The organism is Nocardioides cynanchi (genome assembly GCF_008761635.1).
Classification (GTDB): Bacteria; Actinomycetota; Actinomycetes; order Propionibacteriales; family Nocardioidaceae; genus Nocardioides; species Nocardioides cynanchi.
Window position 1 is genome coordinate 3,776,557 of the sequence record NZ_CP044344.1, and the last position, 55,633, is coordinate 3,832,189.

A 55,633-nucleotide genomic window follows, 5' to 3' on the forward strand; every position below is an offset into this window, starting at 1 on the left:
TGACCTGCCCGCGCGCGGCCTCCCTGATCGGCACCCTCGAGGGCTCGGGGCTGATGCGTGAGATGGAGGGCAGGCTGGCGTCGGACGACGCCCTCGCCACGTCGTACGACGCCGCCCACCGCGCCTACCTGGCGGCCCGCGCCGAGCTCGGCGACGTCCCCGAGATCGCGAACGTCTCGGCCGGCGGGATGCCCGACCGGGTCAAGTGCCTGCACGCCCTCGCGGGCCACGCGCTGGCCGCCGGACCAGGGGTGAACCCCCTCGGCGACGAGGTGCTCGACCTGCTCGGCGCCTGGTGGGCGGAGGGCCCCTGCGTGTCCCCTGCAGCCGACGCGACCCCGCCGAGCGTCGATCGGAGTCGGGATCACGATGGGTGAGGTGGCCGCGATCGACTGCGGGACCAACTCCGTCAAGCTCCTGATCGGCGACCTGCCCGCGGTCTCGGTCCGGGAGTCGCGGATGGTGCGCCTCGGCCAGGGGGTCGATGCCACCGGAGCGCTCGCCGACGAGGCGCTGGCCCGGACGTTCGCCGCGGTCGACGAGTACGCCGTCCTGATCCGCGCCCACGGCGTCTCCCGGGTCCGCTTCTGCGCGACCTCGGCGACCCGCGACGCCAGCAACGCCAGCGTGTTCACCGACGGCGTGCGGGAGCGGCTCGGGGTCGACCCCGAGGTGCTGTCCGGACCCGAGGAGGCCGCGCTGGTCTTCGCCGGCGCCACCCGCACCCTGCGGGACGAGCTCGAGCCGCCGGTGCTGGTCGTCGACATCGGTGGCGGCTCCACCGAGCTGGTGCTCGGCGAGCACGAGCCTGACAGCGGAGTGTCGATGGACATCGGCGCGGTCCGGCTGCACGAGCGGCATCTCCACGACGACCCGCCCACCAGCGCCCAGATCGCCGCCTGCCTGGCCGATGTCGACGCGCACCTCGACGCCTGCCCGGTCCCGCTCGCCGACGCCCGCACCGTGGTCGGCACCTCGGGCACGATCAAGACGCTCGCGGCCGGGCTGCTGCACCTGCCGGTCTACGACCGCGACGCCGTCGACGGCGCCCACCTGACCACGGCCGACACCCTCGCCTTCGTCGACCGGCTGCTGGCGATGACGGTGGCCGAGCGGCGTGCGCTGCCCTTCATGCACCCCGGTCGGGCCGACGTGATCGCGGCCGGCGCGCTGATCTGGAGGCGGGTGCTCGAGCAGGCGCAGGTCGACCGCTACCTGGTCTCGGAGGCCGACATCCTCTACGGCATCGCCTGGTCCCTGGTCGACGGGCCATGACCCTGCTCCCGCACCCGGTCACCGGCGAGCGGTTCGCCAGCCCGGTGCCCCCGGGGACCGGCTGGCCCGACGACCCGGCGGCCCCCGACACCCCGGTTGCGCGCACGGCCGCCGGCGTACGACGGCTGGCCGCGACCGACGACCTCGCCGAGCTCGAGGCCCGGGTCAGTGTCTGCTCCGCCTGCCCACGCCTGGTCCGCTGGCGCGAGGACGTCGCCCTGGTCAAGCGGGCGTCGTTCGCCGACCAGCCCTACTGGGGTCGGCCGATCGCCGGCTGGGGCGCGCCGACCAGCGGCCCCGGGGAGCCCCGGATCCTGATTGTCGGGCTCGCCCCCGCGGCCAACGGCGGCAACCGGACCGGACGGGTCTTCACCGGTGACTCGTCGGGGGACTGGCTGTTCGCGAGCCTGCACCGGGTCGGGCTGGCGACCCAGGGGACCAGTGTCCACGCGGGAGACGGTCAGCGGCTGGTCAGCGCCCGGATGATCGCCACGGTGCGCTGCGCGCCGCCGGAGAACAAGCCGACCGTCTCCGAGCGGGACACCTGCGCTCCGTGGCTCGACCGGGAGCTGGCACTGCTGGCGCCGCAGCTGCGCGTCGTGGTCGCCCTCGGTGCGTACGGCTGGGCCGGAGCGCTGCGCGGCCTCGCCGGCGCGGGGTACGCCGTACCCAGGCCGAAGCCGCGGTTCGCCCACGCGGCGCAGGTCGCGCTCGCCCGCGACGGCCACGAGGTGCGGCTGCTCGGCTGCTACCACCCCTCGCAACACAACACGTTCACCGGCCGGCTCACCCCCGCGATGCTGGACCACGTGCTCGGCGCGGCCCGCGAGCTGGCCGTGCCCTGACCCGGTGCCGGCCCGGACGTCATACGGTGTGGTCGCTGGCACGACCACCTCGGATGACGTCGCGCACGGCCCCCGTATCCCAATCGGCAGAGGAAGCCGCCTTAAAAGCGGTTCAGTCTGGGTTCGACCCCCAGCGGGGGCACCCGTCGGCGAGCCCGGTCACCGTGCCGGCCGAGGAGGTCTCTGGCCGATCGGCCCGACTTTCCGGCATCGGCCGAAACCGGGGCTGGACCTCAGGTACGGTTCGCCCGCACGGTAAAGACTCGGACAAGGGTGAGGTACGTGGGGCAGATGTGGCGCAGGACCGGATCCGGCTTCCGCCTCGGCACGGCGGTGGCTGCGGCGTCCGTGCTGGCGCTGGTCCTGCAGAGCGGGGGAGCGGTAGCCCGCAGCGCCGCACCGACCGGAGGTCCTGGTGTGGCCCGGGTCTTCACGCCCGCCCACGGGACCTCGGTGACCTCGGCGTTCTTCGGCCTGCACGCTCCTCTGCTCGGCACGTTGTTCCCGGTCGTGAATCCCGCCGTGGTCGACCTGACCACCAACAACGTCTACTGGCCGCAGCTGGAGACGTCACCCGGCGTCTTCGACTTCAGCACGCTCGACCCGATGGTGGCCCAGGCCGCGGCCAACCATGCCAAGCCGCTGCTCGTGCTCGGTGTGACGCCGGCGTTCCACTCCACCACGCCCGGGCTGTCCCCGGCCGAGGCCCAGCCGACGGTGCCGGACCTGACCGCGTGGAAGGCCTACGTGACCGCGGTCGCCACCCGGTACACCGACACCATCGACTACCAGATCTGGCCCGAGCCCAACGTCAAGAACAACTTCCAGGGCACGCCCGCGGAGATGGCGACACTCGTGGTCGCCGCGGCCAAGATCATCCACGGCATCGCGCCGGCTGCCACCGTGGTGGCGCCGGCGATGGTGCTGCGGCTGAGGTCCGAGCGGGTCTTCATGGCGGCGTTCTTCGATCCTGCACGCAACGGCGGCCTGTCGATCGGCAACTACGTCGACGCGGCGGGCGTCGACCCCTATCCGCTGATGAACGGCACCCCCGAGGACTCCATCGCCCTGGTCCTGAACGCCCAGAAGGTGCTGGCGGCCGAGCACGTGAACCTGCCGCTGTGGAACCTCGAGGTCAACTACTTCGTCCCGGTCGGGGGTGTGACTCCGGCGGCTCCGCCCAGCGACCGCACCGCCTCGTCGTACGTCATCCGGACCTACGTGCTCAACGCCGCGGCCGGCGTCCGGCGGGTCTACTGGCTGGGCTGGCTGCGCTACTTCAACCTCGGCATCTCGATGGTCGAAGCGGACGGCGTGACGCCGACCGCCGCCGGCAACGCCTTCACCCGGGTCCGCGCCTGGCTGCTCGGCCAGCACGCACGTGGCTGCGCCTACGACAAGGTCAGCGGCGTCTACTCCTGCCAGTTCGTCCGGGACGGACGTACCAGCTGGGTCTACTGGACCCAGCTCGGCTCGGCGCACGTCCGGGCTCCGGCCGGGGTGCGCCACGTGCAGACGATGTACGGCGTGACCACGAGCACCCGCCGCGGCGACCGGATCCGGGTGACCAACGCTCCGGTCTGGGTCCACCACTGACCCAGCCGGTCGGTCAGCCCCGCGGCTCGCTCGCCGCGAGGTCGCGTAGCTCGTCGAGCCAGCCGGCTTCGTTCGGCCACACCGACCGCACCAGCCAGGTGGCGCCCGCGGCCGCGAACTCGTCCGCGCTGTAGCCGGGGGTCCACTGGGCGACCAGGTCCCAGTCGTCGTGCGGGTGCGGGCCGACGTACGACGCGAGATCGTCGGGACTCAGGAACGGGCTGGCGATCGGGACGTAGCCGTCCCAGGCCCTCGCCCGGGCCAGTGGGCGCCGGTTGGGTGCCCGGCCGGCGACCCAGATCGGGATGCGCGGACGCTGCACCGGCAGCGGGCGGACCGACGCCTCCACGTCGAGGTGGGCGCCGTGGTGGGAGACCCGGCCGTCACCGAGGAGCCCGGCGAGCACGGTCAGTGCCTCGTCGGTGATCGCCGCCCGCAGCTGGTACGACGGCTCGTCGCCGAAGTCGGAGAAGTCCAGATCCGGCGGGTCGCCCAGGCCGACGCCGAGCGTCGCGCGACCGCCGCTGAGGTGGTCGAGGGTGACCAGGTGCTTGGCGACCACCTGCGGCCGTCGCCTCGACAGCGGGGTGACCATGGTGCCGAGCCGGATCGTCGAGGTCTCCTGGGCGATCGCCCCCAGCAGCACCCACGGGTCGTGCACCTCCACCACGTCGTCCCAGCGCAGGTGGTCCCAGAGGAAGACGCCGTCCCACCCGGAGGCCTCGGCCCGGACTGCGAGGGAGACCACGTCGGCCGGGTCGGTGAACGGCGGGACACTGAGGCAGAAGCGCATCCGGCGAACCTAGCAACGGCCGCCGACCTCGCCCGGGCTGAGTGCCTGCTGAGAGCCGACCCTCGGCGCTCCGGTTCGGGGCTGCCGATCGGTAGGATCGAGGCAAGCGTCCGTCAGAGCGACGGGCGCGACGGCCTCCAAGGAGGAGACCATGCAGAGCAACAACCCCGTCTTCCGCAACTCCGACGAGTTCAACGGCAAGTCCACCAACGCCTACGGCAACCAGGTGACCGGCGGCGCGTCGTACCCCGGCTACGGGCAGTCCGACCCGTCCACCTGGGGTACCGGCACGCCCGGCTCGCCCACCCACACCGACGCCGCGACCGGCCCGATGACGGTCGACTCCGTCGTCCAGAAGACCGGTGTCACGCTGGTCGTGCTGCTCGTGGCGGCGTTCGCGACCTGGGTGATGACGCCCACCATCGCGAACACGATGACGCAGGCGCAGCTCAACCAGCTGTACGGCGCGATGACGATCGGTGGCCTGGGCGCGTTCGGCCTCTCGATGGTGAACTCCTTCAAGCGGGTGATCAGCCCGGCCCTGGTGCTGGCGTTCGCCGCCCTCGAGGGCGTGGCGCTCGGTGCGTTCAGCAAGTTCTTCGAGTACCAGTACGGCGGCGGCATCGTGATCCAGGCGGTGATCGGCACCTTCGCGGCCTTCGCCGGCACCCTGGCGGCCTACAAGTTCTTCGACATCAAGGTCAGCAGCAAGTTCCGGATGGGCGTGATCGCGGCCATGTTCGGCATGGTCGGGCTGATGATGCTCCAGCTCGTGGTCGGCCTGTTCGGCGGCGACCTCGGGATCAGCGGCCTGACCGGGATCGGCTTCGTCTTCTCCCTGCTCGGCCTCGTGCTCGGCATCTTCATGCTGATCCTCGACTTCGACTTCGTGGAGAACGGCGTGCGCGCCGGCCTGCCCGAGCGGGAGTCGTGGCGGGCAGCCTTCGCCCTGACCGTCAGCCTGGTCTGGATCTACACCAACCTGCTGCGGATCCTGGCGGTCATGCGCCGCTGACCTCGCGGTCGTCGTCGGGAGAGTCCTCTGCGGAGGGGGCCTCTGGGACGGAGCGCAGCCGGGCCCGCCGGCGCAGCTCCACCCAGAGGCCCTTCTTGTCCCCGAGCTCGGTGCCCGGCGTCTCGGCGGCGGCGACGGCCGCGGCGGCGACCGGCATCGTGCCCTCGCCGGGGGTACGACGGCGCGGCTCGTCGGCGCCGAAGCCCAGCGCGCTCAGGGCGCTGGGCACCAGCACCTCGGCCAGGGCGCGATAGCCCTCCGCCGACGGGTGGAACTGGTCCGGCCCGAACAGCAGCGCCGGAGCGGCCGCGAAGTCGGGCCCGAGGATCGAGCCGAGCGAGACTGCGACGCCGCCCGCCTCGACCGTGGCGATCGCCTGGGCGGCCGCGAGCCGCCGCGACCACGAGCGCGCCACCTGCTTCAGCGGCGGGGGGATCGGCTTGACCGTGCCGAGGTCGGGGCAGGTGCCGACCAGCACCTTCGAGTCCGCCTCCAGGAGGCGGCGGACACCGTCGGCCAGGTGCCGCACCGACTGGGAGGGCCGCACCTGGTGGGTCACGTCGTTGGCGCCGACCAGGATGATCGTGAGGTCCGGCTCGGTGAGCAGCGCACGGTCGATCTGGCCGGCGAGGTCGGAGGACTGAGCCCCGATCCGGGCGAACGCCCGCAGGTGCACCCGCCGGTCGGCACCGGCCGCGATCCCGCTGGCCAGGTGTGCGCCGGGGGTCTCGACCGCGCGGTCCACGCCGTACCCCGCCGCGCTGGAGTCGCCGAGCAGGGCCACCTTGATCGCGGGGCCGGGGCGGCCCCGGCCGTACCAGCCGGTCGAGTCCGGTGGCGCCACGTCGGGGGCGTCGCCGATCGCGCGCCGGGCCAGGTTCGCCTCGGTGCGCAGCACGCCGTACAACCCGGCTCCGAGCACGGAGAGACCACCGCCCCCGAACGCCGCGGCGGCGGCCAGCTTGCGTGCCGCAGCGGCCTTGCCCATGCCTGCCAACCTACCGATCCCGCCCCCGGGTGAACCCCCTCGGCCCTCCCCACCGGCGAGGGAGCCCTCGCGCGTGACTCGGCTCACGGCGCGATGTTGGAACGATCTAACACGCCCGAAACATTGACCGGGGAGAGTGATGACGACGGGCCGGACCGTGGCCCGCCCCACCGGAAGGAGCCCGACATGAACGGCACCACGATCCGCACGTTCGGCCGGCAGCTGCTGCGCCGCGCCAACGACTACACGCTCTGGGCGTTCAACCCCCAGCCGGAGCTCTCCAGCCGCTACTCGCGCGGCTGAGGCTCAGCCCGGCGAGCCGTCCGGCCACCACCCCTTCGTCAGCAGGGCGAGGTGGGTGACCCGCGGCTCCCGGGCCGGGCCGCGGCCCCGACCGCGGCCGAGAGCACGGCGGACCACCGCAGCCTCGTCCTCGAGGTGGACGCCGTCGAAGCCGCACCGCTCGCCGAGTCGCGCCAGCTCCTCGCCCGAGAGCGAGGTGATCCACGGCTCGCCCACCGCGGCGACCCGGGCAGCACGCTGCTTCTCCCACGCCCGGGCGAACACCGAGGCGCGAGGGTCCTGGGCCAGGTGGTCGAGCACCACGGCGCAGTGGGGCAGCCCGGCCAAGGTGCCCAGGGTGGCGGTGATCGCGTCGAGGGTGAGGTACGGCGTGACGCCGAGCCACCACACGAGGACCGGCCGGCTGACGTCCACGCACCCCGCCAGGACCTCACCGAGATCGTCCTGCTCGAACTGCGTCGAGACGTGGGACACCGTGTCCGGCACCGCGATGCCGGCCGCCGACAGCCGCTCCAGCTTCCAGGCCTGGGTGGCGGGGTGGTCGATCTCGACCACGCGCAGACCGGGGTAGGGGTTGCGGTAGGCGAAGGTGTCCAGGCCGGCGCCCAGCACCACCAGCTGGTCGAGCCCCCGCGGCACCGCAGCTGCCAGCACCTCCTCGGCGTACCGCGACCGGGCGCAGACGAGCAGCCGCAGGCGGCGGTCGACGTCGAGGGCCCGCAGGTCGTCCTCGGGCTCGCCGACGATCCTGACCGCGAGCGGGTCGCGCAGGACGCTGCCGCCCTCGAGCAGCTGGTGGGTGGCCCGGAAGCGGGCGGTCGCCAGGGCCGTCAGGCTGGCTGGGCTGTCGGCGTCCACGCGGTCATTCTTGCCGATGCGGAGGCGGCGTCGGGGCGCGGATATCGTGCCCGCATGGAGTACGTGGAGTCGCTGCTGGACCTGGTCGGCCACACCCCGCTGGTGCGGCTGAACCGCACCCTCGACCTGCCGGAGGGTGCGGCCGGCCCGCTGGTGCTGGCCAAGGTGGAGTACCTCAACCCCGGTGGCTCGGTGAAGGACCGGATCGCCTCGCGGATGATCGACGCCGCCGAGGCCTCCGGCGCCCTCCAGCCCGGCGGCACGATCGTCGAGCCGACCTCCGGCAACACCGGGGTCGGGCTGGCGATGGTCGCCCAGGCGCGCGGCTACAAGTGCGTCTTCGTGTGCCCCGACAAGGTCAGCGAGGACAAGCGCAACGTGCTCAAGGCGTACGGCGCCGAGGTGGTGGTCTGCCCGACCGCGGTCGCCCCGGAGCACCCCGACTCCTACTACAACGTGAGCGACCGGCTGTCGAAGGTGCCGGGTGCCTGGAAGCCCGACCAGTACTCCAACCCCCACAACCCCCGCTCCCACTACGAGACGACCGGCCCGGAGATCTGGGAGCAGACCGAGGGCCGGATCACGCACTTCGTCTGCGGCATGGGCACCGGCGGCACGATCAGCGGGGTCGGTCGCTACCTGAAGGAGCAGAACCCCGCGATCCAGGTGATCGGTGCCGACCCGGCCGGCTCGGTCTACTCGGGTGGCAGCGGCCGGCCCTACCTCGTCGAGGGCGTCGGCGAGGACTTCTGGCCCGAGACCTACGACCGGTCGGTGGCCGACCGCGTGATCGAGGTCTCCGACGCCGACTCGTTCGCCTTCACCCGTCGCCTGGCCCGTGAGGAGGCGATGCTGGTCGGCGGTTCGTCCGGAATGGCCGCCTACGCCGCCCGTCAGGTGGCGCACGAGCTGGCCGGCACGCCGGAGGGTGAGGACGCCGTGGTCGTCGTACTCCTGCCGGACTCGGGGCGCGGCTACCTGACCAAGGTGTTCAACGACGAGTGGCTGGCGCAGTACGGCTTCGCCACCGGCGCCGACTCACCGGACCAGACGGTCGGCGAGGTGCTGCGCGCCAAGTCCGGGGCGATGCCCGACCTCGTGCACACCCACCCCGGCGAGACCATCGCCGAGGCGGTGGCGATCCTCCAGGAGTACAGCGTCTCCCAGATGCCGGTGGTCCGGGCCGAGCCCCCGATCGTGGCGGCCGAGGTGGCCGGGTCGGTCTCCGAGCGGACCTTGCTCGAGGCGCTCTTCACCGGGGCCGCGCACCTGACCGACCAGGTGGAGGACCACATGTCGCCGCCGCTGCCGACGATCGGCTCCACGGAGTCGGCCCGCGACGCCGTGGCGCTGCTCGAGGACGCCGACGCCGTCCTGGTGCACGAGGACGGCAAGCCGGTCGGCGTCCTGACCCGCCACGACCTCCTCACCTTCCTCGCCGGAGCCTGAGCCCACCTCGCCCGGCGCCTGGGGCAGCGGTTCGCTGGCACGACGTGTGGCGGGATGGCGTGCCAGCGACCCCTGACCCCGGACTTGTGAGTGCGTTCACACGGGCCCGGGGAAGCGGAGGACGAGCTGAGTTGTTCCTCTGCTACCCCCCCTGATGGTCGAAGTCCAGTAAGGCAGCCGTGACCCAGCAGCACCGCCCCATCGCGACACCGGCGCGTCGTCCCCGACACCTGATGGACCCGGACAACCTGCAACGCCCCAGCGCGAGCGACATGTCCCTGACCAAGGTGCAGCAGTGGGTCCTGTCCGTGCTGGCAGTCACCACCATCCTGCACCTCGCGGCCGGGTTGGTGGTCGCGGCCGTGTTCGCTCCCGACTCGCGCCCCGACGCCCAGATCGGACTGAACATCCTGGCGGGGGTGACCGCCGTGGGGGCGGTGGCCGCCGGCAGGGGAATTCACGACAGGAACCCGCTCAGCTGGTGGCTCCTGCTCGGGGTCGTGGTCACGCCGATCGGGCTCTGTCTGACGCTCGGAAGCTGAGGCCCGGGCCGTGTCTCACCGGTGGATCGCCGTGCACCCAGTGGGTGCAGCGTGTTTACGTGAGGTCGTTGGCTCGTTGGGCGACGTAGCCTGGAAGCGAACGGCATACGGGTCGCACTCGTGGGGGAGGCCAGGATGACTGATCAGCCCTCGGGCCGCGGCAGTCGCGCACATGGCCAGGCGAGGCAGTCGGACGGCGGCGCCGGCCCAGCACACGAAGCTTTCACCATCGCTCAGGCGACCGACCCCGAAGAGGCGGAGGCCCTACTGGCGGGCGTCTACCTACCGAACCGGCTCCACCTCGCCCCGGGCGAGACGGTCGACCTGAACCTGACATCGGTCAGGTTCGGCACCTCGACCGTCGGCCGGCTCGGGTATGGGCGGGACGTCCGCTTGTCGACCGGTGAGGCGCAACAGTTCCACTTCAACGTCCCGTTGACCGGGCACGCCGTATCGACCTCTGGGGCGAGGGAGTCACTCGCCACGGTGCCTGGCCAAGGAACGGCCTTCCCCCCGGGCAGCCCGGCCCAGATCGAGTGGAGCAACGACTGCGTGCAGATGTGTCTGATGGTCCCCCGGGCCACGTTGGAGTCCGAGCTCGACCAGCTGCTCCCCGGATCGGCGACACGTCCGCTGGTGTTCGAGTCCGCGATGGACTTGGAGGCGTCCGCCGGCGGCTCCCTGGACGACTGGCTCCGCCTGGTCGACCGTGAGCTCGATCGGCCCGAGGGCCTGGCGGCGCACCCTCTTGCCGGTCGGAACATGGAGCGGATGCTGCTCGACGCCCTGCTGCTCAGCCAGCCCCACAACTACCACGAGCAGCTCCATGCGCCGGTGCGGGCGGCTCCGGCCCGCCCGATAGCCCAAGCCGTGCGCATTCTCCAGGATCGAGCCGACGAACCTTGGTCGATCTCGACCCTGGCGCTGGAGGTGCACCTGAGCGTGCGCGCGGTACAAGAAGGGTTCCAACGCCACGTCGGGACACCTCCGATGGCCTACCTCCGACAGGTTCGGCTGCGCAGGGTGCACGAGGAGCTCCGTCGCGCGGACCCCGGCAGCACGACCGTTGGGGCCGTCGCCATGCGCTGGGGCTTCCTGCACATGAGCCGCTTCGCTGCGGCCTACCGCGAGGCGTTCGGACAGGCGCCGTCCCAGACCCTTTCCCGGTAGGAGCACGCGTCCAGGGTCGCGCGGCTCCGTCGACGGCCCGGAATCGCGCCGAGGAGCGCCACCCCGGCGGCGACGGGACCGGGGGAGTCCCGCAGGGGGGTTGCCTGCCGGGGCGGCGCGGTTCGGGGGCGGGCGGCGCCCTAGTCGTCGCCCGGTGAGAGACGTGGCGCCCCGGCGCGGGACCGGTCCCAGCAGGCCCTCAGACGCGCCTCGGTGTCGGCCGACAGCTGGGTCATCCGCGTCCTCTTCTCGCGCAGCTCCTCGCGACGGTCGGGATCGGAGCAGCTCTCGAGCTCGCGGTCGAGGACCTCCAGCTGCCACGCCAGACCGCGGTGAGCCCGCACCAGCTCCTGACTCTCCAGCTTGTAGCGCGACACCGCGGCTGGTTCCCGATCAACCATCAGATTCCTTCCGGACGAGATCAGCGAACCCGAGCTCGCTCCACCCATGAAGCAACAGATCCCGGGACGAGGCACGGCGAAACCGCGCATCACGCGCGCAGCGGACATCGACCCGCGCTCCTCGGCTATCGCGAACCTCAGGTCGCGGGGTCTGCCGGTCCCGGCGGTGTCGCTTTGGTTGCATGGGCGCATGAGTGACGCAGTGACCGAGGCACTGTCCGCCGCCAGAGCGGCCCACGCGGCTGCCGTCGAGGCTCTGCTCCGCGCCGAGGACGCGGCCCGGGCGAGCGGGGTCGAGGTGCGGCTCCCGGTGATCGACGAGCTGACCGTGAAGCGGGTCAACGTGGTCGAGGACGACGGCACCCTGCGGATCGTGATCGGCAACTCCACCCACGGCAGGCAGATCCCGGTGCGTGGCCGCCTGGTAGCACACCCTGGCCGCACCCCGTCCGCAGGCCTGCTGTTCGTCAACGACGAGGGCACCGAGTGCGGGGGCCTGGAGTACCGAGGCGGGCGTGGTGCGGACGGCACGCAGCAGTCGGGCTACCTGACCGTCGACGACTACGAGCAGAACGAGAGTCTGCGACTCGGGATGGTGCAGGCTGGTCGGTCGTCGCAGAAGTTCCTGGAGTTCGTCGACCGGCCCGGCTGGTCGATCGCCGACGTGGTCGACGGCGCGGAGCCCGGCCCCGGGGAGTCCCACACCCGGTTGCGGCTGGCCCGCGAGGAGGACGGCTCGGTCGGGCTGGTGCTCCGGGACGGCGAGGGCCGCGACCGGCTGCGGCTCGTCGTACCGGCAGAAGGGGAACCGGTCGTCGAAGTCCTCGACGGGGAGGGCGTCGCTCGGTCGCTGCTCTGACCTATTGCGAAAAGCGTTAGTGGTGGCTAACGTATTGCCATGACCGACGCGTTGGCAGCGGCGGCGGAACCCACCCGACGCCGCATCCTCCAGCTGCTCGCGCGCGGCCCTCAGTACGCCGGCCAGATCGCGGGGCACTTCGACGTCACCCGATCGGCCGTCAGCCAGCACCTCGGGGTGCTCGCCGAGGCCGGGCTGGTCGTGGGCGAGCGGCAGGGGCGGCAGCGCCTCTACCGGATCGACCCGAGCGGGATCGCCCGGCTCCAGGCCGAGATCTCGTCCTTCTGGACCGCCGAGCTCGACGAGCTCGTCCGCGACGCGCACCACCTGAGCCGCCGCGAGCATCACCCCAGCACCGCTACCGAGGAGACACCATGAACGACGTCTACACCGCGACCGTCGACCTGCCGGTCGCCCCCGACGAGGCCTTCGCCCTGGTCACCGACCCCGAGCGGCTGCGTCGCTGGACGGCGGTCGCGGCCACCGTCGAGCTGCGGGCCGGCGGTGCCTGGAGCTGGACGGTCACGCCCGGCCACGTCGCCGCGGGCCGGGTCCGCGAGGTCGAGCCCGGGCGCCGGCTGGTGCTCGGCTGGGGCTGGGACGGCGACGACTCGCTGCCGCCCGATGCCTCCACGGTGACCGTCGTGATCGAGCCCGTCGGTGACGGCAGCCGGGTCACCCTGACCCACGAGGGCCTCGTGGGCGCCCAGCTCGACGGCCATGCCGAGGGCTGGAAGCACTACCTCGAGCGGCTCGAGCGGCTTGCGGTCGAGGGCGACGCCGGCGCCGACGAGTGGGCCTGGGCGCCGGAGCACCTCGACCCGGTCGTGGCCGGCTACGCGACGCTGGCCGTCCTCCAGCCGGTGCTGCGCGGCCTGACCAACGAGGACAAGCCGAAGCCCACGCCGTGCAGCGAGTTCAGCTGCCACCAGGTGGCGGTGCACCTGATGGAGTCCATCTCGGCCCTGGGCGCGATGGGAGGTGCCACGGTGACCATGCCCGAGGACGGGGCGCTGGAGAGCAAGGTCTCCCGGATGGCCGACCAGGCCCTCCGGGCCTGGCACGTCCGCGGGCTCGAGGGCACGGTCACCGACCCGACCGGCCGCGAGGTCCCGGCGGCGTTCACCCCGGCCGTGCTCTGCATCGAGCTGCTGCTGCACGGGTGGGACCTCGCCCAGGGCAGCGGCCAGATCCTGGAGGTCTCCGACGAGGTGGTGGCGTACGTCGCGGAGCTCGCCGCGCCGATCATCCCGGGTGGGCGGGGCGCAGCCTTCGCCGACGAGGTCGTGGCGCCGGAGGACGCCGGTGCGATGGACCGCTTCGCGGCCTTCTCGGGACGGCAGCCGGTCGCGGCCTGAGCGGCCTCAGCGGCCGGGGCCGGGCCGGGAGCGGGTGAGACCAGGAGGACGGCGGCGATCGGGCGTCCGACCCCTCCACAGAGCTCCACACGCGACGGCCGGTTCGGCACGCCGCCCCCTGGTCACCGACCCCGACGGGGTGGGGCCGGACTCCCGACCGTACGAGGCCGTGGCGCGCCGGGGGCAGGGCCGGAGGACTCCCGGATCCGCGGGACCAAGGTCCCTCACCTTGGGCCCATGTGACCGTCCCCGTGGGCGGGTGGGTCCGGGAGGCTCGGACCCGTGGACCCACTTGACCTTGCCCGCTGGCAGTTCGGCATCATCACCGTCTACCACTTCCTCTTCGTGCCGATCACGATCGGCCTCTCGGCCATCGTGGCCGGCTACGAGACCGCCTGGGTGCGCACCCGCAACCCGGTGTGGCTGCGGCTGACGAAGTTCTTCGGCAAGCTGTTCCTGATCAACTTCGCGCTCGGCGTGGTGACCGGGATCGTGCAGGAGTTCCAGTTCGGCATGAACTGGAGCGACTACTCCCGCTTCGTCGGCGACATCTTCGGTGCCCCGCTGGCGGTCGAGGGCCTGCTCGCGTTCTTCCTGGAGTCGACGTTCCTGGGCCTGTGGATCTTCGGCTGGGACCGGCTCTCACCCAGGCTCCATGCGACCTGCATCTGGCTGGTCCACCTGGGCACCCTGTTCTCGGCGTACTTCATCCTGGCCGCCAACTCCTGGATGCAGCACCCGGTCGGCTACTCCTACAACCCGAAGACCGGGCGGGCCGAGCTGCACGACTTCTTCGCGGTGCTGCTGAACAAGGTGCAGCTCGCGACCTTCCCGCACGTCGTGATGTCGGCGTACCTCACCGCCGCGGCGTTCGTGCTCGGGGTCTCGCTGTGGAGCATGCAGCGCAACGAGGGTGCGGTGAAGGAGATCTTCCGCCGCGCCGTCCGCACGGGTGCCGCACTGCTCCTCGTGGCCGGCGTCGGCGTCGCAATCACGGGTGACATCTCCGGCAAGATCATGACCGAGGTGCAGCCCATGAAGATGGCGGCCGCCGAGGGTCTCTACGACACCCAGACCAAGGCTCCCTTCTCGATCCTCGAGTGGGGCAGCCTGAACGGCGAGCACCACACCTCGATCATCGAGGTCCCCGGCCTCCTGTCCTTCCTGGGCACCGGCAGCTTCAACGGCGAGATCAAGGGCGTCAACCAGCTCCGCGCCGAGTACCAGGCCAAGTACGGCGCCGACCCCGGGCAGAAGTACTACTCGCCCGGCAACTACACACCGATGATCCCGGTGACCTACTGGTCCTTCCGGTTCATGATCGGGCTGGGGCTGCTCGCCGCTGCGATCGCGATCGCGATCCTCTTCGTCACCCGGCGCGGACGAGCGCCGAACAGCAGGTGGTGGACCCGGGCCGCGATCGCCCTGCCCTTGCTGCCGGTCGCCGCCAACTCGTTCGGCTGGATCTTCACCGAGATCGGTCGCCAGCCCTGGGCCGTCTTCGGAGTGATGACCACCGCGCAGGGTGTCTCGCCCAGCGTGAGCGCCTTCGACGTGTGGACGTCGATGATCCTGCTCACCCTGCTGTACGCCGTCCTGGCCGTGATCGAGGTCAAGCTGTTGCTGACGACCATCAAGGCCGGCCTTCCCGAGGACGCGCCACCTGCGGACGACTCGGACGACCTCGACCGCCCGCTCGCGTTCGCGTACTAGGAGACTGCCATGGAGCTCACCACCGTCTGGTTCGCCCTGATCGCGGTCCTCTGGATCGGCTACTTCACCCTGGAGGGGTTCGACTTCGGCGTCGGCATGCTGCTGCCGATCCTGGCCCGGGACGACCGGGAACGCCGCGTCATGATCAACACCATCGGCCCGGTCTGGGACGGCAACGAGGTCTGGCTGCTGGTCGCCGGCGGCGCTACGTTCGCCGCCTTCCCGGAGTGGTACGCGACGCTGTTCAGCGGCTTCTACCTGCCGCTGCTGCTGATCCTGCTCGCCCTGATCGTGCGCGGTGTCGCCTTCGAGTACCGCGCCAAGGGCATCGAGGACCAGTGGCGCACCCGCTGGGACGCCGCCATCGTGATCGGCTCGTTCCTGCCGTCGCTGCTGTGGGGCGTGGCCTTCGCCAACATCCTGCACGGCGTGCCGATCGACGCCCACAAGGAGTACACCGGCGGGTTCTTCAACCTGCTCAACCCCTACGCCCTGCTCGGTGGCGTCACCATCGTGCTGCTTTTCCTGACCCACGGAGCGATCTACATCGCGCTCAAGACCGACGGCCCGATCCGGGAGCGGGCCCGCGAGCTCGGGCTGAAGGTCGGCCTCGGAGCAGCGGTCGCCGCCGTGCTGTTCCTGCTGTGGACCCAGATCCTGACCGGCAACCTCGGCTCGGCCGTCTTCTACGTGCTCGCCGCCGCTGCCCTGGTCGCGGGCCTCGCCGCGCTGCTCAGGGCGCGTGAGGGCTGGGCCTTCATCGGTACCTTCGCCTGCATCGCGCTGGCGGTGGCCGGGCTCTTCGTGGCCCTGTTCCCCGACGTGATGCCCAGCTCGACCTCGTCGTTGTTCGACCTCACGACCAGCAATGCCTCGTCGACGCACTACACGCTGACCGTGATGACGATCGTGGCCGTGATCATGACCCCGATCGTGCTGGCCTACCAGAGCTGGACCTACTGGGTCTTCCGCAAGCGGATCTCGGTGCACCACATCCCCGAGGAGCGCCTCGAGGCGCCCGTCGGATGAGACCCACGGATCCTCGGCTGGTCCGACGCCTGGCACCCGCGCGACGCCCCCTGGTGGGGGTCGTCGCGGGGGGTGCCGGCACCAGCCTCCTCGTCCTCGGCCAGGCCTGGCTCGTCGCAGGCCTGGTCGTCGCCGTTGCGCACGGCGGCGCCGTGCGGCCCTGGGCCGTCTCCGTGGTCGCGGTCTTCGCGGTGCGGGGGCTGGTCGGGATCGGCGTGGACGTCGCCGCCTCGCGGGCCGCCGGCATCGTCGGGACCGACGTACGTCGTGACCTGCTGACCGCGGTCCTCTCACCCGACACCGCCCTGGGCCGGGCGGCACGAGGGGGTGCGGGCACCGGTGAGACCGCGGTCCTCGCTACCCGTGGCGTGGCCGCGGCCGAGCCCTACCTGACCCGCTACCTGCCGGCGCTGGTGCTGGCCGGGGTGCTGCCGCTGGTCACCGTCGTCGCGATCGCCACCCAGGACGTGATGAGTGCGGTGATCGTGCTCGCGACGCTGCCCCTGATCCCGGTCTTCGGCGCACTGGTCGGCCTGGCCACCCGGGACCGGGCCGCGAAGCAGTGGCGCGAGATGTCGTCGCTGTCCGGCCACTTCGTCGACGTGATGCGCGGGTTGCCGACCCTGGTCGCCTTCCGCCGGGCCCGGGCCCAGACCTCGCGGATCCGCGAGGTCACCGAGCGCTACCGGCAGGCGTCGCTGGCCACCCTGCGGATCGCCTTCGCGTCGTCGGCGGTGCTCGAGCTGGTGGCCACCCTGTCGGTGGCCCTGGTCGCGGTCACGGTCGGGGTGCGACTCGCCGGAGGCGGCCTCGACCTGCGCACCGCGCTGGTCGTCCTGCTGCTGGCGCCTGAGGCCTACTGGCCCCTGCGCCGGGTCGGCGCGGAGTTCCACGCCGCGGCCGAGGGAGTGGCGACCTTCGAACGGGTCGACAACCTGCTCTCCGACATGGAGGAGTCGCCGGCCGCCGAGCCGTCGCCCGCGAGCCCCGGCGACCTCGTCGTCGACGACGTCACGGTCACCTACGCCGGGCGCACCGCTCCCGCCCTGGACCGGGTCTCCCTGACCGTGGCGACGACCGGCATCACCGCTGTCACCGGGGCCTCGGGCTGCGGTAAGTCGACGCTGCTCTCGGTGCTGTCCGGGCTGCGGGCGCCGGACGCGGGAAGCGTCCGGATCGGGGACCGGGAGGTCGGCGGCGAGGCCTGGCGGGCCCGGGTCGCACTCCTGCCGCAGCGCCCCCTCTTCGTCGCCGGCAGCATCGCCGACAACGTCCGCCTGGGCGCGCCGGACGCCTCCGACGACGACGTGTGGCAGGTGCTGCGCCGGGTCGCGCTCGAGGAGCGGGTCCGCGAGCTCCCGTCCGGGCTCGAGACCACCCTGGGTGAGGACGGCGGCACCCTGTCCGCCGGCGAGCGGGCCCGCCTGGCGCTGGCCCGGGTGGTGCTCAGCGACCGGCCGTGGGTGCTGCTCGACGAGCCCACCGCGCATCTCGACGCGCTCAGCGAGCACATCGTCGCCGACACCCTGGTCGAGCTCGCCGCCGACCGCGCCGTCGTGGTGGTCGCCCACCGGCCGGCCCTGGTGGACCTGGCCGACCACGTCGTCCATCTCGCGGCGCCGCGCCGTTCGCTCGCGGAGACGTCGGCCGCCGACGAACCCGGTGTCCGGCGGACGACGGCGTCGCCCGCCGACGACCTCGCCCCCGCGGCGTCGTACCGCCGTTCCGGCCTTGCCCTGCCCACCGTGATCGGGGGGCTGGCCTCGGCCTCCGGGGTCGCGCTGACCGCAACCTCGGGCTGGCTGATCGTGCAGGCGGCCGCCCAGCCGGCGGTGCTCACCCTGCTGGTCGCCATCGTCGGGGTGCGCACGTTCGGCCTGGCCCGTCCGGTGCTGCGCTACGTGGAGCGACTGCTCTCCCACGACGCCGTGCTCGGCCTGCTGGCCCAGCGCCGGGCCGAGGTGTACGACGCGCTGGTGCCGCTCACCCCGGCCCGGCTCGGACCGCGACGGGGCGACGTCCTCGCCTCGGTCGTCGACGACGTCGACGGCATCCTGGACCGCGAGCTGCGTGGCCGGATGCCGACCCGGGCGCTGCTGCTCGTGGCGGCGCTGGCGGTCGCAGTGACCGCCGCGATCGCCCCGGTGGCCGCCCTCGTCGTCGCCGGCTGTGTGACCGCCGCGGGGCTGGCCCACCTGGTGGCCCGCATCGGCGCCCGGCGCGGCGAGCGGGACATGGTCGCCGCCCGCGCGCTGCTCTCCGAGCGGGTCCTGGAGCTGACCCAGGCCGCCGACGAGCTGGTCATGTGGCAGGCCCGCGACCGAGCCGTGCAGCGCGTCGCGGAGGCCAGCGACGAGGTCGCCGCGGGTGCCACCCGCAGCGCCTTCTGGCTCACCACCGCCCGGGCGCTGGCCCTGACCGCCTGCGGCGTCTCGGTCGCCGGCGTCGCTGCCCTGCTCGCTCCCGAGGTGGCCGCCGGACGGGTCAGTGCCCCGCTGGCGGCCCTGGTCGTGCTGCTCCCTCTCGCCCTGGCCGAGGTGATCCTCCCCGCGGTCGACGCCGGCGCCGCCTCGGCCCGGGCCGAGGCCGCCGAGACCCGGCTCCAGGCACTCCTGGCGCTCACCCCCGCCGTGACCGGGCCCGAGCACGCCGTACCGCTCCCGGACGACACGGCCGTCGACGTCGTCGACGTCATCGCCCGCTGGGACGAGCGTCCGGCGCTGTCGGGCCTGAGCCTGCGCGTGGCTCCCGGGCAACGGGTCGGTGTGGTCGGCCCGTCCGGCTCCGGCAAGAGCACGCTGGCCTCGCTGCTGATGCGGTTCGTCGACCCCGAGGAGGGGACCGTGGGCCTGGGGGGAGTCGGGCTGCCCAGCCTGGCGCTCGACGACGTACGACGCACCGTCGGCCTGGTCGACGACGACCCGCACGTCTTCGCCACGACCGTCGCCGAGAACATCCGCCTGGCCCGGCCGGCCGCCACCGACGACGAGGTCGACGAGGCCCTGCGTGACGCCGGCCTCGACACCTGGCTCGACGGCCTGGACGAGGGCCTGTCCACCCGGCTCGGCGATGGAGCGGCTGCCGTCTCGGGGGGCGAGCGAGCCCGGCTGGGCGTGGCACGGTCGCTGCTGGCCGACCAGCGGGTGCTCGTCCTGGACGAGCCGACGGCGCATCTCGACCACGCCAACGCCGAGCTCCTGGCCCGTCAGGTGCTCGCCCGGGACCGGGGCCGGACCGTCGTCTGGATCACCCACGAGCCGCTGGGGCTGGACCTGCTGGACTTCGTGATCGCCCTCGAGACGTCCGAGCCTGCTAGAACTAGCCCATGAGCGAAGAGCAGCGACCCATCCGAGTCTTCCTGCTGGACGACCACGAGGTCGTGCGGCAGGGGCTGCGCGCGCTGCTGGAGTCCGGCGGCGACATCGAGGTCGTGGGCGAGTCCGGGCTCGCCGTGGAGGCCGCGGCCCGGATCCCCGCGCTGCGTCCCGACGTGGCCGTGCTCGACGCGCGGCTGCCCGACGGGTCGGGGATCGAGGTCTGCCGCACCGTGCGGGCCGTCGACCCCACGATCAAGGCGCTGATCCTCACGTCGTACGACGACGACGAGGCGCTGTTCGCTGCGATCATGGCCGGCGCGGCCGGCTACGTGCTCAAGGAGATCGGTGGCCAGGACCTCGTCGGAGCGGTCCGCACCGTGGCCGCCGGCAACTCGCTGATCGACCCGTCGCTGACCGCACGGGTGCTGGAGCGGGTCCGCAACGGCCCGGCCACGGCCCCCGAGCTGGCCGAGCTGACCGAGCAGGAGCTGAAGCTGCTCAGCCTGATCGCCGAGGGGCTGACCAACCGCCAGATCGGCGAGCGGATGTTCCTGGCCGAGAAGACCGTGAAGAACTACGTCTCCAGCATCCTGGCCAAGCTCGGCCTCGAGCGACGTACCCAGGCCGCGGTGCTGGCCTCGAAGCTGCTCGGCAACGACACCCGCGACTGACGCCGACCGGGGGCCTCGGGTCAGGCCGGCATCAAGGGCACCCGCCACTGGAAGCGCAGGCCGTGCGGCTCCACCGCCAGGAGCTCGAGCACGCCGCCCATCGTCTCGGCCCGCTGGCGTGCGTTGGCCAGGCCGCTCTCGGGCGGCCGACCCCGGAGCCCGGAGCCGTTGTCGGTGACGACCAGACGCAGCTCGTCGCCGTCGACGATCAGCACGACCTCGACCTGGGTGGCCCCGGCGTGCCGGGCGGCGTTCGACAGGGCCTCGCGGAGCACCGACATCAGCTGCTCGCGGAGCAGTGCGGACACCGAGGTGTCGATCGGGCCGTGCGTGCGCACCGTCGGGGTGTAGCCAAGGACGGCGGCGTAGTCGCGCACCAGGGCCCGCACGTCACCGCGCACCGAGTCGGTGCCGTGGGTCTGGAGCTCGAAGATCGTGGCCCGGATGTCCCGGATCGTGCCGTCGACCTCGTGGACGGCCCGATCGAGCACCTCTCGGACCTGGTCCCCGACCCCGCGGACCGCCACCGCCTGGAGCTGCATGCCGATCGCGAAGAGCCGCTGGATCACCAGGTCGTGGAGGTCGCGGGCGATCCGCTCGCGGTCCGAGATCACCGCCAGCGCCTCGCGCTCGCCCACGGCCTGGGCGCGGTCCATGGCCAGGGCGGCGTGGTCGGCGAAGCTGATCAGCATCTCGCGGTCGTCGGTGTCCCGCGCCGCCACCTCGCGGCTCGGGTGGACCGTCACCAGCAGCCCCGGTGCCGCCAGGTGCGCGGGCAGGGGTACGACGGTCGCCGTCAGGTCGCCGATGGTCACGTCGACGGGGTCGACCAGACCGGTCCGGTCCACCGACGCCACGGCCTCCTCGACGAGGTCGATCACGTCGCCCACCATCCCCGGCTCGCAGGACAGCGCCCGGACCTCGCCGTCGGCCGCCGGGCTGACCACGGCCGCCGCCGACGCGTGGGTGACCCGGCGCGCGGTCTCGGTCACCTGCTGGAGCGCGAGGTCCCACTCGATGGGGGGCTGGAGCGCCTCGGTCAGCGTCGCGGCGGCCTCGAGCCAGAGTCGGCGCCGCTCGCTGAGCCCGTAGGCCCGGGCGTTCTCGATCACCAGGCCGGCGGAGCTGGCCAGGGCCACCACGAGCCGCTCGTCGGTGTCGGTGAACGGGCCGCCGCCCTGCTTCTCGGTCAGGTAGAGGTTGCCGAACACAGTGCCGCGGATGTGCACCGGCACGCCCAGGAAGGAGCTCATCGGCGGGTGCCGGGGCGGCATCCCTGCGGAGGCCGGGTGCTCGGCCAGGTCGCCGAGCCGGATCGGCCGCGGGTCGGAGATCAGCAGGCCGAGGATGCCGCGACCGTGCGGGAGGTCCCCGATCCGGGCGCGTTCCTCCGCGGAGATCCCGGTGGTGACGAACTCGGTCAGCCGGTTGTCGCCGCCCACCACGCCCAGCGCGCCGTACTGCGCTCCGGTCAGGCTGGCCGCCGCCTCGACGATCCGGGTCAGCACGCCGTTCAGGTCGAGGTCCGAGGCGATCGCCAGGACGGCGCCGAGCAGCGCCTGGCTCGAGTCCGGCAGGGCCTGCTGCTGTTCCGGGGAGTCCGTGCTCACGCCGGCTCCCGCAGTCGCCGCGGCACCCCGGCGTCGACGGCCGCCCCGTGGTCGAGGCGGACCTTGGTGTCCACCAGCGCCACGCCGTCGGAGGTCGCGACGACCGGGTTGAGGTCGACCTCGACCACCTCCGGCACGTCGGTGGCCAGGCGGCCGAGGGCCACGATCACGTCGACCAGCGCCGACTCGTCGACGGGGGTGCTGCCCCGAAAGCCTGCGAGCAACGGCCAGATCCGCAGCGACCGCAGCGCCCGCGCCGCGTCCTGGGGTGAGACCGGCGCGAGCAGCATCGTGCGGTCGTTCCACACCTCGGTCGCGGTGCCACCTGCGGCGACCATCACCAACGGGCCCAGCCCGGGGTCCCGGACGACTCCGAAGGCCAGCTCCGGGCCGTGCACCATCGGCTGCACCAGCACCGGCACCTCGCTGCGGCTCATCTCGGCGGCGAAGTGCTGGACGGTCTCCTGGACGGCGTCGACCGAGGCCAGCCCCACCCGCACCAGGCCGCGCTCGGTCTTGTGCACGACGGTCGGGTCGGCCACCTTCACGGCCACCGGGAGGCCGACCTCGGCGGTGGCGGCGGCCGCGGCCGCCGGGCCGGTGGCGACCACGCCGCACAGGTTCACGCCGTACGGCGCAAGGAGGGACGACGCCGCCTCGGGCCCGAGCCAGCCCGGACCGGTCTCCTGGAGGTACGACGTGACCCAGTGCCGGGCCGCGGCGAGCCGGTCGGGCTCGGTCAGTGGCGCCGCCGACCGCGGCGCGGCCAGCCAGTCGGCGTAGCGGACCGCATGGGCGAGCGAGCGGACGGCGGACTCCACCGACGGCAGCACGGTGATCCGGGGCAGGGGGCCGGCCCGGACCCCGCCCAGCAGCACCGCCACGAACGGCTTCGTCGGATGGGCCTCGCGGGCCTCCAACAGGGCCTCGAGCGTGACCTGGGGATCCAGGGTCCGGGTCTGCACCAGCACCAGCAGGACCGCGTCGACCTCGGTCGAGGCGAGCAGCTCCCCGGCGATCCGGCCGATGCCGTCGCCGACGCCGCCGGCCCCGCTGTCCACCGGGTTGGCCGTCCCCACGGTGCCGGTGACGTGCACCGCGACCCGCTCGCGCAGGCCCTCGGACAGGACAGGGACGGCGAGCCCGTGCCGGGCCGCGCAGTCGGCGGCCAGGACCCCGAGGCCCCCGGCGTTGCCCAGGACGGCCAGACGCGGCCCGGCCGGGAGCGGCTGCTCGCCGAGCAGCAGCGCGGTCTCGGTCAGCTCCTCGGCGTCGCGGCACCCGACCACGCCGGCCTGGGCGAAGAGTGCGTCGACGCGGACCGCAGGGGTTGCGGCGGCCGCGGTGTGCGAGACGCCGGCCCTCCGGCCGCTGCTCGACCGGCCGCCCATCACGGCGAGGAGCGGCCGCGTCTCGGCGAAGCGTCGGGCCAGGCGGGCGAACTTCGCGGGGTTGCCGAAGGACTCGAGATAGAGGGCAGCCGCGGTGACGTCGGGGTCGTCGAGCCAGGCGGCCAGGAGGTCGTTGCTCGACACGTCCGCCTTGTTGCCCAGCGACACGAAGTGACGCACCCCCAGCCCGAGCCGGCAGGCGAGGTCGCTGACCACGATGCCGACGCCTCCGGACTGCGAGGCGACGGCGAGACCACCGGGAGGGGGGTTGGTGCCGGCGAAGGTCGCGGTGAGGCGGACGTCGGGCTGGTTGTCGAGCAGGCCGAGACAGTTGGGTCCCACCACCCGGATGCCGCAGGCGCGGGCGGTGTGCGCGAGCTCGCGCTGGAGGGCCAGGCCCTCGTCACCCATCTCGGCAAAGCCGGACGTGATCACCACGGCAGCCCCGGCGCCCGCGGCGGCGGCGTCGGCGACGCAGGCGGTGACCTGCTCCGGGGGTACGGCGACCACGACGAGGTCGATCGGTCCCGGCGCCTCGTCGAAGGACGCGTGGGCGGCGACGCCCCGCACCGTGGAGGCAGTCGGATGGATCACGAGCAGCTCGCCGAGGAAGCCGCCGGCGACGATCGAGTCGATCACCGCGCAGCCCACGCCGGTGCCGTCACGTCGTACGCCGACGACCGCGACGCGGTGCGGTCGCAGCAGGGCGTTCAGCGACGCGGCCTCGGACCGCGACTCGCGTGCGTCCGCGGCGCGCAGGGTGCTCTCCGAGACCAAGGTGTCCATCTCGACGGTGACGACGCCCCGGTCGAGGTGGCGGGTCAGCTCGAAGCCGGCATCGAGGAACACCCGGATCATGGCGCCGTTCTCGGCGAGCACCTCGGCGGTGAACCGGCGTACGCCTTCGGTCCGCGCCAGGGCGGCCAGGTGCTCCAGGAGCAGGGTCCCGACGCCTCGGCCGCGCATCTCGTCGGCGACCAGGAAGGACACCTCGGCCGTGGCCACGTCCGGGTTGCGCTCGGCCGTCGCCAGCCCCACCAGGCGGTCGTGCCACCACAGCGCGAGCGCGAAGACCTGCCCGGCCTCGTGGTGGGCGAGCAGGTGCTCGACGTAGGCGTGCCCGGCCTCGCGGCTGGCACTGAAGAAGCGCAGGCGCAGGCTGTCGAGGCCGACCTCGTCGTGAAGCGCCAGCAGGGCCTCGCGGTCCTCCGGGCCGAGCGGCCGGACCACCCCGACGGACCCGTCCGCGAGCAGCACGTCGGCCGGCGCGACCGTGGGCCCGCCCGGCGCGCCGTCGGGCGCTGCGGCGGGCCGGTTCGTGCTGACGGGCGCGGATGGGGTCGTGGGCATGGCGTGGCTGGCCTCCTCCTGGCCCCATGGTCCGGGGATGCGCGACGATGGGGGAGGGCCGTTGTGCCCGGCCCGGCAGGGCCGTCGGCCCCTGTCCCACGACCGGGCAGGAGCGGTTGCCTTGCGGGGCACTACGGTCGGACCACTCCTGGAAGGAGACCGCCTTGCTCGTGCGCGACGTGATGACCTCCGAGCTGGTGAGCGTGCGGCCGGGCAGTCCGGTGAAGCACGCGATCCAGCTGATGCACGCCCACCAGATCACCGCCATGCCGGTGCTCGACGAGGAGGACCGGCTGGTCGGTGTGGTGAGCGAGGCGGACGTGATCCGGGGCTCGATGATCCCGGACCGGCGAGCCCGCGAGATCCCGGTCGAGGTCGAGGCGGGCAGTCTCCCCGCGACGGTCGCCGACGTGATGACTCCCGGACCGGTGACCATCAGGAGCGACCAGGACCTCGCCACTGCGGTGGAGCGGCTCGCCGACACCCAGGTGAAGAGCCTCCCGGTGGTCGACGACGGCAGGGTCGTCGGCATGCTCAGCCGCCGTGACCTGATCGCGGTGCTGGCCCGCAGCGACGAGCAGATCGCCGCGGACGTCGACGGACTGCTCCGCGAGGGGGCCGTCCCGTGCCAGGTCGACGTGGTCGACGGGGTCGTGGAGCTGAGGGGTCAGAGCGACCCCCAGGCCCGGGGCATCGCCCGGGTGCTGGCGGTCAGCGTGCCCGGTGTGGTGGGCCTCCGCTTCGGCGACTGAGCCCTAGACGTTGCGGCGGACCGGCAGGGAGGCCAGCGGGTCCCAACCGCGGCCCAGCCGGCGACCGGTGAGCTCCGACCATCGCAGCCGGATGTACAGCGTGCGCCCGCCGGCCACCCAGGCGTGCGGGTTCCAGGTGGTCCGGATGTGGTCCAGCTCGGTGCTGTCCGTCACGACCTCGGAGCGGCCGCGGGCCACCACGCTCCAGCCGCGCTGGTAGTCGTAGTCGAAGTGGTCGACCTCGAGGGCCAGCACGGCGCCCTGGGCCTGGCTGCCGAGCAGGCTGTACGGCGTGGTGCGCAGGATGATCGACTCGTCCACGACCGAGTAGTTCACCGGGATGATGTGCGGTCCCGTCGGGGTACACACCGCGACCCGGCCGACCAGCCCGGCGCGCAGCAGCTCGGCGCACTCGGTCACGTTCAGGTCGAACGACTCCTGCATCGATGCCTCCCTTGCCGGGCAATGAACCAATCCTGAGCGTCGCCGGTCGAGCCGATCAGGGCCGATGGTCCTGAACCCCGGGGGTCCAACTGCACTGCTGCTCAACGAGTGCGGGCGGGAGGGTTGAGGTGAGCCCTCCGGGTCGCCGAAGGGCGGATGTCAGGAGGCAGCCATGACCAGCAACGACGGACTCGCGGCCGGCACCATCGTCGTGGGGGTGGACGGGTCGCCCTCGTCGTCGGAGGCCGTGGCCTGGGCGGCGCGGCAGGCGGTCCTCGACCACCGTCCCCTGACCCTGCTGCACGCCTACCACCTCGAGAACGCCGCCTGGGTGGCCCAGGCCGGTCTCGACCAGAGCGTGATCCTCCAGAGCCTCAAGGACAGCGGGACCACGGTGCTCGGCCGGGCCCGCCTCGCGGCCCGGGCGATCGCGCCTGACCTGGAGGTCGACGAGTACATCGTCCGCGCCGACCCTCGTGACGCCCTCAGCCTGGCGTCGAAGACGGCCGCGATGGTCGTGGTCGGCTCGCGCGGTCACGGCCGTGTCGCCAGCCTGCTGCTCGGCTCCGTGGGGCTCTCGCTGGCCCGGCACGGGTGCTGCCCGGTGGTGGTGCTCCGTCCGCACGGCGCCGAGACCCGGCACGGCGTACTCACCGGGACCGACGGGACCGACGACACGTTGCCGGCGCTGCAGTTCGCCTACGGGCTCGCGGCGTCGCGGCACCTGCCGCTGACCGTGCTCACCTTCGGGCCCGGCTTCCCGTGGTTCGGCGACGCTGCCACCGACGCGGCGAGCCTCGAGATGCAGGAGCAGGTCCAGCGCTGGCTCGCCGAGCTCGGCGAGAAGTACCCCGAGGTGGGGGTCAGTGTGCGCCACGTCGAGGATCCTGAGGCCGAGGCGCTGGTCGCCACGGCCACGCTGATGGACGCCGTGGTGGTCGGCAGCCACCACGAGGGGATGCTGGCCTCGGCCCTGGGCCGGGCCCTGGCCGTGGCGGTCGTCGAGCACGCACCGACGACGGTCGTCGTCGTACCGGACGCCCCCGTGGCCTGAGAGGCGACCGGTAGGGGACCTTCGGCCCCGTCGGGTGGTGACCATCCGCCCTGCAGGATCGGCGCGCCCGGGGCGCAGACTCGAAGCAGGCCGAGACCCAACACCCCGATCTCGACCCATCCCCCCGGAGACCCGGGCCCCGCCGACCGGCGCCGGGCCCGGTTCTTGTCTGTCCGGGTGGGCTGGGGTCAGAGCGTCACGAACCGGTCGGCCCGGTCCCGGGAGGCGGCCACCAGCACGGCGTTCGGGTCGTCCACGTCGCTCACCCAGCAGCGGGCCGCGTCGGGGGACTTGCCGAACTCGACGTGCCGGGCCACCAACCGGGCCCGGCGTACGTCGTCGGCGAGGTCGAGGAACCACACCTCGTCCAGCTCCGCCCGGACGGCCCGCCACTCCGGGCGGTCCAGGAGCAGGTAGTTGCCCTCGGTCACCACCAGCTCCACGTCCGGCCGCACCCCGATCGCGCCAGCCAGCGGTTGCTCCAGGTCGCGGGAGAAGGCCGGGGCCCAGACCGTCTCCCCGGCCGTCCCCGTGGCTGACCGCAGCCGCCGCAGCAGTGCGGCGTACCCCCACGCGTCGAAGGTCTCCGGGGCGCCCTTGCGGTCCCTCAGGCCGAGCGCCACGAGCGCGCTGTCGGCGAGGTGGAAGCCGTCCATCGGCACCTGGGCGGCCGGCACCTCGGACTGCGCGACCAGCCGCTCGGCGTACGTCGACTTGCCGGCGCCCGGCGCGCCCGCGATCCCGATGATCCGCCTGTCGGTCCTGCCCACGGGGCCAGCATTGCGTACCCGACTAGCGTGGAAGACGTGAGCCAAGTACCCACCCTCAGGACCCTCGGCCAGCTCCGTGAGTCGGGCCACGCCCAGAAGACCCTGCGCGACGAGCTCCGCGACAACCTGCTCGGCATGCTCGCGGCCGGGGCCGACCCCTGGCCGGGGCTGCATGGCTTCGAGGACACCGTCATCCCGCAGCTCGAGCGGGCCCTGATCGCCGGGCACGACATCGTGCTCCTCGGTGAGCGGGGGCAGGGCAAGACCCGGCTGCTGCGGACCCTGGTCGGCCTGCTGGACGAGTGGACGCCGGTGATCGGTGGCGCCGAGCTCGGCGAGCACCCCTACGAGCCGATCACGGCCGAGTCGCGGCGCCGCGCCGAGGAGCTCGGCGACGAGCTGCCCGTGGAGTGGCGGCACCGGGACGAGCGGTACGCCGAGAAGCTGGCCACCCCCGACACCTCGGTCGCCGACCTGATCGGTGACGTCGACCCCATGAAGGTGGCCGAGGGCCGCCATCTCGGCGACCCGGAGACCATCCACTTCGGGCTGATCCCGCGCAGCCACCGCGGCATCGTGGCGATCAACGAGCTGCCCGACCTCGCCGAGCGGATCCAGGTCGCGATGCTGAACGTGATGGAGGAGCGCGACATCCAGATCCGCGGCTACGTGCTACGGCTCCCCATCGACACCCTGGTGGTGGCCAGCGCCAACCCCGAGGACTACACCAACCGCGGCCGGATCATCACCCCGCTCAAGGACCGCTTCGGTGCCGAGATCCGCACCCACTACCCGACCGAGCTCGACGACGAGGTGGCGGTGATCCGCCAGGAGGCGCACCTGGTCGCCGACGTGCCCGACCACCTGGTCGAGATCCTGGCCCGCTTCACCCGCAACCTGCGCGAGTCGACGTCCGTCGACCAGCGCTCCGGGGTCAGCGCCAGGTTCGCCATCGCCGGCGCCGAGACGATCGCGGCCTCCGCCCTGCACCGGGCCACCCGCCAGGGCGAGGACGAAGCGGTCGCCCGCGTCGTCGACCTCGAGACCGCCGTCGAGGTGCTCGGCGGCAAGATCGAGTTCGAGACCGGCGAGGAGGGCCGCGAGGGCGACATCCTCACCCACCTGCTCCGGACCGCGACCGCCGAGACCGTGCGGCACCACTTCCGCGGGCTCGACTTCTCGCTGCTGGTCGACCGGATCGAGGCCGGCCAGATGGTGACCACCGGTGAGCAGGTCACCGCCCGCGACTTCCTGATCGGGCTGCCGGTGCTCGGCGAGTCCGAGCTGTACGACGAGGTCTGCGACCGGCTCGACGCCGGGAACGACGGCCAACGGGCCGGCGCCATCGAGCTCGCCCTCGAAGGCCTCTACCTGGCCCGCAAGATCAGCAAGGAGTCCGGCGGTGGGGAGACCGTCTATGGCTGACCCCGGTTCCGCGGACTTCCCGGTCGTGCTCAGCGCGGGTTCGCTGCGGGCGGACACCACCGGCGGCTGGCTGGTCCCTCACTCCTGGAGCGACGGGGGAGTGGTGATCGAGGCTCCTGCCAACGGTGCGGGCGTGCTCCACGTCGCGGTGGCCCTGTGCGTCCTCAACGACACGTTCCGCGAGAGCGGCGCCCTCGACCTCGAGGTGCGGGGGGTGCGGGTCTCCGCGCGTGGCGAGTTCGACCCGGACACGTGGCATTCCACCGGCGTGACCTACGCCGTGGAGGTGGACTCCCCATCGGGTGCCGACGAGGTGGCGGCTCTGGTCGCCCGCGTCGACCAGGTGGCCGAGGTGCCCCGCGCACTCCGGGCCGGGATGACGGTGGAGCGCCGATGAGCCGCCCTCAACCCCGCTCCCGCTACACGGCGTACGACGGTGGGCCGGACCCCCTCGCGCCGCCGGTGGACATCGCCGAGGCGCTCGACGCGATCGGCCAGGACGTGATGGCCGGCTACAGCCCCGAGCGGGCGATGCGCGAGTTCCTGCGCCGCGGTGGTCGCGACCAGCAGGGGCTCGACGACCTGGCCCGCCGGATCGCGGAGAAGCGTCGCGAGCTGACCTCGCAGCACAACCTGGACGGCACCCTGCAGGAGGTGCGGGAGCTCCTCGACCACGCGGTCCTCGAGGAGCGCAAGCAGCTGGCCCGCGACATCACGATGGACGACGGCGACCGCGCCCTGCGCGAGCTCCAGCTCGACCACCTCCCGCAGTCCACCGCCGCGGCGGTGACCGAGCTCGGCGACTACGACTGGAAGAGCCGCGAGGCGCGCGAGGCGTTCGAGCAGATCAAGGACCTGCTGGGTCGCGAGCTGCTCGACCAGCGCTTCGCCGGGATGAAGCAGGCGCTCGAGAACGCCACCGACGCCGACCGTGCGGCGGTCAACGAGATGCTCACCGATCTCAACGACCTGCTGTCCAAGCACGCCAGCGGACGGGACACCGACCAGGACTTCGCCGACTTCATGGACAAGCACGGCGACTACTTCCCCGAGAACCCGCAGAACGTCGAGGAGCTGATCGACGCGCTCGCGCAGCGTGCCGCGGCGGCGCAACGGATGATGAACTCGATGACCGCGGAGCAGCGCGCCGAGCTGATGGCGCTGGCCGATCAGGCGTTCGGCTCGCCGGAGCTGATGCAGCAGCTCTCCCAGCTCGACGCCAACCTCCAGTCCCTGCGCCCGGGGGAGGACTGGGGCGGCTCGGAAGGCTTCGACGGCCAGCAGGGGCTGGGCCTCGGGGACGGCACCGGCGCGCTCCAGGACCTCGCCGACCTCGACAGCCTGGCCGAGCAGCTCTCGCAGTCCTACGACGGCGCCCGGCTCGACGACGTCGACCTCGACCTGCTCGCACAGCAGCTGGGCAACGACGCCGCCGTGGACGCTCGGACCCTGCAGAGGCTGGAGCAGGCGCTGCGCGACTCGGGCTACCTGAAGCGGTCCAGCGACGGCCAGCTCAAGCTCAGCCCCAAGGCGATGCGCCAGCTCGGCAAGGCGCTGCTGAAGGACGTCGCGACCCGGATGAGCGGGCGTCAGGGCCAGCGCGACCTGCGCCAGGCCGGGGCCGCCGGCGAGCTCTCGGGGGCCACCCGGGAGTGGCAGTTCGGTGACACCGAGCCGTGGGACGTGACCCGCACCGTGACCAACGCCGTACGGCGCGTGGTCGGCGAGGGCGGTCCCCTCGGTGGTCGAGCGGACTCGGGGTTCGGTGGTCGAGCGGACTCGGGGTTCGGTGGTCGAGCGGACTCGGGGTTCGGTGGTCGAGCGGACTCGGGGTTCGGTGGTCGAGCGGACTCGGGGTTCGGTGGTCGAGCGGACTCGGGGTTCGGTGGTCGAGCGGACTCGGGGTTCGGTGGTCGAGCGGAGTCGAGACCACGCCTCCGCCTGCGCGTCGAGGACGTCGAGGTCAGTGAGACCGAGGCCCGCACCCAGGCCGCCGTCGCGCTGCTGGTCGACACGTCGTTCTCGATGGCGATGGACGGCCGCTGGGTGCCGATGAAGCGCACGGCGCTGGCGCTGCACACCCTGATCCGCTCGCGCTTCCGCGGCGACGCCCTCCAGCTGATCGGGTTCGGCCGGCACGCGCAGGTCATGGACATCGAGGAGCTGACCGGCCTCGACGCGATGTGGGACAAGGGCACCAACCTGCACCACGCCCTCCTGCTGGCCAACCGCTTCTTCCGCAAGCACCCGAACGCCCAGCCCGTGCTGCTGATCGTCACCGACGGCGAGCCGACCTCACACCTCGAGCCCAACGGAGAGGTCTACTTCGAGTACCCGCCGCACCCCCTGACCGTCGCCTACTCCGTGCGCGAGCTGGACAGCTCCGGCCGGATCGGCGCCCAGGTGACGTTCTTCCGGCTCGGCACCGACCCCGGGCTCGCCCGCTTCGTGGACTCCATGGCCCGCCGGGTCGACGGCCGCGTCGTCGCCCCGGAGCTCGACGACCTCGGCGCCGCCGTCGTCGGCTCCTACCTCGGCTCGCGCGGCCCGGCCGGCCCCGGTGGTGACTTCGGCGACTGGTTCGGCGGCGGTCGCGGCAGGTGGGTCGGCTAGCCGATGCGGAAGACAGTGGCATGGCTGCTGGTCGCCCTCGTGGCGATCTCGCTGGCGGTCACCCTGCTCCCGGCAGCGGATGCGGCCGGCGGGCTGGAGCGCCCGCACCAGAAGGAGGTCGCGCAGATCCTGGTCAGCACGGCCGAGAACTCCTCGCGCGACTGGCGCGCGCAGTACCGCTACATCGAGTACGACGTGGAGCACAGCGCGACCGAGAACCGCGGCTACACCGGGGGCATCATCGGCTTCACCTCGAAGACCCACGACATGCTGGCGGTGGTCCGTCGCTACGTGGCCCGGAAGCCCGCCGACCCGCTCGCGCCGTTCCTGCCGGCCCTGCGTCGGGTGGACGGCACGTCGTCGCGCCAGGGCCTGGGCCGGCCGTTCGTCCGGGCCTGGCACCGGGCCGCCGCTGATCCGGCGTTCCGGCGCGCCCAGGACCACTTCCGCGACGCGTGGTACTTCGACCCCGCGGTGCACCTCGCCCAGCGCGACGGACTGCACAGCCTGGGGCAGTTCGCCTACTACGACGCAGCCGTCGTGCACGGCCTCGACGGCCTGCGGGCGGTCCGCCGGCATGCCCGCGCGCGCGCCGACATCCCCACGGACGGCGGCCGCGAGACGGCGTACCTCCAGGCGTTCCTGACCGCCCGGATCGCGTTCATGCGCCGCGAGCAGGCGCACCAGGACGTCACCCGGATCACCACCGCGCAGCAGGTGTTCCTCGACGCCGGCAACCTCGGCCTCCGCCTGCCCCTGCGCTGGAGCGTGTACGGCGACTCCTACCGCCTGAGCGAAACCGCCCTGCGCCACTACCGCCTCACGGGTCACTTCTGACCCACGAGAGCCGATCCGGCTCATTCAGGTGAACAACAGGTGAACGGCACCACGAACAATGGGTGAACGCAGCCCCGCAGATTTCCTTCCGACCGGTGAACACCCCACACTCGTCATGTGTCGGCGCCCCTACTCACCGTCATCCTGGTCGTGATCGTCGCCCTCGGGTTCGACTTCACCAACGGATTCCATGACACCGGTAACTCGATGGCCACGTCCATCGCGACCGGTGCGCTCAAGCCCAAGGTCGCGGTCGCGCTGGCCGCGGTCCTCAACCTGGTCGGAGCGTTCCTCTCCGTCGAGGTCGCCCTCACCGTCACCAACGCCGTCGTCTCGATCCAGGACAGCTCCGGCAGCCCGGACGCGTCGCTGACCGCGGACCACGGCTCGGCCCTGCTGCTGATCATCCTGGCGGGCCTGGTCGGCGGGATCGTGTGGAACCTCGCGACCTGGCTGCTCGGCCTCCCGTCGAGCTCGTCGCACGCGCTGTTCGGCGGCCTGATCGGCGCCACGGTCGCCGGGATCGGCTGGGGCGGGGTGCACTGGACCGGCGACTCCACCAAGCTGGACGGCGTCGTCGGCAAGGTGATCCTCCCGGGCCTGGCCTCCCCGGTGGTGGCTGCGATCGTGGCGATGATCGGGACCTGGCTGATCTACCGGCTCACCGCGCGGCTCAGTGCCCGCCAGAACGACGACGGCTTCCGCTGGGGCCAGATCGGCACCGCCTCGCTGGTGGCGCTGGCGCACGGCACCAACGACGCGCAGAAGACGATGGGCGTGATCACCCTCGCCCTGATCGGCTACGGCAGCTGGACCGACACCACCTCCATCCCGCTGTGGGTGAAGTTCGCCTGCGCCGCAGCGATCGCGCTCGGCACCTACGTCGGCGGCTGGCGGATCATCCGCACGCTCGGCAAGGGGATCACCGAGATCGAGCCCCGCCAGGGCACGGCCGCCCAGGGCGCCGCGGCCGCCGTGATCCTGGCGTCGAGCCAGCTGGGCTTCGCCCTCTCGACCACCCACGTCGCGACCGGCTCGATCCTCGGCAGCGGGCTGGGCCGCCCCGGCGCCCACGTGCGCTGGCGGATCGCGGGCCGGATGGCCGTCGCCTGGGCGATCACGCTGCCGATGGCCGGCCTGGTCGGTGCCGCCACCTGGTGGATCGGTCACGCCGCCGGCGGCGGACTCGCCGGTGCCCTGCTGATGGTCGCGGTCCTGCTCGTCGCCGCCGGCCTGATGTACGTGCGCGCTCGCCGCCGCCCGGTCAACGCCGACAACGTCAACGACGACTGGGAGGACCCGTCCGCGGTCCTCGCTCCGGTCGAGCCGATCGCGGTCTGAGGAGGCTGACATGTTCTCGTTGTTCCTCCAGGACGCCTGGAAGGTGCTGCTCTACAGCCTCGTCCTCGGGGCCGGCCTGCCCGTCGTCTACGCGCTGGGCGTGCGCGCCCTCGCCATCGGCGGGGCCGGGGCGGACGCCGCCGACGGCGCGGCTCCCGTCGTACGCCGGACGCCGGTCGGCACGGCGCTGGCGGCGGTCTGCTTCCTCGTCGTGATCGCCGGCGTGGCGATCGGACTGACCTACATCGTCGCGTCCGGGCAGGGCAAGATGCTCAGCTTCGAGCACGTCTACCCGACGCTGGTCCCCAAGGGCTGAGCGACCGCAGCGGAGCCCGAAGCGCGCTCGCGGACGAGGGCCCCGACACCGACCCCCGTCCCGCCTAGCTGGTGACGTCCTTGCCGGAGAAGCGGGCCCAGGCGGCCGCGAAGAACACGATGACGTACGCGGCGGCGAGGTAGAGCCCGGCCAGCACGTTGGTCCACTCGATCGGGGCACGGAACAGGTCACCGAAGTCGAGCCAGTGATGGGTCAGCAGGTAGGGGTGCAGCCAGCCGACCTGCGGGATCGAGTCGAGGATGAACGACGCGGAGCTGAAGATCACCGTGGCGATCGTGGCCGCGATCGGCTGCTCGGTCAGCGTCGAGACGAACAGGCCGACCGCGCCCAGGGCGGCCAGGCCGCAGGCGAGGTACGCCGCGGCGAGGGCCACGCGTAGCAGCCCCTCGCCGAACCCGATCTGAGTGCCCGAGAGCAGGGTCATCGAGCCGCCGCCGAACAGCGCCAACCCCATCAGGATGCCCACGACGGCCACGGTGAACGTCGCGATGAACGCGCCGATCGCGATCGCGGCGAGCTTGACCAGGAGCAGCCGCAGCCGGGTGACGGGCACGGTCAGGAGGTAGCGCAGCGTGCCGAGGTTGGCCTCACCGGCCACGGCATCGCCGGCGATCACCGAGACCGCGAGCGGCAGGAAGAGCCCGATCTCGATGGTCAGCGCGGCCAGGGCGACGAAGAGCCCGTTGTCGGTGATCGAGCGGAAGAAGTTCGGTGCGTCGGCGCCCGGCTGCGAGACCGACGTCTTGACCGCGATCGAGATCAGGATCGGCACGGCGGCGAGCACCACCAGACCGGCCTGGTTGCGACGCCGTCCCATCACCAGCCGGAGCTCGGAGACCAGGAGGCGGGCGGAGACCGGGGCCAGCGGACGGCGTACGACGGTCGGAGCGCGGTCAGCCACTGACATCGAAGCCCTCCCCGGTCAGCGAGACGAACACGTCCTCGAGCGTCGGCCGGGCGACCCGGAAGCCGCTCACCCCGACCCCGGCGTGCACCAGCGCCGCGACGACCTTCTCCGGCGGGACCTCGCCGAGCTGTCCGACGGCAGTGGTCCGGGTGGTGTGCACGTCGGTCGCGCCGAGCTCGTGGAGCACCCGGGCGGCGTCGCCGGGCTGGTCGGTCTCGACGGTGGCCTCGACCGCGCCGGTGCCGCGGAGCTCGGCGCTCGTGCCCTGGGCGACCAGCCGACCGACGTGCATGACGCCGAGGTGGGTGCACATCTGCTCGACCTCACCCAGCAGGTGGCTGGAGACCAGCACGGTCGCACCGTCGCCGGCCAGCGAGCCCACCAGCTGGCGCACCTCGCGGGTGCCCTGCGGGTCGAGCCCGTTGGTCGGTTCGTCGAGAACCAGCAGGTCCTTGGGGGTGAGCAGCGCGCCGGCGATGGCCAGTCGCTGGCGCATGCCGAGCGAGTAGGCGCGGTAGCGCTTGCCCGCCGCGGCCAGGAGCCCGACCCGGTCGAGCGCTGCGTCGACGCGGCTCGGCGCCGAGCGGGGGTCCGCGGTCCGGTCGGCTGCATCGAGACGCAGGAGGTTGCTCCGGCCGGAGAGATAGGGATGGAAGGCGGGTCCCTCGACCAGGGCGCCCACCGCGGGGAGCACGTCGGGCGCGCGCCGCGGCATCGGGGCGCCGAGCAGGTGGACCCCGCCCGCGGTCGGTGTGACCAGGCCGAGCAGCATCCGGATGGTGGTCGTCTTGCCCGACCCGTTGGGGCCCAGGAAGCCGTAGACCGCACCGGTCGGCACCTCGAGGTCGATCCCGTCGACCACGGTCTGGACGCCGAAGCGCTTGGTCAGACCCGAGGTCCGGACGGCCAGCCCGGTCGCCGGCCCCGCGTCGGCCTCAGCCATGCGCCAGCGCGGCGTAGAGCATCGACGGTGGTACGGCGCCGACCGCGACCCTGCCGTCGTCGGTCAGGACGGCGGAGAACAGCGCGCCGTGCAGGAGGTGACCCGAGCCCCAGGCGCCGGAGACGGCGGGCAGGGACTTCAGGAGGCCGGCCAGGCTGCCCGGGCTGCTCTGGTTGGTCTGGCCGCCGGTCATCGAGCCGACGTCGGCGACCACCACCGTGGTCCACCCGGTGCCGACCACCGAGGGAGTGGCACCCGACGGCTGGGCGCGCGAGCCGGTGACGTCGTGGGGCGCGGTCAGGCTGCCCTGCTTCACGGTGGCGCCCGGCGGTGGGGTGAAGGCGAAGGTCGACGCCGGCGGCGTCGAGGTCGAGAAGGACGTGAACCCGACCTCGAAGGCCGGAGCGGTCGCGCCGCGGGCGAAGACCTGGACCCGGGTCGGGATGTGGGTCGTGCCGTCGACCGCGATCCGGACCGAGCCCACGGTGGAGCGCGAGTCGCGCGGCGTCAGCACCAGCTCGTAGGCCGAGCGGCCGGCGACGACCGCCGTGGGGTCGGTGGTCACCCGGGTGCTCGGGTCGATCGCCTTCAGGGCAGCGTCGGCGGCCTGCTGGGGCGTGACCGGCGCGGCGGCCGCGTCGGGCCCGGTCGGCCCGGACGAGCCGGCGACCGGCGCGGTCCAGTGGGTGGCGGTGTTGGTGTCGCTGGACCACGCCCACACGTCGCTGCCGGTGCGGACCAGGTCGGACTCCCCGAGCTGGCCGAGCAGGGCCAGTCGGACCTGGTCCGGGCCGGCGTACCAGAGCCGCATGGTGTGCGAGCCGGAGACCAGCGAGGAGAAGCTGGCGCCGCCCCGGCCCCCGACTCCGGGCACCGCGGGGAGCCCGAGGGCGGAGGTCTCCACGACGGTCCCGGACAGCGCCTGCACCCGGGCCCGCTGCACGTCGACGAGGAGCTGGGCTGCGGTGCGCGGGGGCAGCGAGCCCTGCGCGCTGGCGGTGAGGGTCGTGGCGAGCGGGCCGACGCCGGCCAGGGCCACCGCCGCGACGACGGGAACCGCCCAGCGAGCGCGGCGAGAGCTGGGAAGGGAGAGGCGGGCCATGGTGCCCATCGTCGCTCGCGGCGCTGTGAGTCCGCTGAGAACCTGTGAGCCCGGTCAGGCCCGATCGTCCCGGGCCGGCCTCGGATCGCGTGTCATCGTGTGCGCATGCGTCTGCTGGTCGTCGAGGACGAGGCCCGGCTGGCGCGCGCGCTCGAGCGGGGCCTGGTCGCCGACGGGTTCACCGTCGACCTGGCGGCCGACGGGGTCAGCGGCCTGGAGGCGGCGCGCGACGGCCAGTACGACGCCGTACTCCTCGACGTGATGCTGCCCGGCCTGTCCGGCTACGAGGTCGTCAAGCGACTGCGTGCCGAGGAGAACTGGGTCCCGGTGATGATGGTCTCGGCCAAGGACGGGCCCTACGACCAGGCCGACGGCCTCGACTACGGCGCCGACGACTACCTGACCAAGCCGTTCGACTACGTCGTGCTGCTGGCCCGGCTGCGGGCCCTGCTGCGCCGCCAGAGCGACCCGAGGCCACCCGTGCTGACCCATGCCGACGTACGCCTCGACCCGGCGACCCGCGAGGTGACCCTGGCCGGCGTCCCCGTGGCCCTGAGCCCGCGGGAGTACGAGCTCCTGGAGTTCTTCCTGCGGCACCAGGACCGCGTGGTCACCAAGATCGAGCTCCTCGACCGGGTCTGGGACGCCCGCGGGGTCGGCTACGACCCGAACACGGTCGAGGTGTACGTCGGGTACCTCCGCCGCAAGCTCGGGGCCGGTGTGATCGAGACGGTCCGTGGGGCCGGGTACCGGCTCTCCCGATGAGGAGATGGTGGGAGGGCCGCTCCCTGCGGGTGCGGCTGATGTCCATCGGCCTGGTCGGGCTCGCGGTGGTGCAGGCGTTGAGCAGCGTGGCGCTGTACACGGCCCTGTCGGTGGCCAGCCGGCACGACCTCGACCGCCGGGCCGCCGCCACCGCTGCGCAGGTGGCCGAGCTGGTCACCGGCCACCGGCTCCCCGACCCGATCCCGGTAACCGGCACCGAGTCGGTCCAGGTGCTCGACGCCCGGGGTCGGGTGCTCAGCGCCTCGGCGAACGGTGACCGGCTGACCTCGCTGCTCACCCCGGCCGAGCTGGCGCGGGCCCGATCGGGGCCGGTGACGGTGCCGGGGTCGCGGCTCGGGATGACCTCCACGCTGCGGGTCACCGCGCTGCCCAGCTCGCCGGCGGCCGGGGCGCCGATGGTGGTCGTCGCCGAGCCGGTGGCAGACCTGGCGCGGAGCCAGCACATCCTGGTGGTCACCCTGCTGCTCGGCTTCCCGCTGCTGCTGCTCGTGCTGGGCCTGGTCGCCTGGCGCGCGATCGGCGAGACCCTGCGCCCGGTGGAGTCGCTGCGCTCCGCGGCCGAGCGAGTCTCCGGTGGCGGCGACGACGAGCGTCTCCCCGAGCCGCACTCCCGGGACGAGATCTGGGCACTGGCGGTGACGCTCAACTCGATGCTGGACCGGTTGGCGGCCGCCCGCGACCGCGAGCGGAGCTTCGTGGCCAACGTCGCGCACGAGCTGCGCAACCCGCTCGCCTCGCTGCGCGTGCAGGCGGACGTCAACCGCCGGCACGGCGCCTCGGAGGCCGATCACGCCGACCTCGCCGACGAGCTCGCGCGGCTCTCCGCGCTGGTCGAGGACCTCCTCGTGCTGGCCCGGCTCGACGCCGGGGAGGCCCTGCCGGCACCGGATCCGGAGGCCGAGCCGCGGGCCGTGCTTCCCGGGTACGCGACCGCCGCCGACGACATCACGGGGCCCGAGGTGCGGGTCGGTGCGCTCGCGGCCGGGACGGTCCCGATGACCCGGATCGAGCTCGAGCGGGTGATCGGCAACCTGGTCGACAACGGCCGGCGCCACGCCCGGACCCGGGTCGACGTCGGCTTCACCCGGGCAGCGCGCGACGCGGTGCTGAGCGTCGCCGACGACGGCCCCGGCATCGCGCCGGCCGACCGGGCCCGCGCCTTCGACAGGTTCGCGCGTCTTGACGAGGCCCGTGACCGCGACCGTGGCGGGACCGGCCTCGGGCTGGCGATCGTCCGCGAGCTGGTCCGTCGCCGAGGTGGCGACGTCCGGCTCGGTACGTCGTCGACCGGAGGCCTGCTGGTCGAGGTGCGGTTCGCCGACCAGTCCGATCCGGGGACGCGGGAGGTGCCGCGGGGTTAGGGTCTGGCCGACCCTGCCCCCCTCGGAGGTCCCGTGCGCCGCCTGCCTGCCATCGTCCCGGCGTCAGCACTCGCGCTGGCGTTGCTGGCTCCGGCCCCCCCCGCCGAGGCGACGTTCGTGCCGGAGGGGCGACCGACGCTCGCCGGCTTCTCGCACCTCGTGGTGGACGAGGCGCACAGCCATCTGTTCTTCAGCCAGGGGTCGGCCGGCGCCGTCGTGGTCACCGACCTGTCCGGTGTCACGTCGTCGACCCTGGCCACCCTCGACGGTGCCACGGACCTGGTGCTCGCACCGACCGGCGACACCGTCTGGGTCGCCTTGCCGACCGGAGCCGCGGTCGCGGCCGTCGACACCGTCGACCTGTCGGTCACGACGTACGCGATCGGCAGCGGCACCTGCCCGAGCCGGCTGGCAGTGGTCGACGGGAAGGTATGGACGGTCGCGCAGTGCGGAAGCGCAGCGGCCGAGCTCTACCGGCTGACGCCCGGCACCGGCTCCGTGGCGGACCTCGGGGCGATCGCCACCGGCACCCTCGTGGCCGGCTCGCCGCAGCTTCCCGGCGTGCTGGTGACCGCACGGCCGACCGACGTCGGCGCCACGCTGGAGGAGCGAGACGTGGCCACGACGCCCGCGCAGCCGACGATCGTGGCCACGAACGACCTGCTCCCGTCGATGCCGCTCCAGATCGCGGTCTCGGCCGACGGCCAGCGCGTGGTCACCAGCCGTGGCTTCGTGTACCGGTCCTCCGACCTCAGCCTGGGACGCGACCGTGGTGACCCCGGTGTCGACACCGCTCTGGCGGTGCGCGCGGACGGCCAGATCGCCTACGGCGACCTGCGGACCGTCCACGGCTTCCGGCTTCCCGGCGGCTCGGCGATGGTCGACGTCCCGCTCTCGCCGGCGCACCTGCTGGCCGACGGCCTGGGCTACGGAGCCCACGACGTCTACGCGGTGACCTCCGACTCCACGGGCTTCGGCGTGACGCCCCTGCAGCTGCGCCTGCCCACGGCGTTCCGCGTCGTCCTCGACTCAGCCCGGGTGCGCTACGGCCACCCCGTCGGCGTCTCCGTGACCGCGCCGGCCGCCCCGGTGGGAGCCCCGATCAACCTGTACGCCAAGCAGCAGGGCAGTCCCGCGCGGCTCGTGGCGCAGGGCGGGCTCGACTCCGGCCTGCGCTTCGACACGTCGTACGTCGTGAAGGCGGACGCGACGCTGACCGCGACCTTCGCCGGCGACGCCGACTGGGCGCCATGGGAGGCCCAGGCGTCGGTCTCGGTGCGGCCCGACGTGGCGATGGCGCTCTCAGGGCAGGTGAAGGTCGTCGACGGGAGCTACGTCTACCGATCCGGGAGCAAGGTCCACGTGGTCGCGACCGCGCTGCCGCGCGACACCCGTGGGTGCGTACGGGTGCGGCTCCAGGTGAAGCACGCGGGCCGCTGGCGGCCCTATGCGCCGTCGGACTGCGTGCGGGTCTCGGCGAGGGGCAAGGTCACCGAGTCCCTCGGCCACACCGCACCGCTGCGAGGTGTCGAGGCACGGGTCAGCTCCTGGCTGTTCGACCACCCGGACGACGTGGCCGAGGCACACAGCGCCTGGACCCCCCTCACCTTCGTGCGGTGACCTTCGCCAGCAAGGCCGCCAGCTCCTCGACGCCGTCGACCAGCCGGGTGCCCGGGCGGGCCCAGGACGCGTTGGCGTCGACCGCGAGCACCGGCACGTGGGCGGGCAGGACCCCGCCGGCGACCAGGTCGTCGGCCAGCCGCTGACAGCCGGCCCGGTCGAAGCCGCAGGGCGCCACCACGAACACCTCGGGGTCGGCCGCCCGGATCTCCTCCCACGTGACCCGCCGCGACGTCGCCCCGGGCGTGGCCAGCACCGGGTCGCCGCCGGCCGCCTCGATCATCTCGGGGATCCAGTGCCCGGGCGCGAACGGCGGGTCGGTCCACTCCAGGAACATCACGCGGGGCCTGGGTCGGCCGAGAGTGCCGCGCCACGCGGCCGCGAGCCGTGCCCGTTGGTCGGCGACCAGGCGCCCGGCCTCGGGCTCGTGCCCGGTGGCCCGGCCCAGGGCCAGGATCGACGCGAAGACGTCGTCGAGCGTGTGCGGGTCGATGGTCAGCACCTCGGCGGTGCAGCCGAGATGGGCGAGGGCGTCATCGACGACCGAGACGTCGACGGCGCACACCGCGCACAGGTCCTGGGTGACCACGAGATCGGCGTCGAGGCCGGCCAAGGCCCCCTCGTCGAGGTGGTAGAGGTCGTCCCCGCGGGCCATCGCGGCCACCACGAAGGCGTCGATGTCCGCCGGGGCCAGCCCCTCGGGCATCGCCGACGTGGAGACGATGGTGCGGCCGCGGGCCTCCGTCGGGTGGTCGCACTCGAAGGTGACGCCGACCACGTCGTCGCCGGCCCCGATCGCGAACAGGATCTCCGTCGTCGACGGCAGCAGCGAGACGATGCGCACGGACGCCAGCCTAGGTGGCTAGGGTCGGGGCGCGATGACCGACGATGCGCCAGCGAGCTGGGACGAGACCACCCGGCCCTCCCTCGGGGAGTCGGCCGACGCGCCGTACACCCGGGAGCAGGAGACCTTTCCCCGCCACCTGGTGGAGATCCACGACCACCTGCGCTCCGAGCTGACCCGGCTCCACGGCCTGGTCGAGGAGGTACGACGTGGGGTGCTGACCGCGGGCGAGGCGCGGTCGGAGGTGCACGCGATGTCGTTGCGCCAGAACAACTGGACCCTCGGCGCCTACTGCCAGTCCTACTGCGGATTCGTGAACGGCCACCACTCGCTGGAGGACGCCAGCGTCTTCCCGCACCTCCGGCGCGCCGAACCGGCGGCCGCGCCCGTGCTCGACCGCCTCGCCGAGGAGCACCTGGTCATCCACCACCTCCTCGACGACGTCGACCGCGTGCTCGTGGACCTGGTCCGCGATGCCGACGAGGCCGCGCTCGACGCGGTCGAGGCGGCCCTGCAGGGGCTGAGCGACCGCCTGCTCAGCCACCTCGCCTACGAGGAGCGCGAGCTGCGCGGCCCCCTCGCCCGCCACGGCTTCTACTGAGTCGGCACAAACAGGCACGACAACCTTGCCGAGTCGGCGCACACAGGCATCCAGATGGCGCCGAGTCGGCGCACACAGGCATCCAGGTGGCGCCGAGTCGGCACAAAGGTGCACCGAGATCGCGTCGAGCCGGCACCCGAGGGCCCGGCGACCGGGTCCGGGCGGCCGATCCTCCTAGGCTGCCGGGGTGCCCGACCCGTCGACGACCGTGCTGGCCCTGCTCGGCCTGGCCGGTCTGTCGGCCGGGTTCGTCGACGCGGTGGTCGGTGGTGGCGGGCTGATCCAGCTGCCGGCGCTCCTGATCGGGCTGCCGGCGGCCGCGCCGGTCAACATCCTGGCCACCAACAAGCTCGCCGGCATCTGCGGTACGACGGTCAGCAGCGCGACGTACTACCGCCGGATCCGCCCCGACCCGCGCACCTTCGGCCCGCTGATGGCGTGCGCGTTCGCCGGCTCGGTGGGGGGCGCCCTGGTCGGGTCGCACCTCTCCTCGTCGGCGTTCGAGCCGATCGTGCTGGTGGTGCTCGTCGTGGTCGGGAGCTACGTGCTGGTCCGGCCGACCCTGGGCGAGACCACCGTGCTCCGGTTCGGCCGGACCCGGCACCTGTGGACGGCGATGGCGACCGGTCTCGCGATCGGCTTCTACGACGGCGCCCTCGGGCCCGGCACCGGCAGCTTCTTCGTGATCAGCCTGGTCGGCCTGCTCGGCTACAGCTTCCTCGAGGCCTCGGCCAAGGCCCGGCTGGCCAACTGGGCGACCAACCTGGCCGCCCTCTGCGTCTTCGTGCCCCAGGGCGCGGTGCTGTGGAAGGTGGGCCTGATGATGGGCGCCGGCAACCTGCTCGGCGGCTACCTGGGAGCGCGTACGGCGGTCGCGCGCGGCGCCGGCTTCGTGCGGGTCTTCTTCATCGTGGTCGTCTCGGCCTTCGTGGTCCGGATCGGGGGCGACGTCTTCGGCGTGTGGTGAGCCGACAACCCGAGTGCGTCCTGTCGGGTGCGGCCGCTAGCGTCGCCCGCATGACTCTCCCGACGTTCTCCGGCGACGACCGCGTCGACCCACCCCTCCAGGCCGACGAGGCCACCACCTTGAGGGCGTTCCTCGACTACCACCGCGACACGTTCCGCTGGAAGTGCGCGGGCCTGACCCAGGAGCAGCTGGCCCAGGCGCTGCCGCCCACCGACATGACCCTCGGCGGGATGATGAAGCACCTCGCCGTCGTCGAGTCCGGCTGGTTCGAGGAGACCTTCGCCGGCGGCTCGCAGATGCCGCCCTTCGACACCGTCGACTGGGACGCCGACCGCGACTGGGAGTGGCACACCGCCAAGGACGACAGCCCTGCGGAGCTGTTCGCGCTCTTCGACGAGGCGGTACGACGTGCGGACGCGGTCATCGACACCGCTCTGGCCGGACCCGGCCTCGACGCCGGCTCGGTCCAGGAGGACCGTCGCGACAACACGCCGTTCAGCCTGCGCTGGATCATCGTGCACATGATCGAGGAGTACGCCCGCCACAACGGCCACGCCGACCTGATCCGCCAGTCCATCGACGGCGAGACCGGCGAGTGACCCACGCCGATCCGCGGATCCGGGCGGCCACCGAGGCCGACTGGCCGCGGATCTGGCCGTTCTTCTCCACGATCGTTGCGGCCGGCGAGACCTACGCCTTCCCCGACGACCTCACCGTCGAGACCGGTCGCGGCTGGTGGATGTCCGAGCCGCCCGCACTGACCGTGGTGCTCGAGGACGCCGGCCGGATCCTCGGCTCGGCCAAGATGGGCCCCAACCGGCCCGGCCGTGGCGACCACGTGGGCACGGCGTCCTTCATGGTCGACCCGGAGGCCGCGGGCCGAGGCTTCGGCCGGGCGCTCGCGTCGTACGTCGTGCAGTGGCACCGCGACCAGGGCTTCCGCGGCATCCAGTTCAACGCCGTCGTGGAGACCAACGCGGCCGCCGTCCACCTCTGGCAGGACCTCGGCTTCGAGATCATCGGGACCGTGCCACGCGCGTTCCGTTCGGCTGCGCACGGCGAGGTCGGGCTGCACGTGATGTACCTCGACCTGCGGTGACCGCCGAGAAGGTGCCCACGGGCGGCATGAGGCTCCGCGAGGTCCCGCGCGTGGTGTGGGTGCTGGCCGGCGCTCGCTTCCTGAGCTCCGCGACGTCGTTCGTGATGCTGTTCCTGACGCTCTACCTGACCGGGCCGCGGGGGCTCGACACCGCGACCGCCGGCCTCGTCGCAGGCGGCTCCGGGCTCGGGCTGCTCGTCGGCAACTTCACCGGCGGCCGGTGGGGCGACCGCTGGGGGCACCGGCGGGTGCTGGTCAGCGCCTCGTCGGTGTCGGGGCTGCTGCTCGCGGCGACTCCCTGGCTGCCGCTGGTGGTGCTGGTCGTCGCGCTGCCGGTGGGGGCCTACCTCGCCGCGACGGCCGGGGTCTCGACCGGCGCCCTGTCTGCCCTCGCGGTGCCTCGCGGCGACCGCCGTACCTCGGTGGCGATCGGGCGGGCGGCCAGCAACGCCGGCTTCGTGATCGGCCCGCTGCTCGCCGCGCTGCTCGTCTCGGTCAGCTTCGACCTGCTCTTCGTGGTCGACGGTGGCGCCACCCTGGTGATCCGGTTGGCGGTCGGCCGCACCTTGCCGGCCGACCACGACCACCGGGCCCGTGCGGCTGCGACGGACGGACGACACGGCCTGTGGCGGTCGGTCCGCGCCGACCGGTCGCTGGTCGTGCTGCTGCCGGCGATCGTGCTGGTCGACATCGTCTACCGGCAGCTCTACACGACGGTGCCGCTGCACCTGCGCGACGCCGGGCAGCCGGTGCTGCTCTACACCGTGATGATCGCGGTCGGCTCGGGGCTGATCCTGCTCCTGGAGATCCCGGTCGCCCAGCGGCTGCGCGGATACCCGTCGTACCCGATCATCGGCGTGGGCTACGCGCTGGTCGGGGTCGGGTTCGCCTGCTTCGGGCTGCCGGTCGGCGTCGTCACCACGATCCTGGCGATGACGATCGTGACCGCCGGCGAGATCCTCTACAAGACGACCGCCACGGCACACGTGCTCGATGCGGCGCCCGAGCACCTGGTCGGTCAGTACCAAGGCCTCTACACCGGGGCGTCGACCTCGGGCGGGCTGCTCGCTGCGCCGATCGGCACCGCGGTGTACGCCGTGTCGCCGGCGCTGCTGTGGCCCCTGGGCTGCGGGGTGGCGTTGGCCGCCGCCGCGCTGGTGGCGGCCTCGTCGCGGGTCAGGCCGGGGCGGCGAACCCCGGCAGGTGCTCGGTGACGATCGCCCGGAACGGCGCCTCGGCGCCGAGCTGGCTGAGCACCCCGATGCTGCCGAGGAAGGTGCGGTGGATCAGGAGGTACGCCGGCGGCAGGTTGAGCTTCAGCGCCACGGTGTAGCTGGGGTCGCGCGGGTTGTTGACCCGCTGGAACTGCTCCTGCATCCACTCGCGGGAGAACTGGAACCGCTCGACGGTCGTGGGCTCGACGAAAGGTGCGAGGTAGTCGAGCACGACCTGGGGCTCGATCCTGACCGAGGGCAGGATGAAGCCCTCCTCCCGCAGCCCGGCCAGGAGCGCGTCGGCGTCGCCCTCGCCCGCCTTCCGGATCAGCGAGCCCATCGCGGAGGGCAGGTGCCCACCGGGCAGCCGGGCCACGGCTCCGTAGTCGAGCACGCCGAGGCGGCCCGGGCTGCCGTCGTCGTTCGGGAGGATCCGGAAGTTCCCCGGGTGCGGGTCGGCGTGCAGGAGGCCGGTGCGGGCGGGGCCGGCGAAGAGGAAGCGCACGAACAGCTCGCCGTAGTGGTCGCGCTCGGCCTTCGTGCCGTCGGCGATGATCGAGGCCAGCGAGGACGAGCTGTCCATCCACTCGGTGACCAGCGCGTCGCCGCCGACGGCGACGACGTCGGGCACCACGATGTCGGGGTCGTCGCGGAAGGCGTCGGCGAAGGCCCGCTGGGCCTGTGCCTCGAGCTCGTAGTCCAGCTCGTCGTTGGTACGACGCTGCAGCTCCTCCACGAGCGGCTTCACGTCGATGCCCGGGATCATCGTGCCGATCGACCGGGCCAGCCGGGAGAGCTGGCGGAGGTCGGAGCGCAGCGCCTCGCCGGCACCGGGGTACTGCACCTTGACCGCGACGTCACGCCCGTCGACCCACCGCCCGCGGTGCACCTGCCCGATGCTGGCCGCCGCGGTCGGCCCGCCGTCGAGCCAGACCAGGTCGTCCTTCCAGCCGGGCCCGAGGCCGGCCGTGAGCTGCTCGCGCACGGTCTGGGTGGGCATCGGGGGAGCGGAGTCCTGGAGCCTGGTCAGCTCGGCCCGGTAGGGACCGACCAGCTCCTCGGGAAGCGCGGCCTCGAAGACCGACATCGCCTGGCCGAACTTCATGGCCCCGCCCTTGAGGTCACCCAGGGTGCGGAACAGCTGCTCGGCCGTGCGCTGCTGGATCTCGCTCATCACGACCTCGGCGTTGCGACCGCCCAGCCGCTTGCCGAAGCCCAGTGCGTTGCGCCCGGCGTAGCCGAGCGGCAGCGCCGCCAGCCGCGCCGTACGCGCGACGGCCTTGCGTGGCAGCTCGGTCATGCCAGTCATTCTCCCTGACCGGTGGGCGCGACTCGTCGGCGCATCGGCTCCGGCGCCACCTGGCCGCCGCCGGACGGGCCGATCCGGTCAGCGCAGGACCACGATCAGGCTCACCACGGCCACGACCGAGCTGAGGGCCGCCAGGACGACGGCCACGAAGCTGATCCGGAACAGGTTGGTCTGCTGACTGACGCTGTGCAGGTCGACGGTGCGACCGCCCAGGGCGTCGACGGCATGGTCCCAGAGCGCGTGGAGCTGCGACTCCTCCATGACGTTGCGGTGTGCGGTCGCCCGGCGCGAGAAGGCCACCAGCGTCTGCAGGTCTCGTTCGTCCTGCTCCTTCTTGGCGTAGAGCATGTGCTGGTAGACCGCGTTGAGGATGTCGACCTTCAGCCAGCGACCCACGTCGGTGGTGGAGTAGACGTTGGTGCTCGGGATCGAGATCCGCACCAGGTGCGTGCGGTCGCGCTCGAGGAGTCGCGGGGTGACCTCGACGATCCGGAAGGTGTGGGAGCCGAGCAGGTTGTCCATCCGGTCCTGGAAGTGGGCCGGCTCCGGGGCGAAGATCAGGCAGTAGGAGTAGTACGACGTGACCCGGCCGTGCTCGTCGTCCGGCAGCGGGGCGCCGTCGTCGACGGTGTTGATCCGGTGCACGAAGTGGTGCTCCAGGACGTGCGCGGAGTGGGCGACGGCCACCTGGCGAGCCGCGCGGTCGCCGCCCTTCGGAGCCTGGGAGAACAGGTAACGCAGGATGATCCGGTGGTGGTAGTAGTACGCCTCGACCCGGTCCAGCTGCTCGGGCCAGGCGGGCACGTCACCGGACTCCAGTGCCGTGGCATCGGGCCTGACCAGCTCGTGCCCGAACACCGCATCGGCGGCCTCCAGCTCCCGGATGCCGTTGTCCTCGCTGAGGAGCGTGTCCCGGAGCCTCTCCACCTGCTCGGGGAGGTACACGAGGGCGTTGTCCCTGAAGTTCAGGAGCACCGGCACGTAGATCTCGATCATTGCGCGCTCACGACTCCAGAGCTGTCTCGTCCACCTCGGCAAGACGAGACGCTACTACCGGTGCGGCGCCCCGGTCGGGAGCGCCGCACCGGCGTCGTCAGGGTTTGGTCACTTCGAGAGCGGCTGCGGCTTGAACCGCCGTACCTCCTGCGGCCAGCCGCACGCCTCGGCGATCTTGCCGGCCCACTTCCGGGCGTCGGCCTCGTCGGCGACGTCCACGATCGTGAGCCCGCCGAGGAACTCCTTGGTCTCGACGAAGGGCCCGTCGCTGAACAGCAGGGAGCCGCTGGTCGCGTCGGCGCTGAACGCCTCCTCCACCTCCTCGACCAGACCACCGGCGAACACGTACTCCCCGGCGGCTCTGATCTCCTCGACCACCGCCATCGCCAGCGGTCCGCGTCCGCGGTACCACTCCTCCGGGTGGTCGCCGACCCACTGCTGGTTGAAGTAGATGAGGTACTCGGTCATGACTCTCCCTGTCTGTGCTCGCGGACCCCGTGTCCACGTCTCTGTCTACCCCACGAACGGCAGAGGGCGATTCCGACAGTCGGCGGCAGATTTCACAGAACCCGGGTCAGACCGGCGGGAACGGGACCCCGGTGTTGGCGTGGCAGCGGTAGCCGGAGGGGTGCTTGTCGAGGTACTGCTGGTGGTGGTCCTCGGCGTAGTAGTACGGCGTCTCCGCGGCCGGCCGGATCTCGGTGGTGATGTCGCCGTACCGGCGGCGGGTGAGCTCGTCGGCGTACACCCGGGTCAGCTCGCGCGCGGTCTGCTCCTGCTCGGGGGTCGTGTAGTAGATCGCCGAGCGGTACTGCGTGCCGACGTCGTTGCCCTGGCGCATGCCCTGGGTCGGGTCGTGCACCTCGAAGAACGTCTTGACCAGGTCGGCGTAGGAGATCACGGCCGGGTCGAAGACGATCCGGACGGCCTCGGTGTGGCCGGTGCGCCCGCTGCACACCTCGTCGTACGTCGGGTTCTCGGTCGTGCCGCCGGCGTAGCCGACCGAGGTCGACCAGACGCCGGGCTTCTGCCAGTAGATCTCCTCGGCGCCCCAGAAGCAGCCGAGGCCGAAGATCGCGACCTCGTAGCCCTCGGGCGCGGTCGGCGTCACGACGGGAGCGTCGAGCACGCGGTGCTTCGCGGCGATCACGAAGTCGCTGCCGGCGCGGCCGGGCAGCGCCTCCTCAGCGGTCGGCAGGGTGGTCTTGTGGCGGGAGAAGATCGACATGGTGGCTCCTTCGTCTGGTGCGTCCACAGTGTCCAACACCGTGGGGCACCCCGTCGTTCCCGGCACCGATGACGGAACCCTTACGGGTCCCTCGGGTCGAGCGGGGTCCCTCGGTGGTCGAGCGGGTCCCCTCGGTGGTCGAGCGGGTCCCCTCGGTGGTCGAGCGGGTCCCCTCGGTGGTCGAGCGGAGTCGAGACCACCACTACCCTCGTCGGGTGACCCAGGAGCATCGCCAGAAGTCCGGTTTCGAGACCCGCGCCATCCACGCCGGCTACGAGCCGGACCCCACCACCGGAGCGGTGATCCCGCCCATCTACGCCACCAGCACCTACAAGCAGGACGGCGTCGGCGGCCTCCGGGGCGGCTACGAGTACAGCCGCTCGGCCAACCCCACGCGGACCGCGCTTGAGGGGGCCCTCGCTGCGCTCGAAGAGGGGGAGCGAGGCTTCGCCTTCGCGAGCGGTCTCGCCGCCGAGGACACGATCATCCGGGCCCTGACCAGGCCGGGCGAGCACGCGGTGATCCCCGACGACGCCTATGGCGGCACGTTCCGCCTGTTCGACAAGGTCGAGAAGGTCTGGGGGCTGGAGCACAGCCCGGCCGCCGTGTCCGACGTCGACGCGGTCCGCGCCGCGATCCGGCCCGGAACGACCCGGCTGGTCTGGGTCGAGACCCCGACCAACCCGCTGCTCACGATCGGTGACATCGAGGTGCTGGCCCAGGTCGCCCACGACGCCGGCGCCCTGCTGGTCGTCGACAACACCTTCGCCTCGCCGTACCTCCAGCAGCCGCTGTCGCTGGGCGCCGACGTGGTCGTGCACTCGACCACCAAGTACGTCGGTGGGCACAGCGACGTGGTCGGCGGGGCCGTGGTGGTCCGCGACCTCGACCTGGCCGAGGCCATCGCCTTCCACCAGAATGCGATGGGCGCGGTGCCCGGGCCGTTCGACTGCTTCCTGACCCACCGCGGCATCAAGACCCTCGGGGTCCGGATGGACCGGCACTGCGACAACGCCGAGAAGGTCGTCGACTTCCTGGTCGGCCATCCGCAGGTCGCGCAGGTGATCTACCCCGGATTGAGCGAGCATCCCGGCCACGCCGTCGCGGCCAGACAGATGAAGCGCTTCGGCGGCATGGTCAGCTTCCGGCACGCAGGTGGCGAGCAGGCAGCGGTCGACGCCTGCGGCCGGGCCGAGGTCTTCACCCTCGGCGAGTCCCTGGGCGGCGTCGAGAGCCTGATCGAGCACCCCGGCCGGATGACCCACATGAGTGTGGCCGGCACCGAGCTCGAGGTGCCCGCGGACCTGATCCGGCTCAGCGTCGGCATCGAGACCGCGGACGACCTGATCGCCGACCTCGACCGTGCCCTCGCCTGACCCGGCTCTCCCGGCAGCCGAGCCGGACTCGGTGGTCGAGCGGAGTCGAGACCACGACGTCGCCGTCTGCATCGACTTCGGCTCGACGTTCACCAAGGCCTCGCTGGTCGACCTGGAGCAGGGCCGGATCGTGGCGTCCGCGGAGCACCGGACCACGATCGACACCGACGTCCTGGACGGGTACGACGCATGCCTGGCCGCCCTGTCCGGCCAGGACGCCCGCGCGGACGGCGCGCCGACCCTGGCCTGCTCCAGCGCCGGGGGAGGGCTGCGGATCGCGGTGGTCGGCAACGAGGAGCTGGTCACCGCGGAGGCCGGTCGACGGGTGGCGCTGTCCAGCGGTGGCAAGGTGGTCGCGGTGGTCGCGGCGAGCACCGGCGACGACCTGCGCGCGGTGCCGGCCAGCGAGCCTGACGTCGTCCTCCTGACCGGCGGCACCGACGGTGGCAACGCCGAGCCGATCCTGGCCTGCGCGCGCGCCCTGGCGCCGATCTGGTCCGGCCCGGTGGTGGTGGCCGGCGACGTGGACGTCCACGACGAGGTCGCGGCGATCCTGGCGGCCAACCCCGTGGTCGTCGCCCCCAACATCGTGCCCCGGATCGGGGTCCTCGCCCCCGAGGGAGCTCGCGCGGCGATCCGTGAGCTGTTCCTCTCTCACGTGATCGGGGGCAAACACCTGAGTGCCCGGGCCGACTTCCTCGAGATGGTCCAGGGCGCCACCCCCGACGTCGTGTTGACGGGCGTCGAGCTGCTCGCCGAGATCGCCGGCGACACCGCGGTGGTCGATGTCGGCGGCGCCACGACCGACGTGCACAGCGTCGTGGAGATCGACCCCGAGGAGGCCGGGCTGAGCCGCGAGGTGGTCGCTACCACCCGGGTCACCCGCACCGTGGAGGGCGACCTGGGGATGCGCTGGTCCGCGATCAGCACCGCCGAGGTGGCCGGGCGGGACGACCTCGCCGCGGCCGCCCGCCGCCGCCGCGAGGAGCCGGGCTTCGTGCCCACCGACGATCGCGAGCGCGACCTCGACGAGGAGCTGGCCCGGGAGGCCGTCGGGCTGGCCCTGCGCCGGCACGCGGGTCGCAGCAAGGTCGTGGTCAGCCCGGAGGGTCGCGTGGTCGAGCGCAGCGGCAAGGACCTGCGCGAGGTCGACCTCCTCGTCGGCTCGGGCGGGGTGCTGCGGCACGGTCGCCCGGGTGTCGCGGACCGGGTCTTCGCCGGGAGCGTCGGGGAGGTCGGAGGCGGCTGGCAGCTGCCTCGACGGGCCGACGTCACCGTCGACACCGACTACGTCCTGGCCGCGGCCGGGCTGCTCGCCTCGGCAGATCGCGACGCGGCCCGCCGACTGGTACGCCGTCTCACCGGCGCCGCGGTCGATAACGTGAGCCCGTGACCAACGACGCCGCACCGGAGGCAGAGCGCGGCGTCGCGTCCGGAGCGCCTGCCGCGGACCGGCTCACGGGGCGCCTGGCCCACCAGTGGGCCGCCCGGCGGGTGGAGCGTCGTACCGAGCCGGTCACGATCGGGTACGGTCCCTCGAACTTCTCCCGCGCGCAGGTGCCGTGGGGGCTCGACCTCGCAGCGGCGTGGGCCTGGCGGCTGATCGTGATCGGGGTCGCGACCTACGCGCTCTTCCGGGGCATCGAGTTCTTCGCCGAGCTGACCATCCCGGTGATCGTCGCCCTGCTGGTCGCGGCCCTCGGCTCGCCGGTGGTCGGCGCGATGGAGCGGGTCGGGATCCGACGGGGTCTCGGCGCGGCCGTGGTGGTCCTCGGCGGGCTGGCCCTGGTGGCCACGATGCTCGCCTTCGCCGGGCAGCAGGTGGTCAGCGGTGCCAACGACCTGGCCACCCAGGTCTCCGACGGCCTGGGGGAGATCAGGAACTGGCTCAACACCGGGCCGTTCCACCTCAGCGACCAGCAGATCAATGACTACATCCAGAAGGCCCAGGACTCGCTGAAGACCAAGGCCCAGAACGGCGCCTTCCTCAGCCAGGTGACCAACCTCGGCAGCGTGCTGACCCACCTGCTGGCCGGGCTGTTCCTGGTGCTCTTCTCGACGTACTTCTTCCTCGCCGACGGCGACCGGATCTGGGCCTGGTTCGTCCGGCTGGCGCCCCGTGCCGCGCGGGCCCGCGTCGACAGCTCCGGCCACGTCGCCTGGATCTCACTGACCCAGTTCGTCCGCGCGACGGTGATCGTGGCGGTGACCGATGCCGTGGGCGTGATGATCGCGGCGTCGGTGCTGCGGGTCCAGTTCGTGCTCGCGATCGGCGTGCTGGTCTTCCTCGGCGCGTTCGTCCCGATCGTCGGCGCCTTCGTCGCCGGCACGGTCGCGGTGCTGGTGGCGCTGGTCGACCACGGCTGGGTGGTAGCCCTGATCATGCTCGGCGCCGTGGTGCTGGTGCAGCAGATCGAGAGCCACGTGCTCCAGCCGTTCCTGATGGGCCGCTTCGTCTCGCTGCATCCGCTCGGCGTGATCGTGGCGATCGCGGCCGGCATCCTGGTGGCCGGAGTCCCGGGTGCCCTGGTCGCCGTTCCCTTCGCCGCCGCGGCGAACGCCGTGGCACAGCATCTGGCCACCGAGACCACCGTGGGCGAGGATGCGCAGCAGGCGCTCGCCCAGGACTACGCCGACACGGGCCAGCACATCGACACCGACGCCGACACCGGGAACGCCGACGACGGCCTCGTGGGCGACACTCACGCCGCCGGTGTGGCCGACCAGTTCGACGGTGGAGGAGGGACCGATGGGTGATCAGGGTCAGGTGTCTCTCGCGGACATCGAGCAGGCGGCTGCGCTGATCAAGGACATCGCGGTGCTGACGCCGATGGAGGACTCGCGCTGGCTCTCGGCGCTGACCGGCCACCCGGTGCTGCTCAAGTGCGAGAACCTCCAGCGCGCCGGATCCTTCAAGATCCGCGGTGCCTACAACCGGATGTGGCACCTCTCCGAGGAGGAGCGGGCGCGCGGTGTCGTCGCGGCGTCGGCCGGCAACCACGCCCAGGGCGTCGCCCTCGCCGCCCAGACCCTCGGCATCGAGGCCACGATCTTCATGCCCGAGGGAGCGCCGATCCCCAAGGAGAAGGCGACCCGGGGGTACGGCGCCCACGTCGTCTTCCACGGTCGCTACCTCGAGGACTCCCTCGAGGAGGCCCGGGCCTTCCAGGAGCGCACCGGTGCGGTGCTGATCCACCCGTTCGACAACACCCAGATCGTGACCGGTCAGGGCACGGTCGGGCTGGAGATCCTCGACCAGGCACCCGAGGTCGACACCGTCGTGGTCCCCTGCGGAGGGGGCGGCCTGCTGTCCGGCATCGCGATCGCGATCAAGGCGCAGCGGCCCGAGGTGAAGATCATCGGGGTCCAGGCCGAGGGCGCCGCGGCGTACCCCGAGTCCCTGCGGGCCGGCCACCCGGTGCCGCTGACCTCGATGTCGACGATGGCCGACGGCATCGCCGTGGGCCTGCCGGGTGAGGTGCCGTTCGCCACCGTGCGCGACCTGGTCGACGAGATCATCACGGTCACCGAGGCGTCGCTCTCCCGGGCCGTGCTGGTGACTCTCGAGCGCGCCAAGCTCGTCGTCGAGCCGGCCGGCGCGGCGGCCGTCGCCGCGATCCTGGACGATCCCGCTCGCTTCTCCTCGCCGACCGTCGGCGTGCTCTCGGGTGGCAACATCGACCCGCTGCTGCTGGGCAAGGTGATCCAGCACGGCATGGCCGCCGCCGGGCGCTACCTCAACCTGCAGCTGCGGATCCCCGACCGCCCCGGCGGCCTGGCCGGGCTGCTCGTCGAGCTCGGGGCAGCGGGGGCGAACGTGATCGAGGTGTCCCACGCCCGGATCGACGCCGACCTCTCCCTCGACGAGGTCGAGGTCCATCTCCAGCTCGAGACCCGCGGGGAGAGCCACACAGAGACGGTGCTGGCCCGCCTGCGGGAGTGCGGCTACCGCGTCTTCGAGTGAAGCGAGGGCGCTACGACGCGACGAAACTGCGGCGGAACGACGGCAGCGCGCCCGAAGCGAGTGCGCCCGACCTCCCGGTGCCCGTCGTCAGCCGAGCGGGGGCTCGGTGGGCGCGCTGGTGCCGGGCTCCGGCAGGAAGCCGTGGTCGAGGGCCCAGAGCATGGCCTGGGACCGGCTCGTCACCCCGATCTTCTGGTAGGTGGATCGGATGTAGGTCTTCACGGAGTTGATGCTGAGCTGGCTGTGATCGGCGATCTCGAGGTTGCGCATCCCGGCGGCGATCATCGACAGCACCTCGGCCTCGCGAGCGCTGAGCCCGGCATCGGTCCGACCGGGCCAGTCCCGGCCGGTCAGGGGCAGCGCCGGCTGGACGTCGGGGCTGACCACCGTGTCCCCCTGGACGACGGCCTGGACCGCGTCCGCGATCTCCTGGCCGCTCAGGGCCTTGGAGAGGTAGCCGGAGGCGCCCCTGCGCAGCGCCTCGCCCGCCAGGTCGCGACGCAGCTTCCACGTGTAGACGATGACCGGGGGGCTGCCGGATGCGACGAGCTCGTCCAGAGCGGCCATCGAGTTGGCCGGGCCGAAGGTGTCGTACAGGATGACGTCGACCTCCTCGTGCTCTGCCGGGGTGCTGAGCGCGGTGACCCGGATCCGGTGGCGCTCCTCGGAGAGCATCGAGGCGACCCCCGCGACGATCACCTCATAGTCGTTCACGATCGCCAGGCTGATCACGGGGCTCCTGCGGCTGGGGTGAGGTGATCCCAGTGTCGAGCGGCCCGCGCACGTCCGAACAGGGACGTTGTGCCCCTTGTCAGCCCGCCCCGGCCGGGGTAAGAGTGCGGCCGCTCGACGTCGTGCTGCGCGCGACGGTCAGGAAGTGAACGGGACCGCGCTGACGATCTCGATCTTCGCGACCTTGCCGTTGGGCTGCTCGAAGTCGACGGTCTCTCCGGCCTTGGCGCCCAGCAGGGCAGCACCCAGCGGCGACTCCGGTGAGTAGACCTCGATGTCGGTCTGGTCCTCGGCGATCTCGCGGGCGCCGAGCAGGAACACCTCGTCGTCGTCGCCGGCGTAGCGGTAGGTCACGACCTTGCCGGGGGAGACGGTGTTGTCGTCGGGGGAGGTGTCGACGGTGAGCTGGTGGCTCTCCAGCATCTCCTCGAGCTGGCGGACCCGGGCCTCGTTGGTGCCCTGCTCGTCCTTGGCGGCG

The 55,633-nt window shown here is 72.7% G+C and carries 53 protein-coding genes and 1 tRNA gene (2 of these 54 running past the window's edge); 36 read left to right on the forward strand and 18 right to left on the reverse strand.

Features of this window, described 5'->3' with window-relative positions; genetic code table 11:
- The 5 genes from E3N83_RS18255 to E3N83_RS18275 form a co-directional block, all read left to right on the forward strand.
- Positions 1–377: the 3' portion of a DUF501 domain-containing protein gene (locus tag E3N83_RS18255; protein WP_420371833.1), read on the forward strand. Its footprint begins 187 nt before the window's first position; 377 of the gene's 564 nt are visible here — the last part of the coding sequence; the start codon falls outside the window, past its left edge; its stop codon occupies positions 375–377.
- Entirely contained in the window at positions 370–1,275 is a 906-nt protein-coding gene (locus E3N83_RS18260) for a Ppx/GppA phosphatase family protein (RefSeq protein ID WP_151084551.1), read from the forward strand. The genes E3N83_RS18255 and E3N83_RS18260 overlap by 8 nt, the downstream gene beginning before the upstream one ends.
- Positions 1,272–2,120, forward strand: a complete 849-nt coding sequence (locus E3N83_RS18265) for a uracil-DNA glycosylase (protein ID WP_151084552.1) — start codon at positions 1,272–1,274, stop codon at positions 2,118–2,120. The genes E3N83_RS18260 and E3N83_RS18265 overlap by 4 nt, the downstream gene beginning before the upstream one ends.
- Before the next feature lie 68 nt (positions 2,121–2,188).
- A tRNA-Leu gene (locus E3N83_RS18270) sits at positions 2,189–2,262 on the forward strand.
- Between the two features lie 149 nt (positions 2,263–2,411).
- Positions 2,412–3,716: a glycoside hydrolase family protein gene (locus E3N83_RS18275; protein WP_151084553.1), complete on the forward strand. Its 1,305-nt coding sequence runs from the start codon at positions 2,412–2,414 to the stop codon at positions 3,714–3,716.
- A 13-nt stretch (positions 3,717–3,729) separates the two neighbouring features.
- On the opposite strand, the gene E3N83_RS18280 is transcribed toward E3N83_RS18275, so the two are convergent.
- Entirely contained in the window at positions 3,730–4,509 is a 780-nt protein-coding gene (locus E3N83_RS18280) for an LLM class flavin-dependent oxidoreductase (RefSeq protein ID WP_151084554.1), read from the reverse strand.
- A 151-nt stretch (positions 4,510–4,660) separates the two neighbouring features.
- On the opposite strand from E3N83_RS18280, the gene E3N83_RS18285 reads away from it, so the two are divergent.
- Entirely contained in the window at positions 4,661–5,524 is an 864-nt protein-coding gene (locus tag E3N83_RS18285) for a Bax inhibitor-1/YccA family protein (RefSeq protein WP_151084555.1), read from the forward strand.
- On the opposite strand, the gene E3N83_RS18290 is transcribed toward E3N83_RS18285, so the two are convergent.
- Positions 5,511–6,512, reverse strand: coding sequence for an SGNH/GDSL hydrolase family protein (locus tag E3N83_RS18290; RefSeq protein ID WP_151084556.1), 1,002 nt, complete (start codon positions 6,510–6,512; stop codon positions 5,511–5,513). The genes E3N83_RS18285 and E3N83_RS18290 overlap by 14 nt on opposite strands.
- A 306-nt stretch (positions 6,513–6,818) precedes the next feature.
- The gene (locus E3N83_RS18295; RefSeq protein WP_191907865.1) at positions 6,819–7,673 is read right to left on the reverse strand and encodes a class I SAM-dependent methyltransferase; all 855 of its coding nucleotides are present in this window, start codon (positions 7,671–7,673) and stop codon (positions 6,819–6,821) included.
- A gap of 54 nt (positions 7,674–7,727) precedes the next feature.
- Between E3N83_RS18295 and E3N83_RS18300 the strand changes: the two genes are divergently transcribed.
- From E3N83_RS18300 to E3N83_RS18310, 3 genes are all read left to right on the forward strand, one after another.
- Complete coding sequence (locus E3N83_RS18300; RefSeq protein ID WP_151084558.1) at positions 7,728–9,122, forward strand: cystathionine beta-synthase; 1,395 nt, start codon at positions 7,728–7,730, stop codon at positions 9,120–9,122.
- A gap of 179 nt (positions 9,123–9,301) precedes the next feature.
- The gene (locus tag E3N83_RS18305) at positions 9,302–9,664 is read left to right on the forward strand and encodes a hypothetical protein (RefSeq protein ID WP_238342971.1); all 363 of its coding nucleotides are present in this window, start codon (positions 9,302–9,304) and stop codon (positions 9,662–9,664) included.
- A 135-nt stretch (positions 9,665–9,799) separates the two neighbouring features.
- A complete protein-coding gene (locus tag E3N83_RS18310) occupies positions 9,800–10,834 on the forward strand; it encodes an AraC family transcriptional regulator (RefSeq protein ID WP_151084559.1) in 1,035 nt (344 codons plus the stop codon).
- A gap of 140 nt (positions 10,835–10,974) precedes the next feature.
- Here E3N83_RS18310 and E3N83_RS18315 read toward each other — a convergent pair whose 3' ends face one another.
- Positions 10,975–11,235, reverse strand: a complete 261-nt coding sequence (locus tag E3N83_RS18315; protein WP_151084560.1) for a hypothetical protein — start codon at positions 11,233–11,235, stop codon at positions 10,975–10,977.
- A 190-nt stretch (positions 11,236–11,425) separates the two neighbouring features.
- On the opposite strand from E3N83_RS18315, the gene E3N83_RS18320 reads away from it, so the two are divergent.
- The 7 genes from E3N83_RS18320 to E3N83_RS18350 all read left to right on the forward strand — a co-directional run bounded on the left by E3N83_RS18320 (position 11,426) and on the right by E3N83_RS18350 (position 20,182).
- On the forward strand, positions 11,426–12,094 hold the full coding sequence (locus tag E3N83_RS18320; protein ID WP_151084561.1) for a hypothetical protein: 669 nt from the start codon (positions 11,426–11,428) through the stop codon (positions 12,092–12,094).
- A gap of 39 nt (positions 12,095–12,133) precedes the next feature.
- Positions 12,134–12,472: an ArsR/SmtB family transcription factor gene (locus E3N83_RS18325; protein WP_151084562.1), complete on the forward strand. Its 339-nt coding sequence runs from the start codon at positions 12,134–12,136 to the stop codon at positions 12,470–12,472.
- Positions 12,469–13,452, forward strand: coding sequence for a TIGR03086 family metal-binding protein (locus E3N83_RS18330; RefSeq protein WP_151084563.1), 984 nt, complete (start codon positions 12,469–12,471; stop codon positions 13,450–13,452). Before E3N83_RS18325 ends, E3N83_RS18330 begins: the two co-directional genes overlap by 4 nt.
- Before the next feature lie 282 nt (positions 13,453–13,734).
- Positions 13,735–15,165: a cytochrome ubiquinol oxidase subunit I gene (locus E3N83_RS18335; RefSeq protein WP_151084564.1), complete on the forward strand. Its 1,431-nt coding sequence runs from the start codon at positions 13,735–13,737 to the stop codon at positions 15,163–15,165.
- Between the two features lie 9 nt (positions 15,166–15,174).
- Entirely contained in the window at positions 15,175–16,194 is a 1,020-nt protein-coding gene (gene cydB, locus E3N83_RS18340; RefSeq protein ID WP_151084565.1) for a cytochrome d ubiquinol oxidase subunit II, read from the forward strand.
- On the forward strand, positions 16,191–19,523 hold the full coding sequence (gene cydD, locus E3N83_RS18345; protein WP_151084566.1) for a thiol reductant ABC exporter subunit CydD: 3,333 nt from the start codon (positions 16,191–16,193) through the stop codon (positions 19,521–19,523). Before cydB ends, cydD begins: the two co-directional genes overlap by 4 nt.
- Positions 19,520–20,182 carry a response regulator gene (locus E3N83_RS18350; protein ID WP_151084567.1) on the forward strand — a complete coding sequence of 221 codons (663 nt, stop codon included), beginning with the start codon at positions 19,520–19,522 and terminating at the stop codon, positions 20,180–20,182. Before cydD ends, E3N83_RS18350 begins: the two co-directional genes overlap by 4 nt.
- A 20-nt stretch (positions 20,183–20,202) precedes the next feature.
- On the opposite strand, the gene E3N83_RS18355 is transcribed toward E3N83_RS18350, so the two are convergent.
- The gene (locus E3N83_RS18355; RefSeq protein WP_151084568.1) at positions 20,203–21,792 is read right to left on the reverse strand and encodes a GAF domain-containing sensor histidine kinase; all 1,590 of its coding nucleotides are present in this window, start codon (positions 21,790–21,792) and stop codon (positions 20,203–20,205) included.
- The gene (locus E3N83_RS18360; RefSeq protein ID WP_151084569.1) at positions 21,789–24,533 is read right to left on the reverse strand and encodes a bifunctional acetate--CoA ligase family protein/GNAT family N-acetyltransferase; all 2,745 of its coding nucleotides are present in this window, start codon (positions 24,531–24,533) and stop codon (positions 21,789–21,791) included. Before E3N83_RS18360 ends, E3N83_RS18355 begins: the two co-directional genes overlap by 4 nt.
- A gap of 170 nt (positions 24,534–24,703) precedes the next feature.
- Here E3N83_RS18360 and E3N83_RS18365 point away from each other — a divergent pair, with 170 nt between their 5' ends.
- Complete coding sequence (locus tag E3N83_RS18365) at positions 24,704–25,285, forward strand: CBS domain-containing protein (RefSeq protein ID WP_238343210.1); 582 nt, start codon at positions 24,704–24,706, stop codon at positions 25,283–25,285.
- 3 nt (positions 25,286–25,288) lie between these two features.
- On the opposite strand, the gene E3N83_RS18370 is transcribed toward E3N83_RS18365, so the two are convergent.
- Positions 25,289–25,729 (reverse strand): pyridoxamine 5'-phosphate oxidase family protein, encoded by a 441-nt coding sequence (locus E3N83_RS18370; protein WP_151084571.1) that lies wholly within the window; start codon positions 25,727–25,729, stop codon positions 25,289–25,291.
- Positions 25,730–25,901: 172 nt separating this feature from the next.
- On the opposite strand from E3N83_RS18370, the gene E3N83_RS18375 reads away from it, so the two are divergent.
- Entirely contained in the window at positions 25,902–26,783 is an 882-nt protein-coding gene (locus tag E3N83_RS18375; protein WP_151084572.1) for a universal stress protein, read from the forward strand.
- Positions 26,784–26,971: 188 nt separating this feature from the next.
- On the opposite strand, the gene E3N83_RS18380 is transcribed toward E3N83_RS18375, so the two are convergent.
- Positions 26,972–27,553 carry a nucleoside/nucleotide kinase family protein gene (locus E3N83_RS18380; protein ID WP_238342972.1) on the reverse strand — a complete coding sequence of 194 codons (582 nt, stop codon included), beginning with the start codon at positions 27,551–27,553 and terminating at the stop codon, positions 26,972–26,974.
- 36 nt (positions 27,554–27,589) lie between these two features.
- Between E3N83_RS18380 and E3N83_RS18385 the strand changes: the two genes are divergently transcribed.
- The 6 genes from E3N83_RS18385 (at position 27,590) to E3N83_RS18410 (ending at position 34,085) form a co-directional block, all read left to right on the forward strand.
- On the forward strand, positions 27,590–28,978 hold the full coding sequence (locus E3N83_RS18385; RefSeq protein ID WP_202879270.1) for a MoxR family ATPase: 1,389 nt from the start codon (positions 27,590–27,592) through the stop codon (positions 28,976–28,978).
- Complete coding sequence (locus E3N83_RS18390) at positions 28,971–29,375, forward strand: OsmC family protein (RefSeq protein WP_151084575.1); 405 nt, start codon at positions 28,971–28,973, stop codon at positions 29,373–29,375. The genes E3N83_RS18385 and E3N83_RS18390 overlap by 8 nt, the downstream gene beginning before the upstream one ends.
- Positions 29,372–31,591, forward strand: coding sequence for a vWA domain-containing protein (locus E3N83_RS18395; RefSeq protein ID WP_151084576.1), 2,220 nt, complete (start codon positions 29,372–29,374; stop codon positions 31,589–31,591). The genes E3N83_RS18390 and E3N83_RS18395 overlap by 4 nt, the downstream gene beginning before the upstream one ends.
- A 3-nt stretch (positions 31,592–31,594) precedes the next feature.
- On the forward strand, positions 31,595–32,428 hold the full coding sequence (locus tag E3N83_RS18400) for a chitosanase (protein ID WP_151084577.1): 834 nt from the start codon (positions 31,595–31,597) through the stop codon (positions 32,426–32,428).
- A gap of 117 nt (positions 32,429–32,545) precedes the next feature.
- The gene (locus E3N83_RS18405; protein ID WP_151084578.1) at positions 32,546–33,769 is read left to right on the forward strand and encodes an inorganic phosphate transporter; all 1,224 of its coding nucleotides are present in this window, start codon (positions 32,546–32,548) and stop codon (positions 33,767–33,769) included.
- A 10-nt stretch (positions 33,770–33,779) separates the two neighbouring features.
- Positions 33,780–34,085: a hypothetical protein gene (locus E3N83_RS18410; protein ID WP_151084579.1), complete on the forward strand. Its 306-nt coding sequence runs from the start codon at positions 33,780–33,782 to the stop codon at positions 34,083–34,085.
- A gap of 64 nt (positions 34,086–34,149) precedes the next feature.
- Here E3N83_RS18410 and E3N83_RS18415 read toward each other — a convergent pair whose 3' ends face one another.
- From E3N83_RS18415 to E3N83_RS18425, 3 genes are read right to left on the reverse strand one after another with little or no spacing between them, the layout of a single operon-like run.
- Complete coding sequence (locus E3N83_RS18415; RefSeq protein ID WP_151084580.1) at positions 34,150–35,013, reverse strand: ABC transporter permease; 864 nt, start codon at positions 35,011–35,013, stop codon at positions 34,150–34,152.
- Positions 35,000–35,956, reverse strand: coding sequence for an ABC transporter ATP-binding protein (locus E3N83_RS18420; protein ID WP_151084581.1), 957 nt, complete (start codon positions 35,954–35,956; stop codon positions 35,000–35,002). Before E3N83_RS18420 ends, E3N83_RS18415 begins: the two co-directional genes overlap by 14 nt.
- Complete coding sequence (locus E3N83_RS18425) at positions 35,949–37,058, reverse strand: LolA family protein (protein WP_151084582.1); 1,110 nt, start codon at positions 37,056–37,058, stop codon at positions 35,949–35,951. The genes E3N83_RS18420 and E3N83_RS18425 overlap by 8 nt, the downstream gene beginning before the upstream one ends.
- Positions 37,059–37,163: 105 nt before the next feature.
- Here E3N83_RS18425 and E3N83_RS18430 point away from each other — a divergent pair, with 105 nt between their 5' ends.
- Genes E3N83_RS18430 through E3N83_RS18440 form a run of 3 tightly spaced genes read left to right on the forward strand, consistent with a single transcriptional unit; the run spans position 37,164 to position 40,825 of the window.
- Positions 37,164–37,823 carry a response regulator transcription factor gene (locus E3N83_RS18430; protein ID WP_151084583.1) on the forward strand — a complete coding sequence of 220 codons (660 nt, stop codon included), beginning with the start codon at positions 37,164–37,166 and terminating at the stop codon, positions 37,821–37,823.
- Positions 37,820–39,205, forward strand: coding sequence for a sensor histidine kinase (locus E3N83_RS18435; protein ID WP_151084584.1), 1,386 nt, complete (start codon positions 37,820–37,822; stop codon positions 39,203–39,205). The genes E3N83_RS18430 and E3N83_RS18435 overlap by 4 nt, the downstream gene beginning before the upstream one ends.
- Before the next feature lie 33 nt (positions 39,206–39,238).
- Positions 39,239–40,825: an NHL repeat-containing protein gene (locus E3N83_RS18440; RefSeq protein WP_151084585.1), complete on the forward strand. Its 1,587-nt coding sequence runs from the start codon at positions 39,239–39,241 to the stop codon at positions 40,823–40,825.
- Here the strand turns inward: E3N83_RS18440 and E3N83_RS18445 are convergent.
- Positions 40,809–41,669, reverse strand: coding sequence for an ABC transporter substrate-binding protein (locus E3N83_RS18445; protein WP_151084586.1), 861 nt, complete (start codon positions 41,667–41,669; stop codon positions 40,809–40,811). The two genes, E3N83_RS18440 and E3N83_RS18445, sit on opposite strands and share 17 nt — an antisense overlap.
- Before the next feature lie 34 nt (positions 41,670–41,703).
- Between E3N83_RS18445 and E3N83_RS18450 the strand changes: the two genes are divergently transcribed.
- The 5 genes from E3N83_RS18450 to E3N83_RS18470 all read left to right on the forward strand — a co-directional run bounded on the left by E3N83_RS18450 (position 41,704) and on the right by E3N83_RS18470 (position 45,550).
- Entirely contained in the window at positions 41,704–42,270 is a 567-nt protein-coding gene (locus E3N83_RS18450; RefSeq protein WP_151084587.1) for a hemerythrin domain-containing protein, read from the forward strand.
- A 187-nt stretch (positions 42,271–42,457) separates the two neighbouring features.
- Positions 42,458–43,237 carry a TSUP family transporter gene (locus tag E3N83_RS18455; RefSeq protein WP_151084588.1) on the forward strand — a complete coding sequence of 260 codons (780 nt, stop codon included), beginning with the start codon at positions 42,458–42,460 and terminating at the stop codon, positions 43,235–43,237.
- 50 nt (positions 43,238–43,287) lie between these two features.
- Positions 43,288–43,836, forward strand: a complete 549-nt coding sequence (locus tag E3N83_RS18460) for a DinB family protein (RefSeq protein WP_151084589.1) — start codon at positions 43,288–43,290, stop codon at positions 43,834–43,836.
- Complete coding sequence (locus E3N83_RS18465) at positions 43,833–44,336, forward strand: GNAT family N-acetyltransferase (RefSeq protein WP_151084590.1); 504 nt, start codon at positions 43,833–43,835, stop codon at positions 44,334–44,336. Before E3N83_RS18460 ends, E3N83_RS18465 begins: the two co-directional genes overlap by 4 nt.
- 26 nt (positions 44,337–44,362) lie before the next feature.
- Positions 44,363–45,550, forward strand: coding sequence for an MFS transporter (locus E3N83_RS18470; protein WP_151084591.1), 1,188 nt, complete (start codon positions 44,363–44,365; stop codon positions 45,548–45,550).
- On the opposite strand, the gene E3N83_RS18475 is transcribed toward E3N83_RS18470, so the two are convergent.
- From E3N83_RS18475 to msrA, 4 genes are all read right to left on the reverse strand, one after another.
- Positions 45,513–46,850, reverse strand: coding sequence for an ABC1 kinase family protein (locus E3N83_RS18475; RefSeq protein WP_151084592.1), 1,338 nt, complete (start codon positions 46,848–46,850; stop codon positions 45,513–45,515). The genes E3N83_RS18470 and E3N83_RS18475 overlap by 38 nt on opposite strands.
- Positions 46,851–46,937: 87 nt before the next feature.
- Positions 46,938–47,855: a hypothetical protein gene (locus E3N83_RS18480; RefSeq protein ID WP_151084593.1), complete on the reverse strand. Its 918-nt coding sequence runs from the start codon at positions 47,853–47,855 to the stop codon at positions 46,938–46,940.
- Positions 47,856–47,963: 108 nt separating this feature from the next.
- The gene (locus tag E3N83_RS18485) at positions 47,964–48,323 is read right to left on the reverse strand and encodes a YciI family protein (protein ID WP_151084594.1); all 360 of its coding nucleotides are present in this window, start codon (positions 48,321–48,323) and stop codon (positions 47,964–47,966) included.
- 106 nt (positions 48,324–48,429) lie between these two features.
- Positions 48,430–49,083, reverse strand: a complete 654-nt coding sequence (gene msrA / locus E3N83_RS18490) for a peptide-methionine (S)-S-oxide reductase MsrA (protein ID WP_151084595.1) — start codon at positions 49,081–49,083, stop codon at positions 48,430–48,432.
- 68 nt (positions 49,084–49,151) lie between these two features.
- Here msrA and E3N83_RS18495 point away from each other — a divergent pair, with 68 nt between their 5' ends.
- From E3N83_RS18495 to ilvA, 4 genes are read left to right on the forward strand one after another with little or no spacing between them, the layout of a single operon-like run.
- Positions 49,152–50,459, forward strand: coding sequence for a cystathionine gamma-synthase (locus E3N83_RS18495; RefSeq protein WP_151084596.1), 1,308 nt, complete (start codon positions 49,152–49,154; stop codon positions 50,457–50,459).
- Entirely contained in the window at positions 50,446–51,852 is a 1,407-nt protein-coding gene (locus E3N83_RS18500) for a glutamate mutase L (protein ID WP_238342973.1), read from the forward strand. The genes E3N83_RS18495 and E3N83_RS18500 overlap by 14 nt, the downstream gene beginning before the upstream one ends.
- Positions 51,849–53,216: an AI-2E family transporter gene (locus E3N83_RS18505; protein WP_151084597.1), complete on the forward strand. Its 1,368-nt coding sequence runs from the start codon at positions 51,849–51,851 to the stop codon at positions 53,214–53,216. Before E3N83_RS18500 ends, E3N83_RS18505 begins: the two co-directional genes overlap by 4 nt.
- Entirely contained in the window at positions 53,209–54,423 is a 1,215-nt protein-coding gene (gene ilvA, locus E3N83_RS18510; RefSeq protein ID WP_151084598.1) for a threonine ammonia-lyase, read from the forward strand. The genes E3N83_RS18505 and ilvA overlap by 8 nt, the downstream gene beginning before the upstream one ends.
- Before the next feature lie 87 nt (positions 54,424–54,510).
- Here ilvA and E3N83_RS18515 read toward each other — a convergent pair whose 3' ends face one another.
- Together E3N83_RS18515 and greA are read right to left on the reverse strand one after the other, a co-directional pair.
- Positions 54,511–55,137 (reverse strand): response regulator transcription factor, encoded by a 627-nt coding sequence (locus E3N83_RS18515; RefSeq protein ID WP_238342974.1) that lies wholly within the window; start codon positions 55,135–55,137, stop codon positions 54,511–54,513.
- A 156-nt stretch (positions 55,138–55,293) separates the two neighbouring features.
- Positions 55,294–55,633 carry the 3' portion of a transcription elongation factor GreA gene (gene greA, locus E3N83_RS18520; RefSeq protein WP_151084599.1) on the reverse strand. It continues 140 nt past the right edge of the window, so 340 of the gene's 480 nt are visible here — the last part of the coding sequence; its start codon lies beyond the right edge, outside the window; it ends in the stop codon at positions 55,294–55,296.

Excerpts from the sequence above, each read along its gene's own strand:
- E3N83_RS18470 (WP_151084591.1), top strand. The coding sequence starts at position 44,363 with ATGAGGCTCCGCGAGGTCCCGCGCGTGGTGTGGGTGCTGGCCGGCGCT.
- E3N83_RS18400 (WP_151084577.1), top strand. The coding sequence starts at position 31,595 with ATGCGGAAGACAGTGGCATGGCTGCTGGTCGCCCTCGTGGCGATCTCG.
- E3N83_RS18360 (WP_151084569.1), bottom strand. The coding sequence starts at position 24,533 with ATGCCCACGACCCCATCCGCGCCCGTCAGCACGAACCGGCCCGCCGCA.
- E3N83_RS18325 (WP_151084562.1), top strand. The coding sequence starts at position 12,134 with ATGACCGACGCGTTGGCAGCGGCGGCGGAACCCACCCGACGCCGCATC.
- E3N83_RS18495 (WP_151084596.1), top strand. The coding sequence starts at position 49,152 with ATGACGGAACCCTTACGGGTCCCTCGGGTCGAGCGGGGTCCCTCGGTG.
- E3N83_RS18320 (WP_151084561.1), top strand. The coding sequence starts at position 11,426 with ATGAGTGACGCAGTGACCGAGGCACTGTCCGCCGCCAGAGCGGCCCAC.
- E3N83_RS18375 (WP_151084572.1), top strand. The coding sequence starts at position 25,902 with ATGACCAGCAACGACGGACTCGCGGCCGGCACCATCGTCGTGGGGGTG.
- E3N83_RS18390 (WP_151084575.1), top strand. The coding sequence starts at position 28,971 with ATGGCTGACCCCGGTTCCGCGGACTTCCCGGTCGTGCTCAGCGCGGGT.
- E3N83_RS18480 (WP_151084593.1), bottom strand. The coding sequence starts at position 47,855 with ATGATCGAGATCTACGTGCCGGTGCTCCTGAACTTCAGGGACAACGCC.
- ilvA (WP_151084598.1), top strand. The coding sequence starts at position 53,209 with ATGGGTGATCAGGGTCAGGTGTCTCTCGCGGACATCGAGCAGGCGGCT.
- E3N83_RS18280 (WP_151084554.1), bottom strand. The coding sequence starts at position 4,509 with ATGCGCTTCTGCCTCAGTGTCCCGCCGTTCACCGACCCGGCCGACGTG.
- cydD (WP_151084566.1), top strand. The coding sequence starts at position 16,191 with ATGAGACCCACGGATCCTCGGCTGGTCCGACGCCTGGCACCCGCGCGA.
- E3N83_RS18410 (WP_151084579.1), top strand. The coding sequence starts at position 33,780 with ATGTTCTCGTTGTTCCTCCAGGACGCCTGGAAGGTGCTGCTCTACAGC.
- E3N83_RS18315 (WP_151084560.1), bottom strand. The coding sequence starts at position 11,235 with ATGGTTGATCGGGAACCAGCCGCGGTGTCGCGCTACAAGCTGGAGAGT.
- E3N83_RS18370 (WP_151084571.1), bottom strand. The coding sequence starts at position 25,729 with ATGCAGGAGTCGTTCGACCTGAACGTGACCGAGTGCGCCGAGCTGCTG.
- E3N83_RS18425 (WP_151084582.1), bottom strand. The coding sequence starts at position 37,058 with ATGGCCCGCCTCTCCCTTCCCAGCTCTCGCCGCGCTCGCTGGGCGGTT.
- cydB (WP_151084565.1), top strand. The coding sequence starts at position 15,175 with ATGGAGCTCACCACCGTCTGGTTCGCCCTGATCGCGGTCCTCTGGATC.
- E3N83_RS18430 (WP_151084583.1), top strand. The coding sequence starts at position 37,164 with ATGCGTCTGCTGGTCGTCGAGGACGAGGCCCGGCTGGCGCGCGCGCTC.
- E3N83_RS18330 (WP_151084563.1), top strand. The coding sequence starts at position 12,469 with ATGAACGACGTCTACACCGCGACCGTCGACCTGCCGGTCGCCCCCGAC.
- E3N83_RS18285 (WP_151084555.1), top strand. The coding sequence starts at position 4,661 with ATGCAGAGCAACAACCCCGTCTTCCGCAACTCCGACGAGTTCAACGGC.
- E3N83_RS18475 (WP_151084592.1), bottom strand. The coding sequence starts at position 46,850 with ATGACCGAGCTGCCACGCAAGGCCGTCGCGCGTACGGCGCGGCTGGCG.
- E3N83_RS18435 (WP_151084584.1), top strand. The coding sequence starts at position 37,820 with ATGAGGAGATGGTGGGAGGGCCGCTCCCTGCGGGTGCGGCTGATGTCC.
- E3N83_RS18265 (WP_151084552.1), top strand. The coding sequence starts at position 1,272 with ATGACCCTGCTCCCGCACCCGGTCACCGGCGAGCGGTTCGCCAGCCCG.
- E3N83_RS18350 (WP_151084567.1), top strand. The coding sequence starts at position 19,520 with ATGAGCGAAGAGCAGCGACCCATCCGAGTCTTCCTGCTGGACGACCAC.
- E3N83_RS18275 (WP_151084553.1), top strand. The coding sequence starts at position 2,412 with ATGTGGCGCAGGACCGGATCCGGCTTCCGCCTCGGCACGGCGGTGGCT.
- E3N83_RS18450 (WP_151084587.1), top strand. The coding sequence starts at position 41,704 with ATGACCGACGATGCGCCAGCGAGCTGGGACGAGACCACCCGGCCCTCC.
- E3N83_RS18485 (WP_151084594.1), bottom strand. The coding sequence starts at position 48,323 with ATGACCGAGTACCTCATCTACTTCAACCAGCAGTGGGTCGGCGACCAC.
- E3N83_RS18310 (WP_151084559.1), top strand. The coding sequence starts at position 9,800 with ATGACTGATCAGCCCTCGGGCCGCGGCAGTCGCGCACATGGCCAGGCG.
- E3N83_RS18290 (WP_151084556.1), bottom strand. The coding sequence starts at position 6,512 with ATGGGCAAGGCCGCTGCGGCACGCAAGCTGGCCGCCGCCGCGGCGTTC.
- E3N83_RS18460 (WP_151084589.1), top strand. The coding sequence starts at position 43,288 with ATGACTCTCCCGACGTTCTCCGGCGACGACCGCGTCGACCCACCCCTC.
- E3N83_RS18420 (WP_151084581.1), bottom strand. The coding sequence starts at position 35,956 with ATGGCTGAGGCCGACGCGGGGCCGGCGACCGGGCTGGCCGTCCGGACC.
- E3N83_RS18260 (WP_151084551.1), top strand. The coding sequence starts at position 370 with ATGGGTGAGGTGGCCGCGATCGACTGCGGGACCAACTCCGTCAAGCTC.
- E3N83_RS18300 (WP_151084558.1), top strand. The coding sequence starts at position 7,728 with ATGGAGTACGTGGAGTCGCTGCTGGACCTGGTCGGCCACACCCCGCTG.
- msrA (WP_151084595.1), bottom strand. The coding sequence starts at position 49,083 with ATGTCGATCTTCTCCCGCCACAAGACCACCCTGCCGACCGCTGAGGAG.
- E3N83_RS18415 (WP_151084580.1), bottom strand. The coding sequence starts at position 35,013 with ATGTCAGTGGCTGACCGCGCTCCGACCGTCGTACGCCGTCCGCTGGCC.
- E3N83_RS18395 (WP_151084576.1), top strand. The coding sequence starts at position 29,372 with ATGAGCCGCCCTCAACCCCGCTCCCGCTACACGGCGTACGACGGTGGG.